A 52,574-nucleotide genomic window follows, 5' to 3' on the forward strand; every position below is an offset into this window, starting at 1 on the left:
GCCGGTTGTGTGGACTGCTGACGCTTTACGTCCACACAACCGGCCCCTCCGGCCCGTCCCCTCCCGTTGGGGGAGTGTGCGGGTGAGTGGGGGCGGGCACCGGTGGTCAGGTGACCGGGTGTGGAAAAGGTCACAGTCACCCGGGAGACCACGCCGGCCCCCACTCGGCTGATTCCTCCCACTCACGGGAGGGGACAGACCGGAGGACGAAGTCTGTAGGGCTGTCACCGCACCCGACACACCACGCCCGCCGCCAGGCGCAACGGCGAGCAAGCCCCGCGGCGGGACAGCCAGGTACGTGGGCGGCGCCGCAAAGCGCAACGGCGAGCAACAACCGCGGCGCCGCAGACAGGTACGTGGGAGGAACCGCAAAGCGGCCCCCGGTACGCTGGCGCGGTTGCCGAGAGCCGAGTTCAGCCGACGGAGACCGTGACTACCACCACCAGTGCCACCAACAGTCATCACCTGTCCCCGGCCTTCCCGGGGCGGGCCCCCTGGGGTACCGCGAACAAGCTGCGTGCCTGGCAGCAGGCGGCCATGGACCGGTACATCCAGACGCAGCCGAGGGACTTCCTCGCCGTCGCGACGCCGGGAGCCGGTAAGACGACCTTCGCGCTCACCCTCGCGTCGTGGCTGCTGCACCACCACGTCGTGCAGCAGGTGACCGTCGTCGCACCGACCGAGCACCTCAAGAAGCAGTGGGCGGAGGCGGCGGCCCGGATAGGTATCAAGCTCGACCCGGAGTACAGCGCGGGCCCGCTGGGCCGCGAGTACCACGGCGTCGCGGTGACCTACGCGGGCGTCGGCGTCCGCCCCATGCTGCACCGCAACCGGATCGAGCAGCGCAAGACCCTGGTGATCCTCGACGAGATCCACCACGCCGGCGACTCGAAGTCGTGGGGCGAGGCCTGCCTGGAGGCGTTCGAGCCGGCCACCCGGCGGCTCGCGCTGACCGGTACGCCGTTCCGGTCCGACACCAACCCGATCCCGTTCGTGACGTACGAGGAGGGCAACGACGGCATCCGGCGGTCGTCCGCGGACTACACGTACGGATACGGCAACGCGCTCGGCGACGGTGTCGTGCGGCCGGTCATCTTCCTCTCCTACAGCGGCAACATGCGCTGGCGCACCAAAGCGGGCGACGAGATCGCGGCCCGGCTCGGGGAGCCGATGACCAAGGACGCGGTCTCGCAGGCGTGGCGAACCGCGCTGGACCCGCGCGGCGACTGGATGCCGAACGTGCTGCGCGCCGCCGACCAGCGGCTGACCGAGGTACGGAAGTCCATCCCGGACGCCGGCGCGCTGGTGATCGCCTCGGACCAGGAGCAGGCCCGGGCGTACGCCAAGCTGATCCGGGAGATCACCGGGCACGGCGCCACCCTGGTGCTGTCCGACGACTCCGGCGCCTCGCAGCGCATCGACGACTTCTCGCAGTCGCAGGACCGCTGGATGGTGGCGGTGCGGATGGTGTCGGAGGGCGTCGACGTGCCGCGGCTGGCGGTGGGGGTGTACGCCACGACGATCTCCACGCCGCTGTTCTTCGCGCAGGCCGTGGGCCGCTTCGTACGGTCCCGCAAGCGCGGCGAGACCGCCTCGGTGTTCCTGCCGACCGTCCCGATGCTGCTCGGCTTCGCCAACGAGATGGAGGTCGAGCGCGACCACGTGCTCGACAAGCCCAAGAAGGACGGCGAGGAGGACCCGTACGCCGAATCCGAGAAGGAGATGGAGGAGGCGAACAAGGAGCAGGACGAGGACACCGGGGAGCAGGAGCAGTTCTCGTTCGAGGCGCTGGAGTCGGAGGCGGTCTTCGACCGGGTGCTCTACGACGGCGCCGAGTTCGGCATGCAGGCGCACGCGGGCAGCGAGGAGGAGCAGGACTACCTCGGCATCCCCGGGCTGCTGGAGCCCGACCAGGTGCAGTTGCTGCTGCAGAAGCGGCAGGCCCGGCAGATCGCGCACAGCCGGAAGAAGCCGGACTCGGAGGCCGACCTGCTGGAGATCCCGGCCGAGCGGCGGCCGGTGGTCACGCACAAGGAGCTGCTGGAACTGCGCAAGCAGCTGAACACGCTGGTGGGGGCGTACGTCCACCAGAGCGGTAAACCGCACGGGGTGATCCACACCGAGCTGCGGCGGGTGTGCGGCGGACCGCCGAGCGCGGAGGCCACCGCCGGGCAGCTGAACGAGCGGATCAAGAAGGTACGGGAGTGGGCCACGCGGATGCGGTGAGCCCCGGGGCCGGGTCAGCGCGGGGAGCCTCCGCGGCCCGTCGGGTCCCGGTGCGGCCGTCCCTCGTACCAGGGGGCGGCCGCCCTTCATGTCCGGCGGGCCTTCGTATCCGGCGGTCTTCTTACGTGATCGTCCGCGGGCGCTCCGTAGTGGCGCGCCGTTGTGTCACGGGCGGGTCGGGTCGTGGCCCTCGCTGAAACACGGACGTCCGCTGACGCCTCGCTGAAGCCCTGCTGAGGCCTTGTGGAGCCCTCCCGAGCGGACCAAACGGGATATTACGGGCGCGAAAGCCCGGATTCTGGACGGACCCTTCCGCTGACCGGACTGGCTCGCTACTGTCCCGGTCACGCACACGCCCCGTGGCAGCGCCGCCGCGGAGCGCAGCCGGTGCCATGCGGCCGGCGGCCTCTTGCGCGCGCTGCTCCGGGACTCGCAGCGCACCGCGTCGAGCGCCGCCACTCACACCAGGAGGGCGTCGTGACCGCAGAGACCTCCCAGACGCTCGACCGAGGACTGCGCGTCCTCAAACTCCTCGCCGACACCGACCACGGGCTGACCGTCACCGAGCTGTCCAACAAGCTCGGCGTCAACCGCACCGTCGTCTACCGACTCCTGGCCACCCTGGAGCAGCACGCCCTGGTGCGCCGCGACATCGGCGGCCGGGCCCGCGTCGGCCTGGGCGTGCTGCGCCTGGGCCGGCAGGTCCACCCGCTGGTCCGGGAGGCCGCGCTGCCCGCACTCCGGTCACTGGCCGAGGACGTGGGCGCCACCGCGCATCTCACCCTCGTCGACGGCACCGAAGCGCTGGCCGTCGCCGTGGTGGAGCCGACCTGGACCGACTACCACGTGGCCTACCGGGCCGGTTTCCGGCATCCGCTGGACCGCGGGGCCGCCGGGCGGGCGATCCTCAAGGCCCGCCAGGGCCGCCTCCAGGACGCCGGACTCGCCCTGACGCACGGGGAGTTGGAGGCCGGCGCCAGCGGTGCGGCGGCGCCGCTGCTCGGGGTGAGCGGCATCGAGGGCAGCGTGGGCGTGGTGATGCTCTCCGACACCGTCTCCGAACGGGTCGGGCCGCGGGTGATCGACGCCGCCCGCGAGGTGTCCGAGGCACTGCGCTGAGCCGTACCGCCCGGGCCGGCCGTCCTCCCGGGCCGCCCGGGCCACCCGTGTGACCCTGGCTGCCCGCCCCCGGAGTGTGAAGGGGCGGTGGCCGTGTGGTGAGCCCGCAGCGGCTTACGGGCCTGGTGGGGCGGGGGTCAATTAGGGTGGCGGGGTGTCTTCCCGCGCCCGCGCCCTGGCGGTCTGCACCGCCCTCGTTCTCGCCCTCCTCGTCACCGCGGCCCTCGCTCCGCTGCCGTACTCGGTGGCGTATCCGGGCATGACGGCGAACGTCCTCGGCGACGACAAGGGCAAACCGGTGATCACGATCAGCGGGGCGGGGACCCGGAAGACCAGCGGGCAGCTGCGGATGACCTCGATCGTCGCCACCGGCCCGGAGGCCTCCGTCCATCTGGCGGACATCCTCAAGGGCTGGTTCCGCACCGACGAGGCGGTGATGCCCAGGGAGGCGGTCTACCCGGTGGGCAACAACACCGAGGAGATCGCCGAGCACAACGCCCGGCAGATGAAGGAGTCGCAGGACAGCGCCACCGAGGCGGCGCTCGGGCAGCTCGGCAAATCCCCCAAGGACGTCAAGGTCAAACTGAGCCTCGCGGACGTCGGCGGGCCCAGCGCCGGGCTGATGTTCGCGCTCGGCATCGTCGACAAGCTGGCCGGCGACGGCGCGGGCCACGACCTGACCGGCGGCCGGACCATCGCCGGTACCGGCACGATCACCGCGGACGGCGAGGTCGGAGCGGTCGGCGGGGTGGCACTGAAGACGCAGGCCGCGGGCCGCGACGGGGCCACGGTCTTCCTGGTGCCCCGCAAGGAGTGCACGGACGCCCGCGCGGAGCTGCCCCGCGGCATGCGGCTGGTCTCCGTCACCACCCTCGACAGCGCGGTCAAGGCACTCAAGGCCCTCCGGAACGGCGGCCGGGTCCCCAGCTGCTGAGCACGTGGGCCCGGCCTCCGTGCTTGTCCGGTGTGCGGGCTCGCGCTACCCCTCCTTGATGAACCCCTCCCTCAGCAGCCAGTCCTTCGCCACCTGGTGGGGGTCCTCGCCGTCGACGTCCACCTTGCGGTTCAGTTCCTGGGCGACGGTGTTGTTCAGCGCCCGGGTGACCGGGGCGAGGACCTCGGCCATCGCCGGGTACTTCTTCAGCGACGCCGCGTTGATCTCCGGCGCGGCGTTGTAGTTCGGGAAGAAGTGCTTGTCGTCGGCGAGCACCTGCAGGTTCATCGCCTTGATCCGGCCGTCGGTGGTGAAGACCTCGCCCAGCGCGCAGGTGCCCTTCTTCGTCTCGGTGTAGACGACCCCGCCGGTCATCTTGCGGACGTTGCCGGACGGCACCTGCATGCCGTAGGCGCGGGCCATGCCCGGCAGGCCGTCGTTGCGGGTCGCGAACTCGTTCTCCACGCACAGGGTCACCGCGCCGGGGTCCTTGTGGGACAGCGCGGCGACGTCCGAGAGGGTGTGGACGCCCAGCTTCTTCTGGTTGGCGGGGTTGAGCGCCAGCGCGTAGGTGTTGTTCAGCTTCGACGGCGGCAGCCAGACCAGGCCGTTCTTCCGGTCCTCGTCGCGCACCACCCGCCACTGCTCCTGCGGGTCGATGACCGGTTTGGTGTGGCCGAGGTAGGTGATCCAGCCGGTGCCGGTGTATTCGTACGCGGCGTCCGCGGTGCCGGACTTCACGGCCTCCCGGGCGCCGATGGACCCCTGGATGCTGGTCTTGTCGATGACATGGGCGCCGGCGGCCTCGAAGACCAGGCCCATGATCTGGCCGAGCACGATCTGCTCGGTGAACTCCTTCGACGTCACCGTCAGCTGCGCCCCGGTGAGCGGACGGTCCGGGTAGCCGGCCTTCGGGCCCGGCAGGACGGCGTCGGTCATCGCGCTGCCGCTGACCAGGCCGCAGCCGCCGGCGAGCAGCCCGGCCAGCAGCGCGGCGGCCACGGCCCGGCACAGCCCGGGCCGGCGGGAGCGCAAGTCCGGGCCGCCGGAGCACGGTCCCGGGCGGCGGGAGCGGGGCGCGTGCCTCATACGGCCACCTCCAGGCCGCGTGGCCGCAGCAGCAGTTCGGCGAGCGACGCCAGCCATTCGACGAGCAGCGCCAGCACCACCGTCAGCACCGAGCCGAGCACCAGCACCGGCATCCGCTGGGTGACGATGCCCGCCGAGATCAGATCGCCCAGACCGCCGCCCCCGCCGAACGTGGCCAGGGTCGCGGTGCCCACGTTCAGCACCAGCGCGGTCCGCACCCCGGCCAGGATCAGCGGCACGGCCAGCGGCAGCTCCACCTTCCCCAGCACACCGGCGGGGGACATGCCGATCCCGCGGGCCGCCTCGGTCAGCGTCGGGTCGATGCCGCGCAGCCCGGCGATGGTGTTGGCCAGCACCGGCAGCACGGCGTAGATGACCATGCCGACGATCGCCGAACGGGCGCCGATGCCCAGCCAGATGACCAGCAGGATCAGCAGGCCCAGCGCCGGGACGGCCTGCCCGAGGTTGGCGAGGGCCATCGCGAACGGGGTGGCCCGGCGCAGCCGCGACCGGGTCAGCGCGATGCCCAGCGGGATCGCGATGATCAGCACGAAGAACGTGGACACCGCGGTGAGAACGATGTGCTGGCGCAGTGCCAGCCACACCTTGCCGTCGTCCACCGCCTGATGGGCGATCGAGTCCAGCTGCGCGCCGCGGAACCACAGCCAGGTGGCCAGCAGCGCGAAGCACAGGAACGCCGGCATGAACGTCCACTTCTGCCAGCTGATCCGCCGCCCGCCGCGGGCCGCGGAGGGGGTGGGCGCCTCACCGGCGGCCAGCTCCCGCTGCTCCATCTCGACGTTGTCGCGGAACGCGAACCCCTCATGGTCGCTCGCCCCGTGCTCGCCGGGCCCCGGGCGGTCGCCCGCGCGCCGCGGCCGGCTGCCGCTCCGGGGCCCGCCGGGAACGTCGGGAGTGTCGGGAGTGCCGGGAGTGCCGGGGGTACCGGGGGTGCTCATGCCCTGCTCCCCCCGCCCTCGTCCAGACCCTCCTGCTCCCGCTGGGTGAGGCGGGCACGCTGCTCCTGGAGCTCGTGCTGGTGCTCGACGGCCTCCAGGCGGTCGGCCTCCAGCAGTTCGTGGACGTTGTTCATCAGCGTTTCCATGTCGACCACGCCGATGTACTCGCCGCGCCGCCCGGTGACCGCGACCCGGCCCGCGTTGTCGGTGAGCACCGCCTCCAGGGCGTCCCGCAGCGTCGCGTCCCGGGTGACGGTGTCGGTGACCAGGGTGCCGGCCCGCGCCAGGGTCTCCCTGGCCCGGGCGAGGTCGCTGCGGCGCAGCCATTTGTACGGGCGGCGGTTGCGGTCCAGCAGCAGCAGTTCGTTGTGCGCCCCGGACCGCAGCCGGTCGAAGATCGACTCCAGTGGCTCGGCGATCCCGGCGGTGGGGAAGTCCACCACGCCCACGTCCCGTACGCGGGTGAGGTTGAGGCGTTTCAACGCCGCCCCGGCGCCCACGAATCCGGACACGAAGTCGTCCGCCGGGTTGGTGAGGATCGCCTCGGGGGTGTCGAACTGGGCGATGTGCGAGCGCTCCCGGAGCACCGCGATGCGGTCGCCGAGCTTGATGGCCTCGTCGAAGTCGTGGGTGACGAAGCAGATGGTCTTGTGCAGTTCGTGCTGGAGCCGGATCAGCTCGTCCTGGAGGTGGTCGCGGGTGATCGGGTCGACCGCGCCGAACGGCTCGTCCATGAGCAGGACGGGCGGGTCGGCGGCCAGCGCCCGGGCCACCCCGACCCGCTGCTGCTGTCCGCCGGAGAGCTGGCGCGGATAGCGGTCGTGGAATTCGCCGGGGTCCAGCCCGACCAGGTCGAGCATCTCCTCGACCCGGTTCTTCGTCCGGCTCTTCGACCAGCCGAGCATCTTCGGGACCAGGGCGATGTTCTGGGCGACGGTCATGTGCGGGAAGAGGCCGGACGCCTGGATGGCGTAGCCGACCTTGCGGCGCAGTTTGACCGGGTCCATGTCGGTGACGTCCTCGTCGCCGATCCGGATCCGGCCGGAGGTCGGCTCGATCAGCCGGTTGATCATCTTCAGGGTGGTGGACTTGCCGCAGCCGGACGGCCCCACGAAGATCACCGTCTCGCCGGCCTTGATCTCCATGGAGACGTCCTCCACCGCCGGGGCGGGGTTGCCCGGGTAGGTCTTGGTGAGGTTCTCCAGCCGGATGCCGGCGCCGGAGGCGGCGGGCGTCGCCGGCCGGCCGTTCGTCGCCGGCTGGTCGGTCGTCTCAGGCACGGATCCCCCTGGAGATGGTCAGGCGTCCGATCAGGACGTACGCGGCGTCGAAGAGGAGCGCCAGCACGGCGATGCCGACCGTGCCGGCCAGTACCTGGTTGAGCGAGTTGGCGCTGCCCAGAGAAGCGATCCCGCGGAAGATCTCGTTGCCCAGGCCCGGCCCGGAGGCGAACGCGGCGATCGCGGCGATGCCCATCAGCATCTGTGTGGCGACCCGGATGCCGGTGAGGATCGGCGGCCAGGCCAGCGGAAGTTCGACCCGGAACAGCCGGGCGGCCCGCGACATCCCGATGCCCTTGGCCGCGTCCACCAGCGCCGGGTCCACCCCGCGCAGCCCCACGATGGCGTTGCGCACCACCGGCAGCAGCCCGTACAGGGTCAGCGCGATCACCGTCGGGGCGACGCCCAGACCGACGATCGGGATCAGCAGACCGATCAGGGCCAGCGAAGGGATGGTCAGGACGGTCGCGGTGGTGGTCGTGGCGAGCGAGCCCGCCCATTCGCTGCGGTAGGTCACCACGCCGAGGAACACGCCCAGCAGCGTCGCGATCACCATGCACTGGAACACCGCGCTGGCGTGCTGGTACGCATCCGTCAGCAGCTGGGCGTGCCGGGTGCCTACGTACTCCCAGAAGCTCACCGTCGCTCTCCTCGCTCGGTCAGTCTCCCGATGCCTGTTTCACCAGCGGGATGATCCGCAACGGAACCGGATTTTCCATCACGATTGCCGTCGAGGCCCGCACAATCCCATCAAAGCCCACCACCAGGTCGATCACCCGCTGCAGATCGGCGTTGGAACGGGCGACGAGCCTGCAGAGCATGTCCCCGTGTCCCGTCGTTGTATGCAGCTCCAGCACCTCGGGAACGGTGGTCAAGTGGGCCCGTACGTCATTTCCTTGGCCCTGTTTGATCTCCAGCGTGGCGAACGCGGTCACCGGATATCCGAGCGCCGCCGGGTCCACCTCCGGGCCGAAGCCGCGGATCACTCCATTCGACTGAAGCCGGTCGAGCCGGGCCTGCACCGTGCCGCGCGCCACCCCCAGCCGCCGGGACGCCTCCAGCACCCCGATCCGCGGCTCTATGGCGAGCAGCTCCAGCAGCGCCCCGTCAAGATGATCGATCGCCAATGTCCGCTCCCTCGTTTTCGATGGTCATCATGTACAGATAGCCCGGCGTGATCGCGCTGTCGCTGTACATAATGCCCAGCGGTTCCACAAACTATTGCGCATCTTGTGGATCGGAGGGACTCTGCGGCCATGGCAGACACCACGATGCACACCCAGCCCACCATCCCTGGCTCGGCCCGGCAGGCGGACCCCTTCCCGGTCAAGGGGATGGACGCGGTCGTCTTCGCCGTAGGGAACGCCAAGCAGGCCGCGCACTACTACTCCACCGCCTTCGGCATGAAGCGCGTCGCCTACTCCGGACCCGAGAACGGCAACCGCGAGACCGCGAGTTACGTACTCGAATCCGGCGGCGCCCGGTTCGTGTTCACCTCCGTCGTCAAGCCCACGACGGAACGGGGCCGCTTCCTCGCCGGCCACGTCGCCGCGCACGGCGACGGCGTCGTCGACCTCGCCATCGAGGTCCCCGACGCCCGGGCCGCCTACGAGTACGCCGTCGCGCACGGCGCCAAGGGACTCGAAGAGCCCTACGAGCTCAAGGACGAGCACGGCATCGTCGTCCTCGCGGCCATCGCCACCTACGGCGAGACCCGGCACACCCTCGTCGAGCGCACCGGCTACGACGGCCCCTACCTGCCCGGATACGTCGCCGCCGGCCCGGTCGTCGAGCCCCCGCAGAAACGGTTCTTCCAGGCGATCGACCACTGCGTCGGCAACGTCGAACTCGGCCGGATGAACGAGTGGGTCGGCTTCTACAACCAGGTCATGGGCTTCACCAACATGAAGGAGTTCGTCGGCGACGACATCGCCACCGAATACTCCGCGCTGATGTCCAAGGTCGTCGCCGACGGCACCAAGAAGGTCAAGTTCCCGATCAACGAACCGGCCATCGCCAAGAAGAAGTCCCAGATCGACGAGTACCTGGAGTTCTACGGCGGCCCCGGCGTCCAGCACATCGCGCTGGCCACCAACGACATCGTCAGCACCGTCCGGCAGATGCGCGCCGCCGGCGTCGAATTCCTCGACGTGCCCGACTCCTACTACGACACCCTCGGCGAATGGGTCGGCGACACCCGCGTGCCGATCGAGGAACTGCGCGCACTGAAGATCCTCGCCGACCGCGACGAGGACGGCTACCTGCTGCAGATCTTCACCAAGCCCGTCCAGGACCGCCCGACCGTCTTCTTCGAGATGATCGAACGGCACGGCTCCCTCGGCTTCGGCAAGGGCAACTTCAAGGCCCTCTTCGAGGCCATCGAGCGCGAACAGGCCAAACGCGGCAACCTCTGACCCCGTGGGCCGTACACGATCTTCCGTGTACGGCCCACGAATGCGAGGCTTACCGCATGGACCTCATCGGACAGCTGCGCGCCGGACTCCCCGCCGACGCCCTCCTCACCGACCCCGATGTCACCGGCTCCTACGCCCGCGACATGGCCAACTTCTGCGCGGCGGGCAAGCCCGCCGTCGTCGTCCTGCCGCGCACCGTCGAGCAGGTCCAGCACGTGATGCGGACGGCCACCGCCCTCGGCGTCCCCGTCGTCCCCCAGGGCGCGCGCACCGGAGTGGCCGGCGCCGCCAACGCCACCGACGGCTGCATCGTGCTGTCCCTGGTGAAGATGGACCGCATCCTGGAGATCAACCCCGCCGACCGGCTCGCCGTGGTCGAACCCGGCGTCATCAACGCCGTCCTCTCCCGCGCGGTCAACGAACACGGCCTCTACTACCCGCCGGATCCCTCCAGTTGGGAGATGTGCACCATCGGCGGCAACATCGGCACCGCCGCCGGCGGCCTGTGCTGCGTCAAGTACGGCGTCACCGCCGAGTACGTCCTCGGCCTCGACGTCGTCCTCGCCGACGGCCGCCTGTTGACCACCGGCCGCCGCACCGCCAAGGGCGTGGCAGGCTACGACCTCACCCGGCTCTTCGTCGGCTCCGAGGGCAGCCTCGGCGTCGTCGTCCGTGCCACCCTCGCCCTCAAGCCCGAACCGCCCCGACAGCTCGCCCTGGTCGCCGAGTTCCCGTCCGTGGGCGCCGCCGGACAGGCCGTCTGCGAGATCATGGCCCGCGGCCACGCCCCCTCCCTGCTGGAACTCATGGACCGCACCAGCGTCCGCGCCGTCAACGACCTGGCGCAGATGGGCCTGCCCGAATCCACCGAGGTGCTGCTGCTGGCCGCCTTCGACACCCCCGACCCGGCCCCCGACCTCGCCGCCGTCGGCGCGCTGTGCGAGGACGCCGGCGCCACCCAGGTCGTCCCCGCCGAGGACGCCGCCGAGTCCGAACTGCTGCTGCAGGCCCGCCGGCTCGCCTTCACCGCCCTGGAACGCCTCAAGCCCGCCATGCTCATCGACGACGTGTGCGTCCCCCGCTCCCAGCTCGCCGCCATGCTGGAGGGCACCACCGCCATCGCCGACAAGTACGGCCTGACCATCGGTGTCTGCGCCCACGCCGGCGACGGCAACACCCACCCCCTGGTCTGCTTCGACCCGGCCGACCCCGACGAGGAGCGGCGCGCCCACACCTCCTTCGACGAGATCATGGCGCTCGGCCTGAGCCTGGGCGGCACCATCACCGGCGAACACGGCGTCGGCCTGCTGAAGAAGGACTGGCTGGCCCGCGAACTCGGCCCCGTGGCACTGGAGTTGCACCGCAACATCAAGCAGGTCTTCGACCCCCGGGGCATTCTCAACCCCGGCAAACTGTTCTGAAGCCGCAAGGGGGTTGCCGCCCTGTCGTGCCCATGCCTCCCACCCCGCCCGTAGAGTTTCCGCCATGGAAAACCTGCTTCCCGGCATAGCCCTCGTCGTCCTCGCCCTCGCCGTCTGGTCCTCCACCGGCGACCGCCGCTCCAAAACGCTGGAGCGGCGGCTCATCCGGCTGGAGAACAAGGTGGACCTGCTCCTTGCCCACGCCGGCATCGAGGAGCCGCAGGACCCCCGGCTGGCCGAGATCGACGAACTGCTGGTGCAGGGCAAGAAGATCCAGGCGATCAAGCTCCACCGTGAGCTGACCGGCTCCGGACTCGCCGAGGCCAAGGAAGCGGTCGAACGCCGGGCCCGGTGACGGCCCGCCGGACGCACCGCCCGGCCCGCCGGCGTACGTGGTGGCGGTGGGACACCGCGCCATGACGGCTCCGCGGCGGATGCGGGGACGGCCCCGTGGGCAGAGGATGGCCAGAAGGGACCCGGGCCCCGTGGCCCTTCCCGCGGCCCCGCCGGGCCGCCCCGCCCACCACAGGGAGCGAGAGCCGATGGCAGCGACCCCAACGACCCCGGCCGCCGACGAGGCCTACGACGTCATCGTGCTCGGCGCCGGACCCACCGGCGAGAACCTCGCCGACCGCGCCCACGCCGCCGGCCTGAGCGCCGTCATCGTCGAGAGCGAACTCGTCGGCGGCGAATGCTCCTACTGGGCCTGCATGCCCAGCAAGGCCCTGCTCCGCCCGGTCACCGCCCGCTCCGACGCCCGCCGCGTCCCCGGCCTCCAGGACGCCGCCAAAGGCCCCCTGGACGCCCCCGCCGTCCTCACCCACCGGGACGCCGTCGCCGCCCACTGGAAGGACGACGGCCAGGTCCGCTGGCTCGACTCGGCCGGCATCGACCTCGTCCGCGGCCACGGCCGGCTCGCCGGCCCCCGCCGCGTCGTCGTCGACGGCGAACGCACCCTCACCGCCCGGCACGCGGTCGCGGTCTGCACCGGCAGCCGCCCGGTCCTCCCGCCCGTCCCCGGCCTCGCCGAGGCCCACCCCTGGACCAGCCGCGCCGCCACCAGCTCCCAGGCCGTACCCGGCCACCTCGTCGTGGTCGGCGGCGGCGTCGTCGGCGTCGAGATGGCCACCGCCTGGCGCGCCCTGGGCGCCTCCGTCACGCTCCTGGTCCGCGGCGACGGACTGCTGCCCCGCATGGAACCCTTCGCCGGCCACCTCGTCGCCGCCGCACTCACCGAGTCCGGCGTCGACCTGCGCACCGGCGTAGAGGTCCGCGAGGTCCGCCGGGAAATCCCCGGCGGCCCGGTCACCGTCGTCCTCGACGCTCCCCCCGGACCCGGCGGGCCCAAAGGCACCCACAACGCCGAAATCGTCGCCGACGAACTGCTCATCGCCACCGGACGCGCCCCGCGCACCGCCGACATCGGCCTCGACACGATCGGCCTGGCGCCCGGCTCCTGGCTCGACGTCGACGACACCTGCCGGGTGACCGGCGTGACCGGCGGCTGGCTCTACGGAGTCGGCGACGTCAACCACCGCGCCCTCCTGACCCACCAGGGCAAATACCAGGCCAGGATCGCCGGCGCCGCCATCGCCGCCCGCGCCCGCGGCGTCCCCATCCTGGAGTCCGACCCCTGGGGCGCGCACGCCGCCACCGCGGACACCCGCGCCGTCCCCCAGGTCGTCTTCAGCGACCCCGAAGCCGCCTCCGTCGGCCTGACCGCCGCCGCGGCCGAACGCGCCGGACACCGCTTCCAGGTCGTCGACCAGGACCTCGGCGCGATCGCCGGAGCCTCCCTGTACGCCGACGGCTACCGCGGCCGCGCCCGCATGGTCGTCGACCTCGACCGCGAGGTGCTGCTCGGCGCCACCTTCGTCGGCCCGGGCGTCGGCGAACTGCTGCACTCGGCAACGGTCGCGGTGGCCGGCGAGGTCCCCATCGAGCGGCTGTGGCACGCGGTCCCCGCCTACCCGACCATCAGCGAGGTGTGGCTGCGGCTGCTGGAGACCTACCGCGGCTGACCGACTGACCGGCTGACCGACTGCCCGACTGACCGGCCGGCCGGCCGGCTCCCCGGCCGCCGGGGGAGGACCTTCCGCACCCCCGGCCGGCCACTACACCCCGGCCGGCCGCTACGCCCCCGGCTCCGGCGAGTCGTCCGCCGGCCAACCGGACGACTCGCCGCCCGGCCGCAGTTCGTCCCGGGACGCCATGGCGAACAGTTCGCTCAGCCCTTTGTCCAGCTCCAGATGCCCCTGCTCCGCCCCGGGCGGCACCACCCGCAGGGTGCGCTCCAGCCACGCCGAGACCGCCGTCGCCGGTGCCTCCAGCAGCGCCTCCCCGTCCGGCGAGTCCAGCGCCATGCACACCAGGCTCCGGCCGTCCACCTTCACCGGCCACACCCGCACATCACCCTCGCCGCACGGCCGGAACACGCCCTCCACCAGCAACTCCCGGGCGAACGTCCAGTTCACCGGCGCATCCGAACCGACATGGAAGGTGACATGTACGGCGTAGGGGTCATCGGTCCGGTACGTCAGCCGCGCCGGCACCGCGACGCAGCGCTCCGGTGACAGCACCAGGCCCAGTTCCAGTTCTCGTTCCACCACGGTGTGCATGAGCTCCGCCTCTCCCATCCCGTCTGCCGCGGACACCCTGGGACCGGGCCCGCACCAGGAGAGAGGCACCGGGTGCCGGACTCTTACACGACTTCGTACAACTTTTTTCCCGGGCCTCTTCCAGGTGGCGTTGAGCGGGCACAGACACGGCAGTGACCCGGGGTCTGATAGATGTGGACGCCGCGTTGCGGCAGACTGCACCCCACACCCACCAGGCCGAGAACAGATACGGGACTTCGGACATGAGCGCCCCTACCTCAGGATCCGCCGGCGGCAGCCCCACGCCAGGCTTCTACCCGGACCCGTCCATCCCCGGCTACATCCGGTACTGGAACGGTGCCGCATGGGTGCCGGGCACCAGCCGCCCCGCCCCCGCCGAGGGCGAGGCGATGCCCGCCCCGCCGCCCGGCATGACCCCACCCGCCGCTCCCACGCCCGCCGTCGAGGAGACCGGACCGGTCTTCCTCGACGAGGACGAGCCGGCCGGCGGCGGCGCCGGGCTCCCCGCGGTGCGCCGCAGCGGCGAGGTCGAGACCCGGCCCGCCGCCGCGGGCTGGGACGACCCCGCCCGGCTGCACGGCACCGGCCCGGAACCGGCCTCCGCCTGGCAGGCCGACGCCTCCCGGCAGAGCGGCTTCGGCAACGAGACCGACCGCCGCATCTCCTGGGGCGCCCACGACCAGGCCCCCGCCGGCACCCCGTCCGGCGCCGCCTCCTGGGGCTCGGTGCCACAGCAGCGCGACGACCGGCCCGCCACCGACCCCGCGTCCGGCGACCTGCCCGCCACGTCCTCCACCGCGACGCCCGCGCCCGGCGCCCCCCGCACCCCCGACGCCCCGTCCGACGGGACGGTCACCATCCGTGCCGTCAACCCCGCCGCCCGCCGCCCGGACTCCGGCGACCACGGCACCACGGCGATCCGCGCGGTACGCCCCGGCGCCGCCGGACCGGCCAAGGGCAACGAGACCATGGCGATCCGCGTCGCGGGCGGCGGCCGCAACGCCTCCCCGACGCCCGGCGGCGCCCCGCAGTCGCTGCCGTCCGTCGGCACCCAGGCCCAGCAGAACCCGGCCCAGCAGAACCCGGCCCGGCAGACCCCCGCAGCGCAGAGCCAGGCACCGCAGAACCCGGCCGCGCACCAGGGACAGCCGGCCCCCGGCGGACAGCCGCCCGCCCCCGCGGCCGGTTTCCCGGCGCAGCACGCCCCCGCTCCCGCCGCCCCCGCCCCGTCCGCGCCGCCGGCCTCCGGGCCCGCCCAGGGCGCCGGCGCCGAGGGCGTCATCCCCTGGAAGCCGCCGAGCGACGCGGACCCCTTCTTCGCGGCCGCCCAGGCCGCGCAGGGCCACCCGGCCGGACTCGGCCGCCGGCTCGCCGCCCGGCTGATCGACACCCTCGTGCTGGGCGCGGCCACCGCCGCCGTCGCCGTCCCGATGTGGAGCACCGTCACCGACCACATCGACGCCAAGGTCGAGGCGGCCAAGCAGTCCGGCCGCCAGGTGACGGTCTATCTGATCGACGGCACCACCGCCCCGGTCCTCGCCACGATCCTCGCCGTCCTGCTCATCGGCGGTGCGCTCTACGAGGCGCTGCCGGTCCTCAAGTGGGGCCGCACGCTGGGCAAGAAGCTGTGCGGCGTACGGGTGCTGGACATCGAGAGCCACGACACCCCGATGCTCGCCGCCGCCCTCAAGCGCTGGTTCTGCTACAGCGTGCTCGGCGTCCTCGCCATCGGCGTGGTGAACGTCGTCTGGTGCGTGTTCGACCGCCCGTGGCGGCAGTGCTGGCACGACAAGCTGGCCCGGACGTTCGTCGCCGCCGACTGATCCGTCCGCCGTCCGGCCCCGGCTGATCCGCCCGACCGGAATCCGTCCCCCGAACGGACCTGGCCGGATGCGGCCGGCCGCGACAAGGGGTCGACTCGGGCCATGAGCACCGACCAGCCCGGCAACGGCTCCCCCCGTAACAACGCACCGCAGGGCGGCGGCACGGGCGGCGGCGAAGGCGGCGCACCTCCCCCGGGCGGCACCCCGCCGCCAGGAGGAACGCCCCCGGGCGGGACCCCGCCGCCCGGCGGCACGCCCCCGGGTGGCACCCCTCCGCCCGGCGGGACGCCTCCCTCCGGGGGGATGCCGCCCGGTGGGACGCCGCCCTACGGTGGGGCCCCGTACGGCGGCGGCCCCTACGGTGACCCCTACGGCAGCGGCTACGGCGCCGACCCGCTGGCCGGTATGCCGCCGCTGGCGAACCGCGGCCGCCGGCTGGTCGCGCGCATCATCGACGCCGTCCTCATCGGCGTCCCGGTCTCCATCATCATGTACGTGATCGTCGGCGGGGTGGACTACTTCTCCACCAGCAGCACCCAGGCCGGCAGGCAGTCCACGGTGTCGGGCGTGACGATGCTCGCGTACCTGATCTACGAAGGGCTGATGCTCGCCAACCGCGGCCAGACCGTCGGCAAGATGGCGATGAAGATCCGGGTGGCGATGCTCGCGAACGGCTCGATCCCGACCGGCCAGGCGGCCTGGATCCGCGCCGCCGTCTACACCCTGCCGGAGATCGTGCCCTGCTGCGGCTTCATCTTCTGGCTGGTCAACGTCCTGTGGTGTACCTGGGACAAGCCGTACCAGCAGTGCCTGCACGACAAGGCGGCCAAAACAGTGGTGGTCTCCACGGAGCCGCGGTAGCCGGAAACCGGGGTCCCGTCACGGCCCCGGAGTTCGGAGTTCGCGTTCAGCGCGAGTGCTCGCCGACCCGGGCCTCCGGCGCGCCGGCCGTCCCGGTCAGCCTCCGCGGCACCCGGTCGTACGGCGACGGCACGGACCTCAACGGGGCGGGCGCCGCGGGCGACTTGCCCCGTACGACGTGCCGGCGGACGACCCGGGACACGCCGGGCATCGGCGCCGTCATCGCGACCAGCAGCCCGAGCCCGAGTCCGGCGATGGCGATGACCGCGACCCCGATCCCGGTCTGCGTCTGCGAGAGCAGCAGCATCGCGAGGGTGGAGAGAAATACGGTGGCCGAACCGTAGGCGAGCTGGGTGGCGGTAGGACGAGGCATGGCGGAATCCGTCCTCGGAGGGTCGGCAGGGAGGGTCGGTCAAGGGCGCGCCATCACACGAGCCTACGGTCCTTACTGCCCGAGCGGAACGGCAAGTAAGCGTGACCTAACCCACCAGGCGGGGGCACAGGGGGCGCACACGGCAAGCGCGTGAACGTATGTGCGGGGGCGTCCTGGCTGTTGACAAAGGGGGCGCATGTCCGGCGGGCATATACGCCCGGCCTCTGCACCGGCTATCCGGACCCGCTCCTTCCGGCCCGCTCCCAACTCGCTTGCCCGACCGGCCTGTTCACCATCCGGACAGCTGTCCGATACCCGTAATCGGCGGACCGGTTAACGTACTTCGGTGACGTGACCAAGTCAAGACCTGTCTTTTCCCCCGTACTTCCGGTCGAATGCCCTCGAACAGTGACCGTGTTCGAAGGGGAGGACCGCTCCAAGTGAGAGAGCAGAGAAGACCGTTCAGACCGGCCGCCTTGGCCACGGCGATCGCCGTGATCGGGGCGGCCGCTTTGTCTTCCGGGGTGGCGATGGCCGACGCGCAGGGCCCGTCGCCCGTCGCCCGGCACCAGGACCCGGCGCCCGAGCGCAACGTGAACCACGACCTCAAGGGCCCCTACAGCGAGCGGCAGCAGGCCGCCCGCAAGGAGGCGCTGCAGCAGGTCATCTCCGGCGAGGCCAAGGCCACCGACCGCGGTGGCTCGAAGGTCGTCAAGCTCGGCCGCAGCAAGTACGTCGAGCTGGCCCGGCAGAAGACCGACAAGATCTTCACCATCCTCGTGGACTTCGGCGACAAGGTCGACAACACCACGATGTTCGACCCGGACGGCGACGGCCCCAAGCCCCCGATCAAGAAGTACGGCGGCGACGCCGGCCCCGCGCACAACCAGATAGCCCAGCCCGACCGTGCCAAGGACAACAGCACGGCCTGGCAGAAGGACTACAACCAGAAGCACTTCCAGGACCTGTACTTCTCGCACGACAAGAAGAAGCAGTCGCTCGCCAAGTACTACGAGAAGCAGTCCTCGGGCCGCTACTCCGTCGACGGCGAGGTCTCCGACTGGGTCAAGGTCGACTGGAACGAGGCCCGTTACGGCTCCAACTACTGCGGCCAGACCAACTGCGCCAACGCCTGGGACCTGATCCGCGACGGCGTCAACCAGTGGGCCAAGGACCAGAAGGCCAAGGGCCGCACCGACGTCCAGATCAAGGCCGACCTCGCCAAGTACGACCAGTGGGACCGCTACGACCACGACGGCGACGGCAACTTCAACGAGCCCGACGGCTACATCGACCACTTCCAGATCGTGCACGCCGGTGAGGACGAGTCCGCGGGCGGCGGCGTCCAGAAGACCAACGCGATCTGGGCGCACCGCTGGTACGCCTACGGCAGCGACGCCGGCAGGACCGGCCCCGCCGACAACAAGGCCGGCGGCACGCAGATCGGCGACACCGGCGTCTGGGTCGGCGACTACACCATGCAGCCGGAGAACGGCGGCCTCGGCGTCTTCGCCCACGAATACGGTCACGACCTGGGCCTGCCGGACGAGTACGACACCACCGGCACCGGCGAGTCCTCCGTCGACTTCTGGTCGCTGATGTCGGGCGGCTCCTGGCTCGGCACCGGCAAGGACACCATCGGCGACCTGCCCGGCGACATGAGCGCCTGGGACAAGCTCCAGCTGGGCTGGCTCAACTACGCCAAGGCGAAGGCCGCGACGAAGTCCGCCCACAAGCTGGGCGTCGCCGAGTACAACACCAAGGACAAGCAGGCGGTGGTCGTCGAACTGCCCGCCAAGGCCGTCAAGACCGACGTCGTCCCGCCCGCGGAAGGCTCCAAGCAGTGGTGGAGCGGCATGGGCGACGACCTGAAGAACACCCTCACCCGCTCCGTGGACCTCACCGGCAAGGCGAAGGCATCGCTGAACCTCAAGGGCTGGTGGGACATCGAGAAGGACTACGACTTCCTCTACGCCGAGGTCTCCACGGACGGCGGCGCCAACTGGACCGCCCTGGACGGCACCGCGGGCGGCAAGGCCATCCCGCGTGACGGCAGCGACAAGCCCGCCCTGACCGGCACCGTCGCCGCCTACCAGGACCTGGTCTACCCGCTCGACGCCTACGCGGGCAAGAAGATCGACCTGCGCTTCCGCTACCAGACCGACGGCGGCGCCGCCCAGAAGGGCTTCGCGGCCGACAGCATCAGCGTGGTCGCCGACGGCACGCCGCTGTTCAGCGACAACGCCGAGGGCGACGACAACGGCTGGACCAGCAAGGGCTTCTCGCGCATCGGCGGGTCCTTCACCAAGGACTACCCGCAGTACTACATCGCCGAGAACCGCCAGTACGTGAGTTACGACAAGACCCTCAAGGTCGGCCCGTACAACTTCGGCTGGCGGACGGCCAAGCCGGCCTGGGTGGAGCACTTCCCGTTCCAGAACGGCGTGCTGATCTGGCTGTGGGACACCTCGCAGGCGGACAACAACGTCGGCCAGCACCCGGGCCACGGGCTGATCCTCCCGGTCGACGCGCACCCGACGGCCGAGCACTGGACCGACGGCACGCTGATGCGCAACCGCTTCCAGACCTACGACTCGACCTTCACCCGCTTCCGGACCGACGCGCTGACCCTCCACAAGGACGGCGCCGAGGTCAAGATCAGCTCGAAGAAGGGCGTCACGCTCTTCGACGACCGGCACGGCGTCTACTACGACAAGACGAACCCGACCGGCGGTGTGATCGTTCCTGACACCAACACCCGGATCAAGATCACCAAGGAGGCCCGGGACGGCTCCACGGTGACGATCAAGGTCGCCCCTGCCGGTAAATAAAAGATAAAACCAGCAGGTCAACACGCGATCGGTCGTCGCCCCCTAGCGGGCGGCGGCCGATTCGCGTTTAGATGCGCACTACAGTTCCTTGTTGACGCCAAGTCTCACGGGGGAGATATGCAGATGTCCGGCGGCGGTTTCACCAGGCTTCCCGGCGGAAGCGTGGTGGTCGCCCTGTCCCTGCCCAGACCGGCCCACGGCCCGCGCTCCGGCCCGTACGAGTGCGGCTGCCGGGTCCGGGTCCTGGTGCACGCCGTGAACCGCCAGCGCGCCCTGACCAGGCTGCGCAACCTCGGTCTGCGCGCGGTCTACCTCCGCGGCAACACCGAGCCGCCCACCCCGGACGAGGTCACGGCCGTCCTGCACCACCCCGACGGCCTCGTCTGGCGCGAGACCCCCGACGACGACACCGAATCCTGGCACCCCATACGCGCCCTCTGGCGCCCCCGCCCCGTCCACCCCACCCGCCCACCCCACCCGACCCCCGAACCGACCCCCCTGCTGGCAAACGAGGACGACCGCCCGGCCTCGGCGGCCTGAGGTAGGGCGGCCTGTGGGCCGGGCGCGTGGCGCCCGGCCTGCGGGCTCGACGGGCGATGGTGAGGCCGGGCGGCCGGGCGATGCGGGACTCACCCGCCCGGAACGACAGGCCGGTGCCGGACCTACCCGCCCAGAACGACCGGCTTGCCCGTCAGCTCCGCGCCGGCCGCCCGCAGCTCCTCCAGGGCCCGCTCGGTCGTACGGGCGGCCACCCCGGCGGTCAGGTCCAGCAGTACGTGCGTACGCAGCCCGGCGCCGACCGCGTCCAGGGCGGTGCGCCGTACGCAGTGATCGGTCGCGATGCCGACCACGTCCACCTCGGTGACGTCGTGCGCCCGCAGCCAGTCGCCGAGCCGGGTGCCGTTCTCGTCGGCGCCCTCGAAGCCGCTGTACGCGGCGGAGTGCGCGCCCTTGTCGAAGACCGCGTCGATCGCGCCGGAGGCGATGGCCGGGGCGAAGTTCGGGTGGAAGCCGCTGCCCTCCGTGCCGGCCACGCAGTGCGCCGGCCAGGAGTGCTCGTAGTCCGGGTGGTCGGAGAAGTGGTCGCCCGGATCGATGTGGTGGTCCCGGGTGGCCACGACGTGGCGGTAGCAGCTGCCGGCGGTCTCGGCGATCAGATCGGTGATGGCCGCCGCGACATCCGCACCTCCCGCCACCGCGAGGCTGCCGCCCTCGCAGAAGTCGTTCTGCACGTCAACGACGATCAATGCCCGGTGCATGGTGCGTGCCTTCCGGCTGGGAATCGGTAAGAGGGCGCGGAGCGCGGAGCGGTGGTGTGACCGAGGGTAGCCACTGCCGGGCATTTCCGGGAGTGCCCCACCATCCCACCCACCAGTAGCTACACACTGTGATACTTTACGGGGAACTAATGACTCTCTGTAATCGTTGCCGGAAAAGAAGGAGGCCCGCCCGGCCCGAGCAAGAGCAGGCGCCCCCAGCAAGAGCGGGCGCCTCTCAAGGAGTTCCCTCACGGGACCACGGGACCCCATGGACAGGCCGGCAGAGCAGGCCGACAGGACCGAGCCCGAGAGAACAGGCCGAGCGGCCGAGCCCACGGATCGCAGCCCGACAGAACCACAGGCCGGCTCCCCCCGGCCCGTGCCCCGAACTCCGGCCGGCTCGCCCCGTCACGCCAACTCCGGGCCCGCTCACCCCGTCACACGAACTCCGTCGGGAGCACCGGCTCGCCGCGTGACAGCTGGGTGGCCGACAGGGGCAGGCGGGCGCGGGCGGTGATGTGGCGGTCGCGGGGGGCATCCAGCGGCTCGCGGGCCACGACCTCGCCCCCGGTCACCAGTGGGACCTGCAGCTGGTGGTCCGCCAGTTCCGCCGGGACCGGCCCGGTGCCGATGACCTCGGCCTCCGCGACTCCGTGCTCATCGAGCCGGCGGGCGGCCCATTTACGGCCGCCGACCGAGGTCTTGGCGCCCATCGACTTCTTCGCGACCGGCTGCAGCGGGGCGCCCGGGGCGTTGCTCTCGGCGCGGGCGACCAGCTTGTAGACCATCGAGCAGGTCGGGTGTCCGCTGCCGGTCACCAGCTGGGTGCCGACGCCGTACGCGTCGACCGGGGCGGCGGCCAGCGAGGCGATGGCGTACTCGTCCAGGTCGCTGGTGACGACGATCTTGGTCTTCTCGGCGCCCAGCTCGTCCAGCTGCTGGCGCACCCGGTGGGCGATCAGCAGCAGGTCGCCGGAGTCGATCCGGACGGCGCCCAGGCCCGGGCCGGCCACCTCGACGGCGGTGCGCACGGCCTCGGCGACGTCGAAGGTGTCCACCAGCAGGGTGGTGCCGCTGCCGAGGGTCTCCACCTGGGCGGTGAAGGCGTCGCGCTCGGTGTCGTGGAGGAGGGTGAAGGCGTGCGCGCTGGTGCCGACAGTGGGGATGTTGTAGCGGAAGCCGGCGGCCAGGTCGGAGGTGACGTGGAAGCCGCCGACGTAGGCGGCGCGGGCTGCGGCGACGGCGGAGAGTTCGTGGGTGCGGCGGGCGCCCATCTCCATCAGGGGGCGGTCGCCGGCGGCCACGGCCATCCGGGAGGCGGCCGCGGCCACCGCGGAGTCGTGGTTGAGGATCGAGAGGATGACCGTCTCCAGGAGGACGGCCTCGGCGAAGGTGCCCTCGACACGCATGATCGGCGAGCCGGGGAAGTAGACCTCGCCCTCGGGGTAGCCCCAGATGTCGCCGCGGAAGCGGTAGTCGGCGAGCCAGGCCAGGGTCGGCTCGTCGAGGATGCCGCGCTCGCGCAGGAAGTCGAGGATCGTGTCGTCGAAGCGGAAGTTCTCCACCGCGTCGAGCACCCGGCCGGTGCCGGCCACCACGCCGTAGCGGCGGCCCTCGGGCAGCCGGCGGGTGAAGACCTCGAAGACGGCGCGCCGGTCCCCGGTGCCGGACCGCAACGCGGCCTGCAGCATGGTGAGTTCGTACTGGTCGGTGAAGAGCGCAGTCGACGGCACGGCCACCGGCAGCCCCAGGTCTGCTGTGTTCATGGGGGAGATGCTACCCCCAATACTCGTCACTTTGACGATAGTGGTGGAGGGGTGCCGGACCGGCCCGCCACCGGACCCGCCGGGGGCCCCAACTGGACCCGACCGGACTCCCGAACTGGACCCGCCCTGGCCCCGCCCCGACCCACTCGGGCTCCCGCCCCGGACCGGCTCGGGCTCCCGCCCCGGACCCGCCCCCGGCTCACCCCACCCCCGGCTCGCCCCTCACCCCCACCCGGGCTCCACCCGGGCTCCCCCGGGGCCCCACCCCACTCGCCCCCACTCCACCCCACCCCCCACCCCGGCCCACGCACACCCCACCCCCATCCCCCGACGCGGCCCAGGTGAGGGGCATTTGTGCATGGCAGGCCCCTGGGTGGCAGCATGGGGCCTGTGAGCGCCCACCCGTCACCCACGATCACGCTCCGGCCGCATCACTGCACGCTCAGTGTGCCGGTCGAGATCGAGCGTCCCGAGTCGAGCGAGGCCCCGTTCGAGGTGCCCGAGCCGGACGTCCCGTGGGTCACGATCGTCCACAACGACCCCGTCAACCTCATGAGCTACGTCTCCTATGTCTTCCAGACGTACTTCGGTTACTCCAAGGACAAGGCGCACCAGTTGATGCTCGACGTCCATCACAAGGGCCGCGCGGTGGTCTCCAGCGGCAGCCGCGAGGAAATGGAACGGGACGTACAGGCCATGCACGGCTACGGCCTGTGGGCGACCCTGCAGCAGGACCGCCGATGACCGGACACTTCGAGCCGCTGCCCGACGGCGGCGCGGCGGTACCGCTCGACGAGGTCGAGATCTCGATCCTGCGCAGCCTCGCCGTGCAGCTGATGGAGCTGATCGGGCCGGGCGAGCAGGCCACCGACGACGAGGGCGAGGACCTGCTGGCGTCGGTGTTCAACGACGGACCCAGCGAGCCGCCCGCCGACCCGGTCCTGGCCCGGCTCTTCCCCGATGCCTACGGCGGCCCGGACCTGGTGCCGGACGACGACGTGCGTGCCGCGGCCGCGGAGTTCCGCCGCTATACGGAGAACGATCTGCGTGCCCGTAAGCGGACGGACGCCCTCGCGCTGATCCGGGCGCTGGACACCCTCTCGCCGTCCGGCGGTGATCCGGCGGTGCTGCGGCTGACCGCCGACGAGTGCCGGCAGTGGCTGGGGGCCCTCAACGACCTCAGGCTGGCGATCGGTACGCGCCTGGAGGTCACCGACGAGGAGGACGGCGGCGAGCTGCTGCGGCTGCCGGACAGCGATCCGCGCAAACCGATGGTGATGGCGTACCTGTGGCTGGGCGGGCTGCAGGAGACGCTCGTCGAGTCGCTGACGGCCTGAAATCTACTTGCAGGGGGCACGGGGTTCGTTTGCCGGCGGCAGGCGGACCCGCCCGCGGGGGTGGGTAGGGGCGGATTCGGCCGCGAGTCGGGGTGCCGGCGGCAGGTGAAAGGGCGCCCGAAGGGGAGGGAGTCGGGCATATCGCCCGACGTGTCCCGGTGTGCCGGGGGCTGGGTGTTCGCTCAGCGGAGGCTCAAATCCGGATAACGATCGCGTCACACCGAGCCGTGTAGTGCACTGCCATTCGCCCCTCTTGTCCGTATTTGCCGGGCGTGTGACGTATCTCATCCCTAGGCGATCAAGTTAACGCCGTGATAAATGTTCACGACCTGCCGCGCGTGACGCCACCCTTGTTGCCGCGGGAGCGCTGAGCCGGCCGACCGTCGGCGTTGCAGGACTCCATCCGGGGGGATCGGGACCCGATCCGGACAGACCGGGTCGGTATGGAGAAAGGCGCACCACTCATGACCTCTGTGCAGGTCGACAAGCAGCACGACGGCAACGAGGCAGCTGGAAAGGCCCCCGAAGAGGGCTATCAGCGAGGTCTGGGCAACCGGCAGATCCAGATGATCGCCATTGGTGGCGCCATCGGTACGGGCCTGTTCCTCGGAGCGGGCAAGGCCATTTCGATGGCCGGGCCGAGCATCATCCTCGCCTACGCCATCGTCGGGCTGGTCATCTTCTTCATCATGCGGGCCCTGGGCGAGCTGCTCATGTACCGGCCCGTTTCCGGGTCCTTCTCGGAATACGGCCGGGAATTCCTGGGCCCGTTCATCGGCTTTGTGACCGGCTGGACGTACTGGCTCTTCTGGGTCGTCACCGGAATCACGGAAGTCACCGCCGCGGCCACCTATGTCCAATACTGGAACAAGGGCATACCGCAATGGGTGTCGGCGCTGGTCTTCACCGTCGCGCTCTTCGGCATCAACCTGATCTCGGTGAAGCTCTTCGGTGAGCTCGAATTCTGGTTCTCGATGGTCAAGGTCACCGCGATCATCGGCATGATCCTGATCGGCATCGGCGTGATCACCCTCGGATTCTCCGACGCCGGTGACACCGCCTCGTTCACCCTGCTCTGGTCGCACGGCGGGTTCTTCCCCAAGGGCATCGGCGGCACGCTGATGACGCTCCAGATCGTGATGTTCGCCTTCCTGGCCGTCGAACTCGTCGGCGTCACCGCCGGTGAGGCGACGAACCCGAAGAAGGTCCTGCCCAAGGCGATCAACACCGTGCCGTGGCGGATCGGCCTGTTCTACATCGGTGCGCTGATCATCATCCTGTCCGTGGTCAGCTGGACGGCCTTCAAGCCGGGCGTGAGCCCCTTCGTCGCCGCCTTCCAGCAGATCGGTCTGCCCGCCGGCGCCGGCATCGTCAACTTCGTCGTGCTGACCGCCGCGCTCTCCTCGGCCAACTCCGGCATGTACTCCACCGGCCGGATGCTGCGCGACCTGGCGCTCAACGGCCAGGGCCCGAAGTTCTTCACCAAGCTCAGCAAGAACGGCCTGCCCACCTGGGGCACCGGCGTCTCCGTCGCGATGATGCTGGCCGGCGTCTGGATCAACTACCAGTGGCCCGGCGACGCGTTCAACTACGTCGTCTCCTTCGCCACCATCTCCGGTATGTGGGCCTGGATCGTCATCCTGCTCTCGCAGCTGCGCTACCGGGCCAAGGCGAACCGCGGTGAGCTCCCGCAGTCCGAGTTCAAGGCCCCCGGCAGCCCGTACACGTCGGTGTTCGCGCTGGCCTTCATCGCCATGGTGATCGTGATGATGGGTGTCGACCCGGACGCCCGGATCTCGCTCTACGCCGCTCCCGTGTGGGCGCTGATCATGGGTGTCGGCTACCTGTGCATCCAGCGCAAGAACGCCGCGGCCGAAGCCGCCGACGCCGTCGAGGCCCCGGCGAACCAGGGCTGATCGACCGGCCGTCCGGCGCCGCCGACGGTCCGGAAAGGACCGGCTGTCCAGCATGCGGGCCGGTGCGTACCACTCTTCGGTACGCACCGGCCCGCGTGTCTATTCTTGGCGCCATGCTGACCCTCACCAAGGCCCTGCGCGACCAGATCGTCGAGCACGCCCGCCAGGACCACCCCGACGAGGCCTGCGGCGTGGTCGCGGGCCCGGCCGGCAGCGGCCGCCCCGAGCGGTTCATCCCGATGCTGAACGCCGCCCGGTCGCCCACGTTCTACGAATTCGACTCCTCGGACCTGCTCAAGCTCTACCGCGAGATGGACGACCGGGACGAGGAGCCAGTGATCATCTACCACTCGCACACCGCCACCGAGGCCTACCCCTCGCGCACCGACATCTCGTACGCCAACGAGCCCGGCGCCCACTACGTGCTGGTCTCCACCGCCGACACCGACGACGCCGGGCCCTTCCAGTTCCGCTCGTTCCGGATCGTCGACGGCACGGTCACCGAGGAAGAGGTCGAGATCGTGGCGGAGTACTCCTGATACTGGCGCTGCAAAGTACCCCTGACCCGGTACTTCCGGCCCGGTGTGGGTGCCGGGTCGGTGGGCGCGCGCCCGGTCGTGCGGCGGCCGGGGAAGAGCGCGTCCCAACTGGCGTACACCAACCGTCCGCATGATGGGACATGGTTCCAATACCCGGACCGGGAATCGATACGATGCCCGCATGGTTGACCACGACGTGAGCGAGAAGAGGCCGGGCATGCTGCTGCTCGCTCCGCTCGCCACGCGTCGCTCCGCATCGGCCCTGCTGGGCGCGTTCGGCTGCGGAGCCGCACGGCTGCACGTCGATCTGTGCCGCCTGTCCAGCGCCATCTGTCCGCGCTGCGCCGCCGGCTGACCCGGCCCGCCCGGGCCCGCGGCGCGTGCCGCCGGCACCCGCCACCACTTCGCACTTCCCGCGTCCCCCGCCGCCCACCCGGCAACCCGCCGCCGTGCGACGGGACGCACCGCACCCGCCACCGCACCCACTCCCACAGGAGCACTCCCATGGCCATCGAGGTCCGAATCCCGACCATCCTGCGCACCTACACCGACGGCCAGAAGGCCGTCGAGGGCACCGGCGAGACCCTCGCCGACCTGTTCGCCGACCTCGACAGCCGGCACGCGGGCATCCGCGAGCGCCTCGTCGAGGGCGAGCAGCTGCGCCGCTTCGTGAACGTCTACCTCAACGACGAGGACGTGCGCTTCCTGGAAGGCATCTCCACCAAGCTGGCCGACGGCGACAGCGTGACGATCCTGCCGGCCGTGGCCGGCGGAATGGTCTGACGGTGCGGTACGACTCCCCGCTGGCGGCGGTCGGGAACACCCCTCTCGTCCGCCTCCCGCGCCTCTCGCCCTCCGAGGACGTCCGTATCTGGGCGAAGCTGGAGGACCGCAACCCCACGGGCTCGGTCAAGGACCGCCCGGCGCTGCACATGATCGAGCAGGCCGAGAAGGACGGCCGGCTCACCCCCGGCTGCACGATCCTGGAGCCCACCAGCGGCAACACCGGCATCTCGCTCGCCATGGCGGCCAAGCTCAAGGGCTACCGCATCGTGTGCGTGATGCCGGAGAACACCTCTTCCGAGCGGCGCGAGCTGCTCGCCATGTGGGGCGCCGAGATCATCTCCTCGCCCGCGGCCGGTGGCTCCAACACGGCCGTCCGGGTCGCCAAGGAGCTGGCCGCCGAGCACCCGGACTGGGTGATGCTCTACCAGTACGGCAATCCCGACAACGCCGGTGCGCACTACGCCACCACCGGCCCCGAGATCCTCGCCGACCTGCCCTCGGTCACCCACTTCGTGGCCGGCCTGGGCACCACCGGCACCCTGATGGGCGTCGGCCGCTATCTGCGCGAGCAGGTCCCCGGCGTCCAGATCGTGGCCGCCGAACCGCGCTACGACGACGTGGTCTACGGCCTGCGCAACCTCGACGAGGGCTTCATCCCCGAGCTGTACGACGAGTCGGTGCTCACCACACGCTTCTCGGTCGGCTCCGAGGACGCGGTCCGCCGCACCCGTGAACTCCTCGCCGAGGAAGGGATCTTCGCCGGTATCTCGACCGGCGCGGCGCTGCACGCCGCGATCGGCGTGGGCCGGAAGGCGGTCAAGGCCGGGCAGAGTGCGGACATCGTCTTCGTCGTCGCCGACGGCGGCTGGAAGTACCTCTCGACCGGCGTCTACACCGCCGAGTCCACCGAGGCGGCGATCGCCACGCTGCACGGGCAGCTCTGGGCGTAGCGGGACCCCGGGACCGGGCCGCTCGGGCGGGGGCCGGGGCGGCCCGGGCAGCGGACGTCGTACGGCCCGGCGGCGGGGCGCTCGGGGCGGGCGTCGCACGGCCGGCAACGGGCCCTTGTGGCGGGCGTCGCACGGCCGTGCGGGCCGTCAGCCCGGACTGGTGATTCCGCCCACAGCTCGCCCCGCCGGAGGAGCCACCGGACCTTTTGCGCCTTACGCTCGTGGGCACCGCACAGAACGCCCAAGACCCGGCAGCACCCGGCAAAGGCCCCGCCGGGAGTACCCGCACGGACCGCCGGCCGCCGCCCCCGCCCACGGAGGTTCACCCCCGTATGAAGCTCACTGTCGTCGGTTGCTCGGGGTCGTTCCCTTCCACGGAATCGGCCTGTTCGAGCTACCTCCTGGAGGCCGACGGCTTCAGGCTGCTCCTCGACATGGGCAACGGCGCCCTGGGCGAGCTGCAGCGCCACTCCGGCCTGTACGACCTGGATGCCGTGATCCTGTCGCATCTGCACGCCGATCACTGCATCGACCTGTGCGGCTATTTCGTGGTGCGCTACTACCGCCCGGACGGCGGCCGCTGCGACCCGATGCCGGTCTACGGGCCGGCCGGCACCGAGCAGCGGCTCACCGTCGCGCACGCCGACGTACCGCACGACGGCGCGATGAGCGAGGTCTTCGACTTCCGAACGCTGACGCCCGGCACGTTCACCGTCGGGCCGTTCACCATCCGCACCGAGCGGGTCAGCCACCCGGTGGAGGCGTTCGGCTTCCGCATCGAGCACAACGGCCGGTCGCTGACGTACTCCGGCGACACCGGGCCCTGCGAGGCGCTGGACACCCTGGCGGCGGGCAGTGACCTCTTCCTGTGCGAGGCGTCGTTCACCTACGGCAAGGAAGACATCCCGGACCTGCACCTGAACGGGCGGGAGGCCGGCGAGCACGCCCGGCGGGCGGGCGTCGGCCGGCTGGTGCTCACCCACATCCCGCCGTGGACCGACCCGGAGATCAGCGTCCGCGACGCGCAGAAGGTCTACGACGGGCCGGTCGAGGTCGCCCGGGCGGGCGCGGTCTACGAGGTCTGAGGCACCGGCCGCCGACGGCTTCCAGGCGCTCGGGCACCAAAAAACCCCGGGTTCCCCTTCCCGGCGGGAAGGCGAACCCGGGGTCAACGCGCGGCGGACGCGGGCTACTTGGCCTCGGCCTTCTGCAGCTCCGCCAGCTCCTCGTCGGACTCGCGGCCCGGCGTGGGGATATTGAACTTGGTGATGGCGAAGCGGAAGACCACGTAGTACAGCGCGGCGAAGCACACGCCCACCAGGAGGAGCCCCCACGGCTTCGTGGCGATGCCCAGGTTCAGCCCGAAGTCGATCACACCGGCCGAGAAGCCGAAGCCGTCCTTCATGCCCAGTGCCCAGGTCAGGGCCATCGAGACGCCGGTGAGCACCGCGTGGATCGCGTACAGGACCGGGGCGATGAACATGAAGGTGAACTCGATCGGCTCGGTCACGCCGGTGACGAACGCGGTGAGCGCGAGCGAGAGCATCATCCCGCCGACGACCTTGCGTCGCTCGGGGCGCGCGCAGTGCACGATGGCGAGGCAGGCGGCCGGCAGGGCGAACATCATGATCGGGAAGAAGCCGGTCATGAACTGGCCGGCGCTCGGGTCGCCGGCGAGGAAACGCGCGATGTCGCCGTGCTTGCCGTGGTAGTCGCCCGCCTGGAGCCACGGGAAGGAGTTCAGCAGGTGGTGCATGCCGACCGGGATCAGGGCGCGGTTGACGACACCGAAGATGCCCGCCCCCACGGCGCCCGAGCCGACCAGCCACTGACCGAAGGAGTGCAGGCCCGTGCCGAGCACCGGCCAGATGAGGCCGAAGACGATGCCTATGCCCAGGCCGGTGAAGGCCGACAGGATCGGCACGAGCCGCCGGCCGCCGAAGAAGCCCAGCCATTCGGGCAGCTTGGTGCGGTAGAAGCGCTGGTAGAGCAGCGCCACGACGAGGCCCATCACCACACCGCCGAGCACCCCGGCGTCGACCGGCGCCTCATTCATGACGATCTTGCCGTCCACGACGGCGGCGACCTTCGGCAGGCTCTTGTCGGTGAAGGTGCCGAGCACCTTCTGGAAGACGAGGTAACCCGTCACCGCGGCCAGGGCGGTCGAGCCGTCCGACTTCTTGGCGTAGCCGATCGCGATGCCGACGGCGAACAGCAGCGGCATGTTGTCGAGGATCGCGCCGCCGCCGGCGGCCATGTAGCCGGCGATCTTGGTGATGACGGTGGGGAATCCCTCCCGGCCGAGCATGTCCTCGTGGCCGAGACGGACGAGCAGGGCGGCTGCGGGCAGCACGGCGACCGGCAACATGAGGCTGCGGCCGATGCGCTGCAGGACAGCCATCGCGCCGGAACCCTTCTTCTTCTTGTCGGCCGCGGGGGCGGCAGTGGCCGTGGACACAACTTCCTCCAGTGGGCAAGGCGCCGCCTGGACAAAGGGGGTGGGGGACGGCGTCTCGGGGACGCGGCCGGGCCGGCCGCGTGGTCCACACCATTGAGTGGTGTAGACCTGTTGTAACACGGCGACGGCGCCGCGAGGAACCTGCGTAATTCCCGGCTTCTTTTATGCCGTCCTTGGATCGCCCATAGCGCCACAAACCGGGAATATGTCGGCCCGGCTCACGGCGCCGGGCGCCGCAAAGCCGCCGAGCCCGCTACCGGACGGACGCTACTTCACGTTCTCCCGCTCCATCGCATCCCCCACCTCGTCCGGTTCGCGCCCCGGCGTCCGGAGGTCGAACGTCGTGATCACCAAACGGAAGAGGAAGTAATAGACGGCGGCGAAGCACAGGCCGATCGGAATGATCAACCAGGGCTTCGTCGCCAGCCCCCAGTTGATGACGTAGTCGATCAGGCCGGCCGAGAAGCTGAACCCGTCGTGCACCCCCAGCGCCCAGGTCACCGCCATGGAGACACCGGTGAGCAGCGCATGCGCCGCGTACAGCAGGGGAGCGATGAAAAGGAACGAGTACTCGATCGGCTCGGTGATGCCGGTCACGAACGAGGTCAGCGCCACCGAGAGCATCAGCCCGCCGACCTCCTTGCGGCGGTGCGGCTTGGCGCAGTGCGTGATCGCCAGCGCGGCCGCCGGGAGCGCGAACATCATGATCGGGAAGAAGCCCGAGGTGAACTGACCGGCGTTCGGGTCGCCCGCCAGGAACATATTGATGTCGCCGTGCACCACCGTGCCGTCCGGCTTGGTGTAACTGCCGAACTGGAACCAGATGGGCACGTTGAGGAACTGGTGCAGCCCGATCACCAGCAGCGCCCTGTTCGCCACCCCGAAGACACCCGCACCCCAGGCGCCGAGGCCGCTGAGCCACCGGCTGAAGCTCTCCAGCGCGTCCCCGATCGGCGGCCAGACCCACAGGCACAGCGCGGCGAAGGCGATCGCCACGAACGCCATGATGATCGGGACCAGCCGGCGGCCGTTGAAGAAACCGAGCCAGTCGACGAGCCTGGTGCGGTGGTAGCGGGCCCAGAAGAAGGCGGCGAGCAGCCCGATGACGATGCCGCCGAACACGCCGGGATTCTGGTACGTGAACGCCGTGGCCGTCGCGTCCGGAGCCACACAGCCGACCCCCGGCACGGGCTTCGCGCCGCCGGCGCAGACCTTGGGGAACTGCCGCAGGACGCCGTAGTAGACGAGGAAGCCGGCGAGGGCCGCAAGCGCGGTGGAGCCGTCGGACTTCTTGGCCATGCCGATGGCCACGCCCACACAGAAGAGAAGGGGCAGCCCCAGGGCGCCGTCGAGGAGGGCGCTGCCCGCGCCCATCATGACCTTGGAGACCGCGTCCCAGCCCAGCCCCTGCGCACCGAACACGTCCGGCTGCCCGAGACGGTTGAGGATCCCCGCCGCGGGCAGGACCGCGATCGGCAGCTGCAGACTCCGCCCCATCTTCTGCAGCCCCTGGAAGAGGTCCGACGCCCGGTTCCTCCTCGGCTCCGCCGTCGCTGCGTCCGCACTCATCCGCGCCGTCCTCCCGGCAGCCGCCCCGTCGACGGCCGGCCCGCTGCGTACCGCATACTGGTGGTGTAGACCACTTGGCGGCGGTCGCCGAACGCGTGCCCGCCGTCACGTGATCACCGTCCCGGTGATCGCCCACCCGGTGATCGCCATCCTTCGTCAGACAGCGGACAAACGCCCACATAGTTGGGCTGAACGTGCGTTACGGTGTGAAAACCGCACGGCGGCACCGCCGGCGGCCGAGACAAGCAGGAGTGGACATGGCCAGCAAGGCTGAGAAGATCGTCGCCGGCCTCGGCGGACTCGACAACATCGAAGAGGTCGAAGGCTGCATCACCCGCCTCCGCACCGAGGTCTCCGACGCCTCCCTCGTCGACGAGGCCGCACTCAAGGCCGCCGGCGCCCACGGCGTCGTCAAGATGGGCAACGCGATCCAGGTCGTCATCGGCACCGACGCCGACCCCATCGCCGCCGAAATCGAAGACATGATGTGAGGACCTGAGCCCGCAGGGCCGGCCCACCCCCGGACCGCGCCCCGCTCACCCTCCCAAGGCCCCGCCCCCGGACGCCCACCGCCCGGAACGGGGCCTTCACCATTCCCCGATAGGGTCTACGCCATGTCTCGCATCGACGGCCGCACCCCCGAACAGCTCCGCCCCGTCACCATCGAACGCGGCTGGAGCAAGCACGCCGAAGGCTCCGTCCTCATCGCCTTCGGCGACACCAAAGTCTTCTGCACCGCCTCCGTCACCGAAGGCGTACCCCGCTGGCGCAAGGGCACCGGCGAAGGCTGGGTCACCGCCGAATACTCGATGCTGCCCCGCTCCACCAACACCCGCGGCGACCGCGAATCCGTCCGCGGCAAGATCGGCGGCCGCACCCACGAAATCAGCCGCCTCATCGGCCGCTCCCTGCGCGCCGTCATCGACTACAAGGCCCTCGGCGAGAACACCATCGTCCTCGACTGCGACGTCCTCCAGGCCGACGGCGGAACCCGCACGGCAGCGATCACCGGCGCCTACGTGGCACTGGCCGACGCCGTCACCTGGGCCCAGCACAAGAAGCTCGTCAAGCACGGCCGCAAGCCGCTCACCGGCACCGTCTCCGCCGTCAGCGTCGGCATCGTCGACGGCACCCCGCTCCTCGACCTCTGCTACGAGGAAGACGTCCGCGCCGAGACCGACATGAACGTCGTCTGCACCGGCGACGGCCGCTTCGTCGAGGTCCAGGGCACCGCCGAGGCCGCCCCCTTCGCCCGCGACGAACTCAACGCCCTCCTCGACCTCGCGGTCAGCGGCTGCACCGACCTCGACACCATCCAGCGGACGGCGCTGGCCGGCACGCTCTGACGCCAAGGGGCGGCGGGGCGGCCCCTGCCGTCGCCCCGCGCCCGCATCGCGTGGATCACGTTGATCATCGCCATCACGCGGATCACGTGGATCAGGCGCATCGCGCGGATCACTTGACTCACGTGGATCAGGCGGACCACGCGGATCAGGGAGATCACGCGAATCACTTGGATCACGCCAATGTCCCGCGGTCCGGCGGCCGGATCATGCCGCCGCCGGACCCCCGGGCAACCAAAGACCCCCCGCCCCGCGTTTCCTCCTTTGCCTGCACATGACCCGGGACACCCGCCCCGGCTCCATGCCCCGCCGAGGAAGGAAACGCACCCCATGGCCCCCAGCACCCTCCACCGCCGACCCACCCCCCTCGCTCTCGCCGCGTTAGCCGCCGCCACCCTCACCGTCCCCTTCCTCACCGCATGCGGAGCCGTCCAGAAGGCCGTGGACTGCGCCAAGACCGCCACCTCCGTCGTCAACGCCGTCGACAAGCTCCAGCAGGCCGCGGACAACGCCCTCACGGACCCGCAGAAGACCCAGCAGGCCCTCGACAACATCGACAGCAACCTGCGCAAGCTCAGCAACGAGGCCAACGACCCCGAGCTGTCCAAGGCCATCGACAAGACCAACGCCGGCATCAAGAACGCCCGCAAGGACATCGAGAACAACAAGGCCCCCGACATCCAGCCGATCGTCGACGGCACCAGCCAGATGACCAAGATCTGCACCCCGGGCTGACCGGAGCCGCCGGCACGAGGGCGGGCCGGGGGCCAGGGGCCGGGGAGCCGACCGGCCGGCGCACGGCGAAGGCGTCCCGCCCCGGGCACCTCCCGGCACCGCGCCCGGGATAATCGCTCCCATGCAGCCAGAAACCGGCGAACGCCCCGCGACCCACCGCCGCCTGATCCTCGCCACCCGCAACGCCGGCAAGATCCGCGAACTCCACGCCATCCTGGACGCGGCCGGCCTCGACGTCGAACTCGTCGGCGCCGACGCCTATCCCGACGTCCCCGACGTCAAGGAAACCGGCGTCACGTTCGCCGAGAACGCCCTCCTCAAGGCACACGCCCTGGCCCGGGCCACCGGCCACCCGGCCGTCGCCGACGACTCCGGCCTCTGCGTCGACGTCCTCGGCGGCGCCCCGGGCATCTTCTCCGCCCGCTGGTCCGGCAAGCACGGCGACGACCGGGCCAACCTCGACCTGCTCCTCGCCCAACTCGGCGACATCGCCGAGGAACACCGCGCCGCCCACTTCGCCTGCGCCGCGGCCCTCGCCCTCCCGGACGGCACCGAACGCGTCGTCGAGGGCAAGCTCGAAGGCACCCTCCGCCACACCCCCACCGGCACCGGCGGCTTCGGCTACGACCCGATCCTCCAGCCCCTCGGCGAGACCCGCACCTGCGCCGAACTGACCCCCGACGAGAAGAACGCCATCAGCCACCGGGGGAAGGCGTTCCGGGCGTTGGTGCCGGTGGTGCGGGAGTTGTTGGGCTGACTTGACGGAGCAGGCCCCGCACCTATGAATCGAAGGTGCGGGGCCTGGTTTTCCTGTGCGCCCGGTCGGATTCGAACCGACAGACACGACCACCTAAAGATCGCCGCTCAGCCTGTTGGCGTACGGGCGCATGTGCTGCGGGCTACTTTACTGGGCGGAGCCGCTTGACCGTAGGGAGACCTCCATCATTTGGTCCGTCGTTGGCCGCCCCGGCACCAGGTGGCAGTGACGGCGTGGCAGTTTGGGCACAGCAGTCGCAGGTTCTCGCGCCGGTCGTCGCGCCAGTCTCCGTTGATGTGATCGACCTCCAGCGTCATCGGCTTACCGAGCCACTCAGGAGCGACACCGCACTCGGCGCACTCCTCGGGTACGCCTATCTCGCGGAGCGCGCGACGAAGCAGCGCGGTTCGCGTCCGGTTCGAACCGCCGTGCTGGACCAAGATCTCTTCTGGCCGCTTGACGGGGGTCATGCCCGGCTTTCCCCGTTGATGCGCTTGGCCCAGGAAGTGTGCCGTCGAGAAGCCTTCGTTGGCGGCCCACTCTCGCAGCATCTCGCGCTGCCTGCCGTTGTCGGGCCGCCCGAGGCGGCGCAGGACTTCGGCGATGGAGGTGGACTCCGCGATCGCCGTGCGCAGTTCCTCGTTCGCAGGCTTCGTACGGCGTTTCGTGAGGCTGCCGCAGTGGCGGAAGTGCGAAACATCTATGTCGAAGTGTTCGAAGCGCTTGAGCAGATAGCGGCGGAGCTTCCCGTACGGCTGCGTGCCAAAGAAGGCGATGACCTCGTCGACGTCGGAGCACTGCGCGGCGGCTTCGCTCAATCGCTCGCGGGTGTACTGCACGCCGCGCCTCATACGGTGCCGCCCCTGGTGCGTCCTTTGCTTCGCCCGCGATAAGTGTCCGTTGTTGAATGGCAGTTGGGGCAGAGCAACCGCAAGTTTTCGATGCGGTTGTCTCGCCAGTTGCCATTGATGTGGTCGACCTCAAGTGGCAGTCGATGTCCTCGCCAGACTGCCTCCGTGCCACAGTGTGCACATCGTTCAGGGACGCCCAAAGCCGTAATCGCGCGCTTGAGACGGACACTCGGGATACGCCGGGCCGCTGCGGCCGGCTGCTCGACGAGCAGGGCCTCAGGCGTCCGGCGGCGCCATTGCTTGCCGCGCTGGGTGGGCAACTGGAAGTGCGAGGTGTCGATCCCGTACGACTTGATCCGGCGGCTGATGTGCGTGTGGTGTCCGCCGACGACATCGAGGCCGAGCCGGCGCAGCACCTCGCACATGTTCGAGGAGGCGGCGACCGCTTCGCGCAGGACTTCCTTCGTCCATTTGGCCCCCTCCCGCTCGAAGTGCGAGGTGTCCACCCCCAGCTTCCTCATCCGCTCCCGGAGGTATTTCCGCTTCTCCCCCTTCGGATCCACCCCCAGCTTCCCCAACGCCTCCGACAGCGTCCGCGACGACGATGCCGCGGCCTCCAGTCGCTCCCTGGTGTACGGACTTACCGGCATGACGCCACCCCCTCCGGCACCGGGACCGCCCCGGTGCTCGCTCGAACAGAACAACGATCGAACGCCGGGGCGGTTACGCAGAGTCAGGACGGGAATGCGCTGGGGTCAGAAGCGGGGTTCCTGGGTCTGGGCGGTGATGAGTTCGACGGCCTCTTCCTTGGTGGCCACCGAGGGCGGGGAGCCGTCGAGGGGCTGCTGGGCGGTTTCCTTCATGCAGGCGACGGCGATGACGCCGACGAGGGCGGCGCCCATCGTGTAGTAGGCGGGGACCATCACGTTCTGGCCGAAGGCGTCCATCAGGGCGGTGATGACGAGCGGGGTGGTGCCGCCGAAGAGGGAGACCGCGAGGTTGTAGCCGATGGAGAGGGAGCCGTAGCGGACGTGGGTGGGGAACAGGGCGGGGAGGGCGGCGGACATGGTGCCCAGGAGGCAGACCAGGGAGAGGCCGAGGAGGGCCATGCCGAGGCAGACGGTGAGGATCGTGCCCTGTTTGACCAGGAGGAAGGCCGGGACGGCCAGGAGGAAGAAGCCGAGCATGCCGCCCATCAGGAGCGGCTTGCGGCCGTAGCGGTCGTTGAGTTTGCCGACCGATGAGATGACGCACATCAGGGCGATCATCGTGCCGAGGAGGATCAGCAGGCCGTGGGACTCCTCGTAGTGGAGGGTGTCCGTCAGGTAGGTCGGCATGTAGGAGAGCAGCATGTAGTCGGTGATGTTGTACGCGCCGACCAGTGCGATGCAGAGGATGAGGGTGGGCCACTGCTGGGCGAAGATTTCGCCCAGTTTCTTCTTCGGGGCGTTTTCGGAGAGGTGGGAGAATTCCGCTTCGGCCTCGACGACGGAGCCGGTGGCGTTGTGGGTGTGGGCCGCCTCGAATTTCTGGAAGGCGGGGGTTTCGTCGAGCTTGACCCGTAGGTAGAGGCCGACCAGGCCGAGCGGGCCGGCGATGAGGAAGGGCAGGCGCCAGGCCCAGGAGTTCATCGCGTCGTCGCCGAGCAGGGTGGTCAGGAGCAGGACGATGCCGGCGGCGCCGGTGTAGCCGATGAGGGTGCCCAGTTCGAGGAAGCTGCCGAAGAAGCCGCGCTTCTTGTCGGGGGCGTATTCGGCGATGAAGGTGGAGGCGCCGCCGTATTCGCCGCCGGTGGAGAAGCCCTGGATGAGGCGGAAGAGGATGAGCAGGGTCGGGGACCAGAAGCCGATGGTGGCGTAGGACGGGATCAGGCCGATGCAGAAGGTGCCCAGGGCCATCATGATCATGGTGAGGGCGAGGACCTTCTTGCGGCCGATGCGGTCGCCGAGCGGGCCGAAGTAGGCGCCGCCGAGGGGTCGTACGAGGAAGGCGACGGCGAAGGTCGCGAAGGACGACAGCAGGCTGGTGGTGTCGCTGCCGCCGGGGAAGAAGACCTTGCCGATGGTGACCGCGAGGTAGCTGTAGATGCCGAAGTCGAACCATTCCATGGCGTTGCCGAGGGCGGCGGCCTTCACCGCGCGTTTGACGACGCGTTCGTCGGTGACGGTGATGTCGGTGCGGCGGAGTTTGGGGTTTCTTCGCCGGGCGACGGCACGGAAGAGCCACCGGTGGCGCTTGAGCGCTTCCCGGTCCTGGTCGGGAGCGCGTTCGGCTTCAGTGCTACCGGTCGGCACGAGGCGGTCCTCTCGGTCGTTCGGCGCGCGGGGCGCGGCGGGTGCGACGGATACGACAGGTGCGCCTGCGCAGTGGAGCGCGGATCAAACCACTCTGGCGGTACGAAGCGATGTACGTCACGTGTGGGTGGGCCGTTGGGGGCAGGGTGGGGGCGGATGATCGGGGGTGCGCCAGGGGTGTGGCGGTGCTTGTTACAGGACTGGTACACAGCCGCGCGGTCACCGCAGTATTCGGGCAATCTGCCTGTGTCGCGGGGGCGGGAGAGTGGCGGGGTCGGGCGTGGCAGTCGTGTTTGCTGGTGGGGGTACGGGGTGTGGTCCCCGGGAGGAGATCGTGATGACCGACCGCGAAGGGTCCCGCTGGGTGCGGGGGCGTACCGCGCTGGTGGCCTTTGTCGTGGTGACGGCGCTGGCTGCGGGCGGGGTGTGGGTGAGCCAGGTGTCGGACCGGGCGTCGGCGGTGGACGCGGCGCCGAAGACGGCGGCGGTGCAGGACGTCAAGGAGGACGCCAAGCAGTCGGGGGGGCTGCCGGGGGTGCGGGACTGCGGTATCGGGGCGCCCGAGGTGAAGCCGCAGGTGATCACGTTGACGTGTGCGGATGCGGGGATGGTGGCGACCGCGATCACGTGGAAGAAGTACGGGGCGCGGGATGCGCTGGGGGTGGGTGTGGTGCAGGTGGAGAAGACCGGCGCCGGTGTGGGGGCGGATTCGGGTTTTCCGGCGACGTTCCGGCTGTACAACCCGAAGTCCGTGGACGGCGGGTTGGCGTTCACGGGTCTTGAGGTGACGTACGAGGGGTCGACGCCGCTCGGGGACACGACGGAGATGTACAACCTCGCGTGATGGGCATTCGAGGCCGGATCGCCCTGGCCATTTCGTGTATGACGGCGCTGGCTGTGGTGGTGCTCGGGTTTGCCGTGCATCACATAGCGGATGCGGAGCGGGAGCGTTCGGCGCGGTCGTATCAGGACGACCGGTTGAGTTCCGCGCTGCAGATCTACGAGCGGGACGGGACGCTGGCGCTGGGTGCGCAGCTGGATGATGCGACGTTGCCGGGGCCGTTGCGGGAGGCGGTGTTCAAGAGCCGTTCGGGGACGTACGTCAGTGGTGGTGAGGATCCGCGGGTGTGGGCGGCGACCGGGGTCGGTGACGGCGGCGGGGGCCGGCCGGCGCGGTCGTTGTCGGTGTCGGCGGCGTATCCGGATGACGATCCGGCGCAGCTGGCGTTGGACCGGGCGTTGTTGATCGCGGGGTGCGGCACGGTCGGGTTGATGGCGGTGGTGTCGTGGTTCGTGGCGCAGCGGTTGTCGCGGCGGTTGCGGCTGAGTGCGGCGGCGGCGCGGCGGATCGCGGCGGGGGAGCCGCCGGATGCGGATGCGTTGGCGAGCCATGGCCGGGACGAGGTGGCGGAGCTGGGCCGGAGTGTGCATCACATGGCGACGTCGTTGGCGGCGCGGGTGGAGGCCGAGCGGGAGTTCACCGCGGATGTGGCGCATGAGTTGCGGACGCCGGTGGCGGGTCTGGTGGCGGCGGCGGAGTTGTTGCCGCAGCCGCGGGCGGTGGAGATGGTCCGGGACCGGGCGCAGGCGATGCGGCGGTTGGTGGAGGATCTGCTGGAGGTGTCGCGGCTGGACGCGGGGGTGGAGCGGGCGGATCTGGACGCTTGTGAGCTGCCGTCGTTGGTGCGGGGGATCGTGCAGCGGGCGGCGCGGCAGCGTGGGGTGGATGAGGTGTCGGTGTCCGTGGAGGGGGAGCCGCGGATCGTGGAGACGGATCGGCGTCGGGTGGAGCGGGTTTTGGTGAACCTGCTGGCGAACGCGGCCAAGCACGGGAAGCCGCCGATCGAGGTGGTGGTGGCCGGGTCGCGGATCGTGGTGCGGGATCACGGGCCGGGTTATCCGGCGGAGTTGTGTGCGGAGGGGCCGCGGCGGTTCCGTACGGCGGCGCCGGAGCGGGGGACCGGGCACGGTCTGGGGTTGACGATCGCGGCGGGGCAGGCGGAGGTGCTGGGGGCGCGGTTGGACTTCGGCGCCGCCGCGGAGGGCGGCGCCGAGGCCGTGCTGGAGTTGCCGGACCGGGCGGCGGTGGGGCCGGCGGTGCCGGTGCCGGGGCTGTGAGGGGTTACAGCCCGAGGTCCTTGATGATCTTGGCGACGTGGCCGGTGGCCTTGACGTTGTAGAGGGCGCGTTCGACCTTGCCGTCCTCGTCGACGATGACGGTGGAGCGGATGACGCCGGTGACGGTCTTGCCGTAGAGCTTCTTCTCGCCGAAGGCGCCGTAGTTCTCCAGGACGGTTTTGTCGGGGTCGCCGAGGAGGGTGACCTTGAGGTCTTCCTTCTCGCGGAACTTGGCGAGCTTTTCCGGCTTGTCGGGGGAGATGCCGATGACGTCGTAGCCGTGGCCGGTGAGGAGGTCGAGGTTGTCGGTGAAGTCGCAGGCCTGCTTGGTGCAGCCGGGGGTGAGGGCGGCGGGGTAGAAGTAGACGATGACCTTGCGGCCCTTGTGGTCGGCGAGCGAGACCTGCTGGCCGTCCGCGTCGGGCAGGGTGAAGGCGGGGGCGGTGTCGCCGGGCTGCAGTCGCTCGCTCATGGTTCTCCTCGTACGGCGGTGTCAGCGGGATCGGTACGCCTTCGACATTAGCCACCGGGACCGACAGCCGGGGTGCGTGGGGCGTGCCGGGCGCGCGAAACGGGGGTGCTGTGGGGCGCGCGCGGGTGTGAGCTGACAGACTGTCCATCATCGAATGGCGCGAGACGACGGAGGCAGCGCGGTGGCGGAGGCCAGGACCCCGGCGCAGATCGAGGCGGACATCGTCCGCAGGCGGCAGGAGCTCGCCGTCACGCTCGACGAGATCGGTGTGCGGCTGCACCCGAAGACGATCATGGGTGAGGCGAAGGCGAAGGCGATGTCGGCGGTGGACCGTACGGCGGGCCGGGCGTATGTGGTCACCCACCGTGCGCTCGCGGACGTGCGGGGGCAGCTGGTGTCGGAGGACGGGGTGCCGCGGCTGGAGCGGATCGTTCCGGTGGCGTTGGTCGGCGTGGCCGTGGTGGGGCTGCTGACGCTGCGGGCCAGGCGGCGCGACTGAGCGGCGCGACCGAGCGGCCGGGCCGGGCGGCGACCGAGCGGCGGCGCGGGGCGTCGGCGGCCGGGCCGATGCGGGCTGCGGTGCGTGATCGGGGCGCCGGGCCAGGTACGGTCATGGCGTGAGCCCGAATAACACCAAGGACACCCACGACAAGCTGCCGATCCGGATGCTGCACGACCGTGTGCTGGTCCGGACGGACATCCCCGAGGGCGAGCGCCGCTCGTCCGGGGGCATCGTCATTCCCGCGACCGCGGCGGTCGGCCGGCGCCTGGCCTGGGCCGAGGTCGTCGCCGTGGGGCAGAACGTGCGGACCGTCGAGGTGGGCGACCGGGTGCTGTACGACCCGGAGGACCGGGCCGAGGTCGAGGTGCGCGGGGTGGCGTACGTGCTGATGCGCGAACGGGATCTGCACGCGGTGGCCGCGGAGCGGCTGGAGGGCGCGGAGGACGCGACGGGGCTGTATCTGTAGCCGCCCGCCGGTGGCGGGTGCGCAGGACGGACGGGATGCGGGCGGTGACCGGGGTCACCGCCCGTTCCGCTGTCCGGACCTGCCCGTTTTGCTAGCCTCGAAAGACCCGACGAGACGCGCCGTACCGGGTCAGGACAAGACGACGCACCCCTGTTGAAGCTGAGGTTCACGGAGGTGCCGTCATGGCGTGGGTCCTGCTCGTGGTCGCCGGTCTGCTGGAGGTCGGCTGGTCGATCGGGATGAAGTTCACCGAGGGGTTCAGCCGGCTGTGGCCGAGCGTGTTCACCGGCGGGGGCATCGTCGTCAGCATGCTGTTGCTGTCGTACGCGGCCCGGACCCTGCCGATCGGTACCGCCTACGGCGTGTGGGTCGGTATCGGGGCGGCCGGTGCCGCGGTGGTCGGGATGGTGGTGCTCGGTGAGCCCGCCACGGCAGCCCGGATCTTCTTCGTCTGTCTGCTGCTGGTGGCCGTGGTCGGTCTGAAGGCGACGTCCGGCCACTGACCCGCGATCGGTTCCCGGCGTGCGTCACATGCCCCAGCGGGCGCGCAGCCGCCGGCCCAGCGCGTCGCCGTCCGGGCCCCCGGTGGGGAAGTCCGGTGGGGGCTCGGTCGTCGGCGGGGTCGGGGTCGGGAAGGTGGGGGAGGGCGGCCCGGTGGTCGGCGGGGTCGGCGGGGCGGTGGTCGGGGCGGGCCGCGTCGGGGAGGCGGACGGCTCGTCGGAGGGCGGGGCGGAGTCGCTGGGGGACGGCGATTCGCTGTCGGACGGTTCCACCGACGGCGAGGGTTCGGCGCCGTCCGCGAGCTGGAGGTCGAAGTCGCGGACCGGGCGGCCGCGCAGGGCGGCCGCGGTGTAGTCGGCCCAGATCTGGGCGGGGAAGTCGCCGCCGTTGACCCGGTCCAGGCCCGCGGCGCCGTACAGCGGCTCCTGGGCGGCGGTCTCCGGGTGCTGGCCGAGGACGGCGACGACGGTGGCGAGCTCGGGGGTGTAGCCGGCGAACCAGGCCGCCTTGTCCTGCTCGGCGGTGCCGGTCTTGCCGGCGGCGGGCCGGCCGGCGGCCTGGGCGGCGGTGCCGGTGCCGCCGTCGACCACGCTGCGCAGGATGGCGGTGGTGGTGTCGGCGGCCTCGCGCGGGATCGCCGTGGTCGTCTCGCGGTCGGGCAGGTCGATCTCCTCGTCGCCCTTGGTGATCTTGCTGATGAGGGTGTAGGGGCGGCGTTCGCCGTGCCGGGCGAGGGTGGTGTACGCCTGGGTCATGTCCAGGATGCTGGGGGTGGCGGTGCCCAGGGCGATCGCGCCGCGGGAGGCGGCGAGGCCGGGCGCGTCGGCGGGGATGCCCAGGTCGACGGCGGTGTCCTTGACCTTGTCCGGGCCGACGTCGATGCCCATCTGGGCGTAGACGGCGTTGACGGACTTGTCGGTGGCCTCGGAGACGGTGATCGGCCCGTAGGAGCGGTCGTCCTCGTTGGCGGGCGCGAATCCGGTGGCGTGGCCGTGGTCGACGGTCATCCGCTTGTTGTCGCCGTCGTAGACGGTGTTCGGGGTGATGGGGTCGCCGTCCTGGGTGGTGGCGTGGTGCTGCACGGCGGAGGCGAAGACGAGCGGCTTGAAGGTGGAGCCGACCTGGTAGTCGCGGCGGGTGGCGCTGTTGACGTACTGCTTGGCGTAGTCGATGCCGCCGTAGAGGGCGACGACCCGGCCGGTGCGGACGTCGATGGAGGCGCCGCCGGCGCGGACGTAGCCGTCGGTGGTGCGGGAGTCGTCGAGCCGGTCCATCAGGCGGGTGTCGACCGCGTGCACGAAGGCGTTCTGGCGGCGTCGGTTGAGGGTGGTGGTGATGCGGTAGCCGCCGGCGCGCAGGGTGTCCTCGTCGAGGATGTGGTGGTCGGTGAGGTAGTCCTTGACCGCTTCGACGAGGTAGCCGCGCTGGCCGGTCAGTCCGGGCGAGGTGCGGGCGGGCCGGGGCACCGGGAAGCGCATCGCGGCGCGTGCGCCGGGGCTGAGCCACTTCTGCTTGACCATGCCGTCCAGGACGTAGTTCCAGCGGGCCAGGGCGCGCGGGGTGTTGGCGGGGTGGGCGGTGACGTCGTAGACGCTGGGGGCGTTGAGGAGCGCCGCGAGGTAGGCGCCCTGGGCGGTCGTCAGGTCCACCGAGTCGATGCCGTAGTAGGCCCGGGCCGCGGCCTGGATGCCGTAGGCGTTGCGGCCGTAGTAGCTGGAGTTGAGGTAGCCCTCGAGGATGTTGTCCTTGCTGACCCGGCGGTCCAGCTTGACGGCGATGAAGAACTCCTTGGCCTTGCGGGTGACGGTCTGTTCCTGGCCCAGGTAGTAGTTCTTGACGTACTGCTGGGTGATGGTGGAGCCGGACTGTTTGCCCTTGCCGGTGAGGGTGTTCCAGGCGGCCCGCAGCATGGCGGCCGGGTCGACGGCGGATTCGGAGTAGAAGTCGCGGTCCTCGGCGGCGAGCACGGCCTGCTGGACGGACCTGGGCACCTGGCCGAGCGTCACGTTCTGCCGGTTGACGTCACCGTCGCGGGCCAGTTCGGAGCCGTCGGAGTAGAGGTAGACGTTGCTCTGGGCCTTGGCGGCGCTGTTGGCGGGCGGGATGTCGACGAGCAGGTAGCCGGCGATCAGTGCGCCGATGACGAGCAGCGAGAAGCCCAGCACGGTGCCGAGCACCGTGCGCCAGCTGGGCAGCGCCCGCCGCCAGACTGTGCGATGTCCGCTCATGTCGGTATGGACTCCTCGGCCTCCGCCGAGGGTTGTACCGCGGCGGAACGGTCTCGTGTCGGGGGATGTGCACCGTACGCCGGAAAAGCACCTGTTGCCCGTGGGGAAACTTTCGCATCATGTGTCCCGTTCGGCGGGGGTGGCACGCACCCGGTCCTGCCACCGGACCGGCCGAATGGCGCCCATGGCTCACCCGGACGGGTGGTAATTCGATGGTGCCCGCCGGGCCCACGACTTAGGCTCCGGTGCTTTGCCGTCCGGAGCGGAACGGGATCCGGACGGAAGTGGAATCCGAACGGGTGACGAGACGGGCCGGGTGAGCGAGCGTGTGGTGCGTGGCGGTGGCGGCCGGCAGCTTCCGGCGGTACGCCACCTATCGGGTCGCGACGGCGGCCGGGGTGTTCACCAACACCGTCTTCGGCTTCATCGTGGCGTACACCTTCGTCGCCCTGTGGGCCGAGCGGCCGCATCTGGGCGGCTACGGCCAGGGGCAGGCGCTGACCTTCGTGTGGGTCGCGCAGGCGCTGCTGGCGGCGGCGGCACTGATGGGCGGCGGCGGACTGGAGGAGCTGCAGGAGCGGATCCGCACCGGCGACGTCGCGGTGGACCTGTACCGGCCGGCGGACCTGCAGCTGTGGTGGCTGGCCGCGGACCTGGGCCGGGCCGGGATGCAGCTGATCGGCCGCGGGGTGGTGCCGATGGCGGTGGGCGCGCTGGTCTTCCCGCTGGCGCTGCCCGGGGACGCGCTGACCTGGGGCTGGTTCCTGCTGTCGGTGCTGCTGGGGATCGTGGTCTCCTTCGGGCTGCGCTATCTGGTGGCGCTGGCGTCGTTCTGGCTGCTGGACGGCTCGGGACTGTCCCTGATCAGCGGGCTGGCCTGCCTGTTCTTCTCCGGGATGCTGCTGCCGCTGCGGGTCTTCCCCGGCGGTTTCGGGGAGATGGTCCAACTGCTGCCGTGGGCGGCGATCCTGCAGGTTCCGGCCGATGTGCTGATCGGCGTGCGCACCGGCGGCGCGCTGCTGCACGGGCTGGTGTTCCAGGCGGCGTGGGGCGCGGCGCTGCTGGCGCTGGGCCGGCTGGTGCAGTCCGCGGCGACCCGCAGGGTGGTGGTGCACGGTGGCTGACCACGACAGGCGGCCCGCGGCCCGGGAGAGGTGGCGGACGTCCGCGGCCCAGGGGCTGTACGCGTACGGGCTGATCGTGCGGATGTGGGTGCGTTCGACCCTCGCCTACCGGGCCTCGTTCGTGATGATGGCGGTCGGCAACTTCGCCGCCTGCGCACTGGACTTCGTCGCGATCCTGCTGATGTTCTCGCAAGTAGACGCGCTCGGCGGCTTCACACTGCCCGAAGTGGCCTTCCTCTACGGCACGTCCGGGCTGTCGCTGGGCCTCGCCGACCTGCTGCTGGGCAGCATGGACCGGCTGGGCCGGCGGGTCCGCGACGGCACCCTCGACGTCCTGCTGCTGCGCCCCGCCCCGGTGTTCGCCCAGGTCGCCGCCGACCGGTTCGCGCTGCGCCGGCTGGGCCGGATCTCCCAGGCGCTGCTGGTGCTCGGCTGGTCGGTGACCCGGCTGGAGGTGGACTGGACGGTGGGGCGGCTGCTGCTGGTGGTGCTGATGGCCGTCTGCGGTACGGCCATCTTCGGGGCGGTCTTCACCGCCGGCGCCGCCTTCCAGTTCTGGGCGCAGGACGCGGCCGAGGTGCAGAACTCCTTCACCTACGGCGGCAACGCCCTGCTGCAGTACCCGCCGACGGTGTTCGCCAAGGACCTGGTGCGCGGCGTCACCTTCGTCGTCCCGCTGGCCTTCGTCAACTGGCTGCCCGCACTGCGCCTGCTGGGCCGCCCCGACCCGCTCGGCCTGCCCGGCTGGGTGGACTTCCTCGGCCCCGCCGTGGCCGCGCTGATGTGCGCCGGCGCGGCGCTGGCCTGGCGGTACGGCCTGCGCGGCTACCGCAGCACCGGAAGTTGACTGACCGTCAGCACACATCCGTACGACGCCCGACACCCTGAAAGGAAACCCCGGATGACGGACTTTGACAGCACCGGCCCGGAGCCGCTGATCGACGTCCGCGGCATCGAGAAGGTCTTCTCGGTACGACGCAAGGCGGGCCGGCTGCGCCGGGTACGCGAGGAGGTGCGGGCCGTCGACGGCATCACCTTCCAGGTGCCGCGCGGCGAGATGGTCGGCTACATCGGCCCGAACGGTGCGGGCAAGTCCACCACCATCAAGATGCTGACCGGCATCCTGGTGCCCAGCGGCGGCCGGCTGCGGATCGCCGGGATCGACCCCGCCCGCGAGCGGACCCGGCTCGCCCGCCGGATCGGCGTGGTCTTCGGCCAGCGCACCACCCTGTGGTGGGACCTGCCGCTCGCCGACTCCTACGAGCTGGTGCGCCGGATGTACCGGATCCCCGACGCCGTCTACCGCGCCAACCTGGAGCGCTGCGTCGAACTGCTCGACCTGGCCCCGCTGCTGGCCGTACCCGTGCGGCAGCTCTCCCTCGGGCAGCGGATGCGCGGCGACATCGCGGCGGCCCTGCTGCACGACCCGGAGGTGCTCTACCTCGACGAGCCCACCATCGGGCTCGACGTCGTCAGCAAGGCCAAGGTGCGGGAGTTCGTCCGCGAGGTGAACGCCGAGCGGGGCACCACGGTCCTGCTCACCACCCACGACCTGACCGACATCGAGCAGCTGTGCCGCCGGGTGATGGTCATCGACCACGGCCGGCTGGTCTACGACGGCGCACTGGACGGGCTGCGCGCGGCGGCCGACGGCGAACGCACCCTCGTGGTCGACCTGGAACGCGAACTGCCGCCCATCGAGGGCGTTCCCGGGGCCCGTACGGTCCGGGTGGAGGGCCCCCGGCAGTGGCTGGTGTTCCCGGCGGCACAGAGCGCCGCGCCGCTGGTCACCGCGGTCGCCGAACGCTACCCGCTGGTGGACCTGTCGCTGCGCGAGCCGGACGTCGAGTCGCTGATCGCCGAGCTGTACGCCCGCGGCGCGACCCGCGCGGAGCCCGGCCGCACCCCGGACGGCCAGGGCGCCCCGGCGTAGAGGAAGGCGGGACCGGAGGCCTACGGACCGGCCCGCCGCCCGCCGTTGCCCCATACGCTGTCCGTATGACTGACGACCTCCCGGCGCCGCGGGCCTCCGCCGCCGAGTTGCGTGCCTCCGACGCCGACCGCGACCGGGTCGCCGAGATCCTGCGGGACGCCCTCGCGGAGGGGCGGCTGGAGATGGCGGAGTTCGACGAACGGCTGGAAGCGGCCTATCTGGCCCGTACCTACGGGGAGTTGGCGCCGCTCACCGCCGACCTGCCGGCCGCGACGGCACCCGCCCCCGCAGCGGCGGCTCCCGTGTCGCTGCACAAGGAGCCCGCCGCGGTGGGCTCCTGGTCCGGCCGGATCGTCGGCGACGCCCGCGGCTCGACGGCGGGCCTGGCGGTCATGGGCGGCTTCCAGCGCAAGGGCCGCTGGACCATCGGCCGCCGCTTCACCGCGGTCTGCTGCATGGGCGGCGGGGAGATCGACCTGCGCGAGGCCGACTTCGCCGCGTCGGAGGTCGTGATCGACTGCTGGGCCTTCATGGGCGGCGTGCAGGTCATCGTCCCCCCGGGTGTCGAGGTCGACGTACGGGGACTGGGCATCATGGGCGGCTTCGACTCCCCCGAGGACGGCGTCCCCGGCGACCCCGGCGCACCCCGGGTGATCGTGCGGGGCCTGGCACTGATGGGCGGCGTCGGCGTCGAACGCAAACTGCCCCCCTCCGAAAAGCGCCGCCTGAAGGAGGAACGCCGCCGCCTGAAGACCGAGGAACGCGCCCGCCGCAAGGAACTCGGCTGAACGGCGGGCGCGTTCAGGGCCCGCCCGGCCGCTCCGGCCCCTCAGGCCGCTCCGGCCCCTGGTCGTCGTCCGGCTGCCCGGCCTCGGCCGCGCCCCGGCGCCGGCCGAGGAGGAAGGTGATCAGCGCGACGGCCGGGGTCATCACCGTGCCCAGGGCCGTGAGCAACGAGGACCCGCCCGGCGACGGCGGGAGCGACAGCGCGATGGAGAGCCGATCGATGGTCACCTGAGTGCCGGCTGAGGGCCGCGTGGGGGTCTTGGTCGGGGCGGGTCCGGACGGCGACTCCGGCCTGCCGGAGTCAGGAGGAGTTGCTTGCTTCCCGCCGGTCGGAGTGGACGAGGGCGCTTCCGTCGCACCAGGTGTCGAGGGCGAGGGCGACTCCGGCGCACGAGGCGACGAAGGCGTGGGCGCGGGGGAGAAGGTTGCCGGCGGAGTGCCGGTCACGGGCACCACCACGGGATTGCCGGACTGCCCGCCGGACGTCAGGACGAGCAGCGGGACCGACAGCAGCGTGCCGACCGCCGCGACGAGGACCGCCAGCGCCGTCGCGACCCACCGCACGTCGTGGAGCCGGGACGTGGACCGCTCCCCGGTCGTGCGGTCGCTGCGGCGCTTCGATTCGTCCATGGCCCTCGCATATCAGGAGCGGGGCGGGCCGAGGAGGGCGGAACGCGGCGGGAGGGGTACCCGGTGGGGAGGTGACCACCCGGGCGGCCGAACGGGGCCGCGGTGGTGGGGCGGGGTCAGAGCGACGCCGGGGCGGACTGACGGAGGAGGTCGAGGTCGACCGTGTGGGCCATCGCGCGGTAGCCCTCGTCGCTCGGATGGAGGTGGTCGCCGGAGTCGTAGACCGGGCGCAGGCGGACCGGGGCGGCCGGGTCGCGGAGGGCCTTGTCGAAGTCGACGACCTCGTCGTAGACGGTGCCGGAGCGGATGATGCGGTTGACCCGTTCGCGGACCGAGTTCAGCTGGGCGGAGTAACCGCGGTGTCCGCCGAACGGCGTAAGGGTGGAGCCGGTGACGCGCAGGCCGCGGGCGTGCGCCTCCTGCACGATCTGCCGCATGCCCGCGACGATCTTCTGCGGGTCGAGCTGGCGCGGGGACTTGAACAGGTCGTTCAGGCCGATCTCGACGATCACCGCCTTCACACCGGTGCGGGAGAGCGCGTCGCGGTCGAGGCGGGACAGCACGCTGGGACCGTTGTTGGGCGAGAAGCGACTGCCGTTGACCAGCAGGCGGTTGCCGCTGATGCCCTGGTTGAGGACGCCGTAGCGGGGCGCACCGGGCTCGTTGCGCAGCCGGGCGGCCAGGAAGTCCGTCCAGCGGTGGTTGGCGCCGGCCGTGGAGGTGATGCCGTCGGTGATCGAGTCGCCGATGGCGACCACCGAGCCCTGCGCCTCGGTGCTCCACACGTCCACCCCGGTCAGATAGCGCCAGTAGGGGCTCTGCTCGGTGTAGGCGGCGCCGGTGCCGTCCTCGGCGCGGTCGCCGCGCGCCAGGTAGGAGGTCTGCCGGGCGTACGGGTGGTAGGTGGCCGGGCCGGACGGGGAGGGGGAGTACGTGGTGACCAGGAGGTCCGTGTCGCCGGGGACCTTCAGCCGGGTCGGGTCGCTGGTGACCGCGCCGCCCGCCGGGATGGTCACCGCGGGCTTGCCCCCGAAGGACAGCCGGCGCATCGTGCCGTCCGCGGCGGTGGGGTCGCTGGGGGCCGCGGCCAGGGCCACCGAGGCGTGGCTGACCACCAGCGGCCGGGTGCCGTAGAGGTTGGAGAGCTGGATGCGGACGCCGGAGCCGCCGACACTGGTGTGCACCACGTTGCGTATCGACATCCCCGCGTAGCCGTCCAGGGTGCCGGGCTCGGCCGCCGCCGCGGCCGCCGACCAGGTGCCGACCCACTGCCCGGAGACCGCCGGTGCGGCGGGATCGCGCGGCTTGTGCGGGGAGCTGCCCGGACCGCCGTCCTCGCCGCCGAAGCCGGCGAATATCGCGACCGAGATCAGCACCACCACTGCCGCCAGGGCGGCGAGCAGGGCGTAACCCACACTTTTCTTCATGCGGGAGGGGTCTCCTGGGGAAAGCGGAGCTCCAGGCTCCGGGCGGGCAAGGGCAGCGGGTGGGCAGCGGCACCGTTGGCGTCCGGTCGGTCCCCCATGATCCCACGGACCTCCTGGGAGCCGCCCGGCACCCCGTACGGTGCCGGCCCCGGCGGTCGCCGGGAACTCGTGGTTGGCTCCAGGAGTAGGTCACAGTGGGACATACGGCCGGACCGGTGGCCGGACCCGCGGCGCAGCATAGGCCGTGGGAGTGGTGGGGGCACGGTGGGAGCGGTGGAGCGGATGGAACGCACGAGAACGGACAGGGCGTCGGCGGGGGACGCGTCCCCGGCGCCGGACGCGACGCCGCGCGGCCCGGTGGCGCCGGCCGGCGGCTTCGTCTACGGTGCCGCCGACGAGGAGCGGCGGCACGCCGTACGCCGGATGAAAACGCTGGCCACCGGTCTGCTGCTGGCCGTCGCGCTGGTCTACGCCCTGGCGACGTGGGCCGGGCGCGCGGGGGCGGGCGGCTGGACCGGGTTCGTCGCCGCGGCCGCGGAGGCCGGCATGGTCGGTGCGCTGGCCGACTGGTTCGCGGTCACCGCACTGTTCAAACGACCCATGGGACTACCGATCCCGCACACCGCCATCATCCCCACGAAAAAGGACCAACTCGGACAGAGCCTGGGGGATTTCGTCGGTGAGAACTTCCTCTCCGCCGAGGTCGTCCGCCGCCGGCTGCGGTCCGTGGGCATCGGCCGCCGCCTCGGCGGCTGGCTCGCCGAGCCCCGCAACGCGGACCGGGTCACCGCCGAACTCTCCACCGCCCTGCGCGGCGCGCTGACCGTACTGCGCGACTCCGACGTGCAGGCGGTGGTCGGCGAGGCGATCACCCGCCGCGCGGACGCCCAGGAGATCGCGCCCGGCCTCGGCACCATGCTGGAGAAGGTCGTCGCCGAGGGCGGCCACCGGCGGGTGGTGGACCTGGTCGTCGCCCGCGCCCACGACTGGCTGGTCGAGCACGGCGACTCCGTCATGGCGGCGGTCTCCGGCGGCGCCCCCGGATGGACGCCCCGGTTCGTCGACCGCAAGGTGGGCGACCGGGTCTACAAGGAACTGCTGCGCTTCGTCACCGAGATGCGGGACATGCCCGAGCACCCCGCGCGCGGCGCCATCGACCGCTTCCTGGCGGACTTCGCGGACGACCTGCAGACCGACCCGGACACCAGGACCCGGGTCGAGCACCTGAAGTCCGAGGTCCTCGGCCGCGGCGAGGTCCAGGACCTGATCGCCTCCGCCTGGGGCGCGGTCCGCGCGATGATCGTCGCCGCCGCGGAGGACGAACGCAGCGAACTCCGCCTCCGCGTACGGGCCGCCCTGCTGTCCCTGGGCCGCCGGCTGTCCGACGAGGAGCGGCTGCAGAACAAGGTGGACAACTGGCTGGAGGGCGCGGCGGTCTACATCGTGACGACCTACCAGCGCGAGATCACGTCCCTGATCACCGACACGGTGGCCGGCTGGGACGCCACCCACACCTCCCGCAAGATCGAGGCCCACATCGGCCGCGACCTCCAGTTCATCCGCATCAACGGCACGGTGGTGGGAGCGCTGGCGGGGCTGGCGATCTATACGGTGTCGCATGCGCTTGGGTGACTTCCCACGTACCCGTCTGCGGCGCCGCGGGTCGCCTCGCCGGTGCGCTTTGCGGCGCGTCCCACGTACTTGGCTGTCCCGCCGTGGGGGTTGTTCGCGGTTGCGCTTTGCGGCGCCGCGTACGTAGTTGTCTGCGGCGGCGCGGTTGTTGTTCGCCGTTGCGCCTGCGGCGGGCTGGGTTTGTGGTGGGTGCGGTGACGGGCCTCCGGGGCCGGTTGTGTGGACTGCTGACGCTTTACGTCCACAC

At 71.1% G+C, this 52,574-nt stretch carries 51 protein-coding genes, 1 tRNA gene and 1 riboswitch; of the genes, 33 read left to right on the forward strand and 19 right to left on the reverse strand.

The features are described from left to right. The first annotated feature begins 429 nt into the window (after positions 1-429). From ACGF4C_RS35575 to ACGF4C_RS35585, 3 genes are all read left to right on the forward strand, one after another. Positions 430-2,226 (forward strand): DEAD/DEAH box helicase, encoded by a 1,797-nt coding sequence (locus ACGF4C_RS35575; RefSeq protein ID WP_030805817.1) that lies wholly within the window; start codon positions 430-432, stop codon positions 2,224-2,226. 477 nt (positions 2,227-2,703) lie between these two features. Next, positions 2,704-3,345, forward strand: coding sequence for an IclR family transcriptional regulator (locus tag ACGF4C_RS35580; protein ID WP_261951189.1), 642 nt, complete (start codon positions 2,704-2,706; stop codon positions 3,343-3,345). Positions 3,346-3,499: 154 nt separating this feature from the next. Further along, positions 3,500-4,279: a S16 family serine protease gene (locus ACGF4C_RS35585; protein WP_393572222.1), complete on the forward strand. Its 780-nt coding sequence runs from the start codon at positions 3,500-3,502 to the stop codon at positions 4,277-4,279. A 45-nt stretch (positions 4,280-4,324) separates the two neighbouring features. Here the strand turns inward: ACGF4C_RS35585 and ACGF4C_RS35590 are convergent, their stop codons facing one another. Genes ACGF4C_RS35590 through ACGF4C_RS35610 form a run of 5 tightly spaced genes read right to left on the reverse strand, consistent with a single transcriptional unit; the run spans position 4,325 to position 8,734 of the window. Continuing rightward, on the reverse strand, positions 4,325-5,368 hold the full coding sequence (locus ACGF4C_RS35590; RefSeq protein ID WP_393572224.1) for a glycine betaine ABC transporter substrate-binding protein: 1,044 nt from the start codon (positions 5,366-5,368) through the stop codon (positions 4,325-4,327). Then, positions 5,365-6,327, reverse strand: coding sequence for an ABC transporter permease (locus ACGF4C_RS35595; RefSeq protein ID WP_393572226.1), 963 nt, complete (start codon positions 6,325-6,327; stop codon positions 5,365-5,367). The genes ACGF4C_RS35590 and ACGF4C_RS35595 overlap by 4 nt, the downstream gene beginning before the upstream one ends. Beyond that, positions 6,324-7,607 (reverse strand): betaine/proline/choline family ABC transporter ATP-binding protein, encoded by a 1,284-nt coding sequence (locus tag ACGF4C_RS35600; RefSeq protein WP_393572228.1) that lies wholly within the window; start codon positions 7,605-7,607, stop codon positions 6,324-6,326. The genes ACGF4C_RS35595 and ACGF4C_RS35600 overlap by 4 nt, the downstream gene beginning before the upstream one ends. Continuing rightward, complete coding sequence (locus ACGF4C_RS35605; RefSeq protein WP_030414527.1) at positions 7,600-8,247, reverse strand: ABC transporter permease; 648 nt, start codon at positions 8,245-8,247, stop codon at positions 7,600-7,602. The genes ACGF4C_RS35600 and ACGF4C_RS35605 overlap by 8 nt, the downstream gene beginning before the upstream one ends. A 19-nt stretch (positions 8,248-8,266) precedes the next feature. Beyond that, complete coding sequence (locus tag ACGF4C_RS35610) at positions 8,267-8,734, reverse strand: Lrp/AsnC family transcriptional regulator (RefSeq protein WP_030414526.1); 468 nt, start codon at positions 8,732-8,734, stop codon at positions 8,267-8,269. 129 nt (positions 8,735-8,863) lie between these two features. On the opposite strand from ACGF4C_RS35610, the gene hppD reads away from it, so the two are divergent. The 4 genes from hppD (at position 8,864) to ACGF4C_RS35630 (ending at position 13,463) form a co-directional block, all read left to right on the forward strand. Beyond that, the gene (gene hppD / locus ACGF4C_RS35615; protein ID WP_393572231.1) at positions 8,864-10,021 is read left to right on the forward strand and encodes a 4-hydroxyphenylpyruvate dioxygenase; all 1,158 of its coding nucleotides are present in this window, start codon (positions 8,864-8,866) and stop codon (positions 10,019-10,021) included. 56 nt (positions 10,022-10,077) lie between these two features. Continuing rightward, positions 10,078-11,442, forward strand: coding sequence for an FAD-binding oxidoreductase (locus tag ACGF4C_RS35620; RefSeq protein WP_393572233.1), 1,365 nt, complete (start codon positions 10,078-10,080; stop codon positions 11,440-11,442). 64 nt (positions 11,443-11,506) lie between these two features. Further along, positions 11,507-11,797 carry a ribosomal protein L7/L12 gene (locus ACGF4C_RS35625; RefSeq protein ID WP_393572235.1) on the forward strand — a complete coding sequence of 97 codons (291 nt, stop codon included), beginning with the start codon at positions 11,507-11,509 and terminating at the stop codon, positions 11,795-11,797. A 187-nt stretch (positions 11,798-11,984) separates the two neighbouring features. After that, the gene (locus ACGF4C_RS35630) at positions 11,985-13,463 is read left to right on the forward strand and encodes a dihydrolipoyl dehydrogenase family protein (RefSeq protein WP_393572237.1); all 1,479 of its coding nucleotides are present in this window, start codon (positions 11,985-11,987) and stop codon (positions 13,461-13,463) included. 111 nt (positions 13,464-13,574) lie between these two features. Here ACGF4C_RS35630 and ACGF4C_RS35635 read toward each other — a convergent pair whose 3' ends face one another. Beyond that, entirely contained in the window at positions 13,575-14,060 is a 486-nt protein-coding gene (locus ACGF4C_RS35635) for an SsgA family sporulation/cell division regulator (RefSeq protein WP_393572239.1), read from the reverse strand. A gap of 242 nt (positions 14,061-14,302) precedes the next feature. Here ACGF4C_RS35635 and ACGF4C_RS35640 point away from each other — a divergent pair, with 242 nt between their 5' ends. Both ACGF4C_RS35640 and ACGF4C_RS35645 read left to right on the forward strand, forming a co-directional pair. Then, positions 14,303-15,883 carry an RDD family protein gene (locus ACGF4C_RS35640; RefSeq protein ID WP_393572241.1) on the forward strand — a complete coding sequence of 527 codons (1,581 nt, stop codon included), beginning with the start codon at positions 14,303-14,305 and terminating at the stop codon, positions 15,881-15,883. 102 nt (positions 15,884-15,985) lie between these two features. Continuing rightward, positions 15,986-16,744, forward strand: coding sequence for an RDD family protein (locus ACGF4C_RS35645; RefSeq protein WP_393572243.1), 759 nt, complete (start codon positions 15,986-15,988; stop codon positions 16,742-16,744). 46 nt (positions 16,745-16,790) lie between these two features. Here ACGF4C_RS35645 and ACGF4C_RS35650 read toward each other — a convergent pair whose 3' ends face one another. Further along, on the reverse strand, positions 16,791-17,117 hold the full coding sequence (locus tag ACGF4C_RS35650) for a hypothetical protein (protein ID WP_351530062.1): 327 nt from the start codon (positions 17,115-17,117) through the stop codon (positions 16,791-16,793). A 440-nt stretch (positions 17,118-17,557) separates the two neighbouring features. On the opposite strand from ACGF4C_RS35650, the gene ACGF4C_RS35655 reads away from it, so the two are divergent. Together ACGF4C_RS35655 and ACGF4C_RS35660 are read left to right on the forward strand one after the other, a co-directional pair. Then, positions 17,558-19,948: an immune inhibitor A domain-containing protein gene (locus ACGF4C_RS35655; RefSeq protein ID WP_393572245.1), complete on the forward strand. Its 2,391-nt coding sequence runs from the start codon at positions 17,558-17,560 to the stop codon at positions 19,946-19,948. A 123-nt stretch (positions 19,949-20,071) separates the two neighbouring features. After that, positions 20,072-20,488, forward strand: a complete 417-nt coding sequence (locus ACGF4C_RS35660) for a hypothetical protein (RefSeq protein WP_393572247.1) — start codon at positions 20,072-20,074, stop codon at positions 20,486-20,488. A gap of 122 nt (positions 20,489-20,610) precedes the next feature. Here the strand turns inward: ACGF4C_RS35660 and ACGF4C_RS35665 are convergent, their stop codons facing one another. Then, entirely contained in the window at positions 20,611-21,207 is a 597-nt protein-coding gene (locus ACGF4C_RS35665) for an isochorismatase family protein (protein WP_030414515.1), read from the reverse strand. Between the two features lie 437 nt (positions 21,208-21,644). Further along, positions 21,645-22,973 carry a nicotinate phosphoribosyltransferase gene (locus ACGF4C_RS35670; protein ID WP_393572250.1) on the reverse strand — a complete coding sequence of 443 codons (1,329 nt, stop codon included), beginning with the start codon at positions 22,971-22,973 and terminating at the stop codon, positions 21,645-21,647. Between the two features lie 390 nt (positions 22,974-23,363). On the opposite strand from ACGF4C_RS35670, the gene clpS reads away from it, so the two are divergent. From clpS to ACGF4C_RS35710, 8 genes are all read left to right on the forward strand, one after another. Continuing rightward, positions 23,364-23,717, forward strand: coding sequence for an ATP-dependent Clp protease adapter ClpS (clpS, locus tag ACGF4C_RS35675; protein WP_051733358.1), 354 nt, complete (start codon positions 23,364-23,366; stop codon positions 23,715-23,717). Then, a complete protein-coding gene (locus ACGF4C_RS35680; protein WP_393572252.1) occupies positions 23,714-24,310 on the forward strand; it encodes a DUF2017 domain-containing protein in 597 nt (198 codons plus the stop codon). The genes clpS and ACGF4C_RS35680 overlap by 4 nt, the downstream gene beginning before the upstream one ends. A 464-nt stretch (positions 24,311-24,774) precedes the next feature. Beyond that, positions 24,775-26,226, forward strand: a complete 1,452-nt coding sequence (locus ACGF4C_RS35685) for an amino acid permease (RefSeq protein ID WP_393572254.1) — start codon at positions 24,775-24,777, stop codon at positions 26,224-26,226. 113 nt (positions 26,227-26,339) lie between these two features. Continuing rightward, positions 26,340-26,765 (forward strand): Mov34/MPN/PAD-1 family protein, encoded by a 426-nt coding sequence (locus ACGF4C_RS35690; protein WP_393572256.1) that lies wholly within the window; start codon positions 26,340-26,342, stop codon positions 26,763-26,765. 181 nt (positions 26,766-26,946) lie between these two features. After that, positions 26,947-27,120, forward strand: a complete 174-nt coding sequence (locus tag ACGF4C_RS35695; RefSeq protein ID WP_199816418.1) for a putative leader peptide — start codon at positions 26,947-26,949, stop codon at positions 27,118-27,120. A 149-nt stretch (positions 27,121-27,269) separates the two neighbouring features. Continuing rightward, positions 27,270-27,548, forward strand: coding sequence for a MoaD/ThiS family protein (locus ACGF4C_RS35700; protein ID WP_030414509.1), 279 nt, complete (start codon positions 27,270-27,272; stop codon positions 27,546-27,548). 2 nt (positions 27,549-27,550) lie between these two features. Continuing rightward, complete coding sequence (locus ACGF4C_RS35705) at positions 27,551-28,501, forward strand: PLP-dependent cysteine synthase family protein (RefSeq protein WP_393572258.1); 951 nt, start codon at positions 27,551-27,553, stop codon at positions 28,499-28,501. 332 nt (positions 28,502-28,833) lie between these two features. Next, positions 28,834-29,586, forward strand: a complete 753-nt coding sequence (locus tag ACGF4C_RS35710; RefSeq protein WP_393572260.1) for an MBL fold metallo-hydrolase — start codon at positions 28,834-28,836, stop codon at positions 29,584-29,586. 104 nt (positions 29,587-29,690) lie between these two features. Here the strand turns inward: ACGF4C_RS35710 and ACGF4C_RS35715 are convergent, their stop codons facing one another. Both ACGF4C_RS35715 and ACGF4C_RS35720 read right to left on the reverse strand, forming a co-directional pair. After that, positions 29,691-30,959: a PTS transporter subunit EIIC gene (locus ACGF4C_RS35715; protein WP_393572262.1), complete on the reverse strand. Its 1,269-nt coding sequence runs from the start codon at positions 30,957-30,959 to the stop codon at positions 29,691-29,693. A 267-nt stretch (positions 30,960-31,226) separates the two neighbouring features. Beyond that, positions 31,227-32,528 (reverse strand): PTS transporter subunit EIIC, encoded by a 1,302-nt coding sequence (locus ACGF4C_RS35720; protein WP_393572264.1) that lies wholly within the window; start codon positions 32,526-32,528, stop codon positions 31,227-31,229. Between the two features lie 257 nt (positions 32,529-32,785). Here ACGF4C_RS35720 and ACGF4C_RS35725 point away from each other — a divergent pair, with 257 nt between their 5' ends. The 4 genes from ACGF4C_RS35725 to rdgB all read left to right on the forward strand — a co-directional run bounded on the left by ACGF4C_RS35725 (position 32,786) and on the right by rdgB (position 35,363). Further along, complete coding sequence (locus tag ACGF4C_RS35725; RefSeq protein WP_030414504.1) at positions 32,786-33,019, forward strand: glucose PTS transporter subunit EIIB; 234 nt, start codon at positions 32,786-32,788, stop codon at positions 33,017-33,019. Positions 33,020-33,142: 123 nt separating this feature from the next. After that, entirely contained in the window at positions 33,143-33,874 is a 732-nt protein-coding gene (gene rph, locus ACGF4C_RS35730; protein WP_362142307.1) for a ribonuclease PH, read from the forward strand. A 327-nt stretch (positions 33,875-34,201) separates the two neighbouring features. After that, entirely contained in the window at positions 34,202-34,606 is a 405-nt protein-coding gene (locus tag ACGF4C_RS35735) for a hypothetical protein (RefSeq protein WP_393572267.1), read from the forward strand. Positions 34,607-34,727: 121 nt separating this feature from the next. Next, a complete protein-coding gene (rdgB, locus tag ACGF4C_RS35740; protein WP_393572269.1) occupies positions 34,728-35,363 on the forward strand; it encodes an RdgB/HAM1 family non-canonical purine NTP pyrophosphatase in 636 nt (211 codons plus the stop codon). Between the two features lie 56 nt (positions 35,364-35,419). Here the strand turns inward: rdgB and ACGF4C_RS35745 are convergent. The 4 genes from ACGF4C_RS35745 to ACGF4C_RS35760 form a co-directional block, all read right to left on the reverse strand. Further along, positions 35,420-35,493: transfer RNA gene (locus ACGF4C_RS35745), tRNA-Leu, on the reverse strand. A 55-nt stretch (positions 35,494-35,548) separates the two neighbouring features. Next, positions 35,549-36,214, reverse strand: a complete 666-nt coding sequence (locus tag ACGF4C_RS35750; RefSeq protein ID WP_393572271.1) for an HNH endonuclease — start codon at positions 36,212-36,214, stop codon at positions 35,549-35,551. Further along, positions 36,211-36,864 carry an HNH endonuclease gene (locus ACGF4C_RS35755; RefSeq protein ID WP_393572273.1) on the reverse strand — a complete coding sequence of 218 codons (654 nt, stop codon included), beginning with the start codon at positions 36,862-36,864 and terminating at the stop codon, positions 36,211-36,213. The genes ACGF4C_RS35750 and ACGF4C_RS35755 overlap by 4 nt, the downstream gene beginning before the upstream one ends. 105 nt (positions 36,865-36,969) lie before the next feature. Continuing rightward, positions 36,970-38,508, reverse strand: coding sequence for an MFS transporter (locus ACGF4C_RS35760; protein ID WP_393572275.1), 1,539 nt, complete (start codon positions 38,506-38,508; stop codon positions 36,970-36,972). A 337-nt stretch (positions 38,509-38,845) separates the two neighbouring features. On the opposite strand from ACGF4C_RS35760, the gene ACGF4C_RS35765 reads away from it, so the two are divergent. Then, entirely contained in the window at positions 38,846-39,352 is a 507-nt protein-coding gene (locus tag ACGF4C_RS35765) for a hypothetical protein (RefSeq protein WP_393572277.1), read from the forward strand. Then, positions 39,352-40,626 (forward strand): sensor histidine kinase, encoded by a 1,275-nt coding sequence (locus tag ACGF4C_RS35770; RefSeq protein WP_393572279.1) that lies wholly within the window; start codon positions 39,352-39,354, stop codon positions 40,624-40,626. The genes ACGF4C_RS35765 and ACGF4C_RS35770 overlap by 1 nt, the downstream gene beginning before the upstream one ends. A 4-nt stretch (positions 40,627-40,630) precedes the next feature. On the opposite strand, the gene bcp is transcribed toward ACGF4C_RS35770, so the two are convergent. Further along, entirely contained in the window at positions 40,631-41,098 is a 468-nt protein-coding gene (gene bcp, locus ACGF4C_RS35775) for a thioredoxin-dependent thiol peroxidase (RefSeq protein WP_393572281.1), read from the reverse strand. A gap of 181 nt (positions 41,099-41,279) precedes the next feature. Between bcp and ACGF4C_RS35780 the strand changes: the two genes are divergently transcribed. From ACGF4C_RS35780 to ACGF4C_RS35790, 3 genes are all read left to right on the forward strand, one after another. Next, the gene (locus ACGF4C_RS35780) at positions 41,280-41,597 is read left to right on the forward strand and encodes a DUF3618 domain-containing protein (RefSeq protein WP_030414494.1); all 318 of its coding nucleotides are present in this window, start codon (positions 41,280-41,282) and stop codon (positions 41,595-41,597) included. A 166-nt stretch (positions 41,598-41,763) separates the two neighbouring features. Then, complete coding sequence (locus ACGF4C_RS35785; protein WP_048828920.1) at positions 41,764-42,066, forward strand: co-chaperone GroES; 303 nt, start codon at positions 41,764-41,766, stop codon at positions 42,064-42,066. A gap of 81 nt (positions 42,067-42,147) precedes the next feature. Further along, a riboswitch (guanidine-III (ykkC-III) riboswitch) is annotated at positions 42,148-42,215 on the forward strand. A 33-nt stretch (positions 42,216-42,248) separates the two neighbouring features. Next, the gene (locus ACGF4C_RS35790; RefSeq protein ID WP_393572283.1) at positions 42,249-42,569 is read left to right on the forward strand and encodes a DMT family transporter; all 321 of its coding nucleotides are present in this window, start codon (positions 42,249-42,251) and stop codon (positions 42,567-42,569) included. Positions 42,570-42,593: 24 nt separating this feature from the next. Here the strand turns inward: ACGF4C_RS35790 and ACGF4C_RS35795 are convergent, their stop codons facing one another. After that, complete coding sequence (locus tag ACGF4C_RS35795; protein WP_393572285.1) at positions 42,594-44,795, reverse strand: transglycosylase domain-containing protein; 2,202 nt, start codon at positions 44,793-44,795, stop codon at positions 42,594-42,596. 326 nt (positions 44,796-45,121) lie between these two features. On the opposite strand from ACGF4C_RS35795, the gene ACGF4C_RS35800 reads away from it, so the two are divergent. From ACGF4C_RS35800 to ACGF4C_RS35815, 4 genes are all read left to right on the forward strand, one after another. Next, positions 45,122-45,919 (forward strand): ABC transporter permease, encoded by a 798-nt coding sequence (locus ACGF4C_RS35800; RefSeq protein ID WP_393572287.1) that lies wholly within the window; start codon positions 45,122-45,124, stop codon positions 45,917-45,919. 82 nt (positions 45,920-46,001) lie between these two features. Next, positions 46,002-46,766: an ABC transporter permease gene (locus ACGF4C_RS35805; RefSeq protein ID WP_393572297.1), complete on the forward strand. Its 765-nt coding sequence runs from the start codon at positions 46,002-46,004 to the stop codon at positions 46,764-46,766. A 54-nt stretch (positions 46,767-46,820) separates the two neighbouring features. Then, the gene (locus ACGF4C_RS35810; protein ID WP_362142328.1) at positions 46,821-47,852 is read left to right on the forward strand and encodes an ATP-binding cassette domain-containing protein; all 1,032 of its coding nucleotides are present in this window, start codon (positions 46,821-46,823) and stop codon (positions 47,850-47,852) included. Between the two features lie 65 nt (positions 47,853-47,917). Further along, a complete protein-coding gene (locus ACGF4C_RS35815; RefSeq protein ID WP_393572289.1) occupies positions 47,918-48,640 on the forward strand; it encodes a DUF1707 domain-containing protein in 723 nt (240 codons plus the stop codon). Between the two features lie 13 nt (positions 48,641-48,653). Here the strand turns inward: ACGF4C_RS35815 and ACGF4C_RS35820 are convergent, their stop codons facing one another. Together ACGF4C_RS35820 and ACGF4C_RS35825 are read right to left on the reverse strand one after the other, a co-directional pair. After that, positions 48,654-49,268 carry a hypothetical protein gene (locus tag ACGF4C_RS35820; RefSeq protein WP_393572291.1) on the reverse strand — a complete coding sequence of 205 codons (615 nt, stop codon included), beginning with the start codon at positions 49,266-49,268 and terminating at the stop codon, positions 48,654-48,656. 116 nt (positions 49,269-49,384) lie between these two features. Beyond that, positions 49,385-50,695 carry an SGNH/GDSL hydrolase family protein gene (locus tag ACGF4C_RS35825; RefSeq protein ID WP_393572293.1) on the reverse strand — a complete coding sequence of 437 codons (1,311 nt, stop codon included), beginning with the start codon at positions 50,693-50,695 and terminating at the stop codon, positions 49,385-49,387. A gap of 282 nt (positions 50,696-50,977) precedes the next feature. On the opposite strand from ACGF4C_RS35825, the gene ACGF4C_RS35830 reads away from it, so the two are divergent. Further along, positions 50,978-52,327, forward strand: a complete 1,350-nt coding sequence (locus ACGF4C_RS35830) for a DUF445 domain-containing protein (protein WP_393572295.1) — start codon at positions 50,978-50,980, stop codon at positions 52,325-52,327. Positions 52,328-52,574 lie beyond the last annotated feature (247 nt).

Source organism: Streptomyces sp. NPDC048197, from assembly GCF_043202395.1.
GTDB lineage: Bacteria > Actinomycetota > Actinomycetes > Streptomycetales > Streptomycetaceae > Streptomyces > Streptomyces siderophoricus.

Coding starts and splice junctions, on each gene's coding strand:
- ACGF4C_RS35590 (WP_393572224.1), bottom strand. CDS start 5,368: ATGAGGCACGCGCCCCGCTCCCGCCGCCCGGGACCGTGCTCCGGCGGC.
- ACGF4C_RS35595 (WP_393572226.1), bottom strand. CDS start 6,327: ATGAGCACCCCCGGTACCCCCGGCACTCCCGGCACTCCCGACACTCCC.
- hppD (WP_393572231.1), top strand. CDS start 8,864: ATGGCAGACACCACGATGCACACCCAGCCCACCATCCCTGGCTCGGCC.
- ACGF4C_RS35620 (WP_393572233.1), top strand. CDS start 10,078: ATGGACCTCATCGGACAGCTGCGCGCCGGACTCCCCGCCGACGCCCTC.
- ACGF4C_RS35625 (WP_393572235.1), top strand. CDS start 11,507: ATGGAAAACCTGCTTCCCGGCATAGCCCTCGTCGTCCTCGCCCTCGCC.
- ACGF4C_RS35630 (WP_393572237.1), top strand. CDS start 11,985: ATGGCAGCGACCCCAACGACCCCGGCCGCCGACGAGGCCTACGACGTC.
- ACGF4C_RS35635 (WP_393572239.1), bottom strand. CDS start 14,060: ATGCACACCGTGGTGGAACGAGAACTGGAACTGGGCCTGGTGCTGTCA.
- ACGF4C_RS35640 (WP_393572241.1), top strand. CDS start 14,303: ATGAGCGCCCCTACCTCAGGATCCGCCGGCGGCAGCCCCACGCCAGGC.
- ACGF4C_RS35645 (WP_393572243.1), top strand. CDS start 15,986: ATGAGCACCGACCAGCCCGGCAACGGCTCCCCCCGTAACAACGCACCG.
- ACGF4C_RS35650 (WP_351530062.1), bottom strand. CDS start 17,117: ATGCCTCGTCCTACCGCCACCCAGCTCGCCTACGGTTCGGCCACCGTA.
- ACGF4C_RS35660 (WP_393572247.1), top strand. CDS start 20,072: ATGTCCGGCGGCGGTTTCACCAGGCTTCCCGGCGGAAGCGTGGTGGTC.
- ACGF4C_RS35665 (WP_030414515.1), bottom strand. CDS start 21,207: ATGCACCGGGCATTGATCGTCGTTGACGTGCAGAACGACTTCTGCGAG.
- ACGF4C_RS35670 (WP_393572250.1), bottom strand. CDS start 22,973: ATGAACACAGCAGACCTGGGGCTGCCGGTGGCCGTGCCGTCGACTGCG.
- ACGF4C_RS35680 (WP_393572252.1), top strand. CDS start 23,714: ATGACCGGACACTTCGAGCCGCTGCCCGACGGCGGCGCGGCGGTACCG.
- ACGF4C_RS35685 (WP_393572254.1), top strand. CDS start 24,775: ATGACCTCTGTGCAGGTCGACAAGCAGCACGACGGCAACGAGGCAGCT.
- ACGF4C_RS35690 (WP_393572256.1), top strand. CDS start 26,340: ATGCTGACCCTCACCAAGGCCCTGCGCGACCAGATCGTCGAGCACGCC.
- ACGF4C_RS35695 (WP_199816418.1), top strand. CDS start 26,947: ATGGTTGACCACGACGTGAGCGAGAAGAGGCCGGGCATGCTGCTGCTC.
- ACGF4C_RS35700 (WP_030414509.1), top strand. CDS start 27,270: ATGGCCATCGAGGTCCGAATCCCGACCATCCTGCGCACCTACACCGAC.
- ACGF4C_RS35710 (WP_393572260.1), top strand. CDS start 28,834: ATGAAGCTCACTGTCGTCGGTTGCTCGGGGTCGTTCCCTTCCACGGAA.
- ACGF4C_RS35720 (WP_393572264.1), bottom strand. CDS start 32,528: ATGAGTGCGGACGCAGCGACGGCGGAGCCGAGGAGGAACCGGGCGTCG.
- ACGF4C_RS35725 (WP_030414504.1), top strand. CDS start 32,786: ATGGCCAGCAAGGCTGAGAAGATCGTCGCCGGCCTCGGCGGACTCGAC.
- rph (WP_362142307.1), top strand. CDS start 33,143: ATGTCTCGCATCGACGGCCGCACCCCCGAACAGCTCCGCCCCGTCACC.
- ACGF4C_RS35735 (WP_393572267.1), top strand. CDS start 34,202: ATGGCCCCCAGCACCCTCCACCGCCGACCCACCCCCCTCGCTCTCGCC.
- rdgB (WP_393572269.1), top strand. CDS start 34,728: ATGCAGCCAGAAACCGGCGAACGCCCCGCGACCCACCGCCGCCTGATC.
- ACGF4C_RS35750 (WP_393572271.1), bottom strand. CDS start 36,214: ATGAGGCGCGGCGTGCAGTACACCCGCGAGCGATTGAGCGAAGCCGCC.
- ACGF4C_RS35755 (WP_393572273.1), bottom strand. CDS start 36,864: ATGCCGGTAAGTCCGTACACCAGGGAGCGACTGGAGGCCGCGGCATCG.
- ACGF4C_RS35765 (WP_393572277.1), top strand. CDS start 38,846: ATGACCGACCGCGAAGGGTCCCGCTGGGTGCGGGGGCGTACCGCGCTG.
- ACGF4C_RS35770 (WP_393572279.1), top strand. CDS start 39,352: ATGGGCATTCGAGGCCGGATCGCCCTGGCCATTTCGTGTATGACGGCG.
- bcp (WP_393572281.1), bottom strand. CDS start 41,098: ATGAGCGAGCGACTGCAGCCCGGCGACACCGCCCCCGCCTTCACCCTG.
- ACGF4C_RS35785 (WP_048828920.1), top strand. CDS start 41,764: ATGCTGCACGACCGTGTGCTGGTCCGGACGGACATCCCCGAGGGCGAG.
- ACGF4C_RS35790 (WP_393572283.1), top strand. CDS start 42,249: ATGGCGTGGGTCCTGCTCGTGGTCGCCGGTCTGCTGGAGGTCGGCTGG.
- ACGF4C_RS35795 (WP_393572285.1), bottom strand. CDS start 44,795: ATGAGCGGACATCGCACAGTCTGGCGGCGGGCGCTGCCCAGCTGGCGC.
- ACGF4C_RS35805 (WP_393572297.1), top strand. CDS start 46,002: ATGTGGGTGCGTTCGACCCTCGCCTACCGGGCCTCGTTCGTGATGATG.
- ACGF4C_RS35810 (WP_362142328.1), top strand. CDS start 46,821: ATGACGGACTTTGACAGCACCGGCCCGGAGCCGCTGATCGACGTCCGC.
- ACGF4C_RS35815 (WP_393572289.1), top strand. CDS start 47,918: ATGACTGACGACCTCCCGGCGCCGCGGGCCTCCGCCGCCGAGTTGCGT.
- ACGF4C_RS35820 (WP_393572291.1), bottom strand. CDS start 49,268: ATGGACGAATCGAAGCGCCGCAGCGACCGCACGACCGGGGAGCGGTCC.
- ACGF4C_RS35825 (WP_393572293.1), bottom strand. CDS start 50,695: ATGAAGAAAAGTGTGGGTTACGCCCTGCTCGCCGCCCTGGCGGCAGTG.
- ACGF4C_RS35830 (WP_393572295.1), top strand. CDS start 50,978: ATGGAACGCACGAGAACGGACAGGGCGTCGGCGGGGGACGCGTCCCCG.